At 72.5% G+C, this 57,671-nt stretch carries 41 protein-coding genes and 2 pseudogenes (1 of these 43 cut by a window edge); 11 read left to right on the top strand and 32 right to left on the bottom strand.

Annotated elements, in window-relative coordinates; translation table 11 throughout:
• The first annotated feature begins 8 nt into the window (after positions 1–8).
• The 4 genes from ACSMXW_RS21365 to rarD all read left to right on the top strand — a co-directional run bounded on the left by ACSMXW_RS21365 (position 9) and on the right by rarD (position 5,271).
• Positions 9–668, top strand: a complete 660-nt coding sequence (locus tag ACSMXW_RS21365; protein WP_485808200.1) for a LuxR C-terminal-related transcriptional regulator — start codon at positions 9–11, stop codon at positions 666–668.
• A 294-nt stretch (positions 669–962) separates the two neighbouring features.
• Entirely contained in the window at positions 963–2,906 is a 1,944-nt protein-coding gene (locus ACSMXW_RS21360) for a 2-oxoacid:acceptor oxidoreductase subunit alpha (protein WP_485798403.1), read from the top strand.
• 13 nt (positions 2,907–2,919) lie between these two features.
• Positions 2,920–4,005, top strand: coding sequence for a 2-oxoacid:ferredoxin oxidoreductase subunit beta (locus tag ACSMXW_RS21355; RefSeq protein WP_485808198.1), 1,086 nt, complete (start codon positions 2,920–2,922; stop codon positions 4,003–4,005).
• Between the two features lie 303 nt (positions 4,006–4,308).
• Positions 4,309–5,271, top strand: a complete 963-nt coding sequence (gene rarD / locus ACSMXW_RS21350; RefSeq protein WP_485798401.1) for an EamA family transporter RarD — start codon at positions 4,309–4,311, stop codon at positions 5,269–5,271.
• 303 nt (positions 5,272–5,574) lie between these two features.
• On the opposite strand, the gene ACSMXW_RS21345 is transcribed toward rarD, so the two are convergent.
• Both ACSMXW_RS21345 and ACSMXW_RS21340 read right to left on the bottom strand, forming a co-directional pair.
• Positions 5,575–6,426, bottom strand: coding sequence for a putative RNA methyltransferase (locus ACSMXW_RS21345; protein WP_485798399.1), 852 nt, complete (start codon positions 6,424–6,426; stop codon positions 5,575–5,577).
• A 371-nt stretch (positions 6,427–6,797) separates the two neighbouring features.
• On the bottom strand, positions 6,798–7,094 hold the full coding sequence (locus tag ACSMXW_RS21340) for a hypothetical protein (RefSeq protein WP_485798398.1): 297 nt from the start codon (positions 7,092–7,094) through the stop codon (positions 6,798–6,800).
• Between the two features lie 684 nt (positions 7,095–7,778).
• Here ACSMXW_RS21340 and ACSMXW_RS21335 point away from each other — a divergent pair.
• Together ACSMXW_RS21335 and ACSMXW_RS21330 are read left to right on the top strand one after the other, a co-directional pair.
• A complete protein-coding gene (locus ACSMXW_RS21335) occupies positions 7,779–8,237 on the top strand; it encodes a VOC family protein (RefSeq protein WP_485798396.1) in 459 nt (152 codons plus the stop codon).
• Positions 8,238–8,665: 428 nt separating this feature from the next.
• Positions 8,666–9,238: pseudogene (locus ACSMXW_RS21330) on the top strand (flavodoxin family protein); the annotation flags it as partial.
• A gap of 163 nt (positions 9,239–9,401) precedes the next feature.
• On the opposite strand, the gene ACSMXW_RS21325 reads toward ACSMXW_RS21330, so the two are convergent.
• The 5 genes from ACSMXW_RS21325 to ACSMXW_RS21305 form a co-directional block, all read right to left on the bottom strand.
• Positions 9,402–10,358 carry an ABC transporter permease gene (locus tag ACSMXW_RS21325; RefSeq protein ID WP_485798394.1) on the bottom strand — a complete coding sequence of 319 codons (957 nt, stop codon included), beginning with the start codon at positions 10,356–10,358 and terminating at the stop codon, positions 9,402–9,404.
• Positions 10,345–11,301 (bottom strand): ABC transporter ATP-binding protein, encoded by a 957-nt coding sequence (locus ACSMXW_RS21320; protein WP_485798392.1) that lies wholly within the window; start codon positions 11,299–11,301, stop codon positions 10,345–10,347. The genes ACSMXW_RS21325 and ACSMXW_RS21320 overlap by 14 nt, the downstream gene beginning before the upstream one ends.
• A gap of 400 nt (positions 11,302–11,701) precedes the next feature.
• The gene (locus ACSMXW_RS21315; protein WP_485798391.1) at positions 11,702–12,997 is read right to left on the bottom strand and encodes a LolA family protein; all 1,296 of its coding nucleotides are present in this window, start codon (positions 12,995–12,997) and stop codon (positions 11,702–11,704) included.
• A gap of 516 nt (positions 12,998–13,513) precedes the next feature.
• On the bottom strand, positions 13,514–14,524 hold the full coding sequence (locus ACSMXW_RS21310; RefSeq protein ID WP_485798389.1) for a polyprenyl synthetase family protein: 1,011 nt from the start codon (positions 14,522–14,524) through the stop codon (positions 13,514–13,516).
• 312 nt (positions 14,525–14,836) lie between these two features.
• The gene (locus ACSMXW_RS21305) at positions 14,837–15,643 is read right to left on the bottom strand and encodes an HAD family hydrolase (RefSeq protein ID WP_485798387.1); all 807 of its coding nucleotides are present in this window, start codon (positions 15,641–15,643) and stop codon (positions 14,837–14,839) included.
• Positions 15,644–15,823: 180 nt separating this feature from the next.
• On the opposite strand from ACSMXW_RS21305, the gene fahA reads away from it, so the two are divergent.
• Entirely contained in the window at positions 15,824–17,062 is a 1,239-nt protein-coding gene (gene fahA / locus ACSMXW_RS21300) for a fumarylacetoacetase (RefSeq protein ID WP_485798385.1), read from the top strand.
• A gap of 476 nt (positions 17,063–17,538) precedes the next feature.
• Here the strand turns inward: fahA and recQ are convergent, their stop codons facing one another.
• The 15 genes from recQ to ACSMXW_RS21225 form a co-directional block, all read right to left on the bottom strand.
• Positions 17,539–19,461: a DNA helicase RecQ gene (gene recQ, locus ACSMXW_RS21295; protein ID WP_485808196.1), complete on the bottom strand. Its 1,923-nt coding sequence runs from the start codon at positions 19,459–19,461 to the stop codon at positions 17,539–17,541.
• 867 nt (positions 19,462–20,328) lie between these two features.
• Positions 20,329–21,978, bottom strand: a complete 1,650-nt coding sequence (gene nuoN, locus ACSMXW_RS21290; RefSeq protein ID WP_485798383.1) for an NADH-quinone oxidoreductase subunit NuoN — start codon at positions 21,976–21,978, stop codon at positions 20,329–20,331.
• Positions 21,975–23,546 carry an NADH-quinone oxidoreductase subunit M gene (locus tag ACSMXW_RS21285; protein WP_485798381.1) on the bottom strand — a complete coding sequence of 524 codons (1,572 nt, stop codon included), beginning with the start codon at positions 23,544–23,546 and terminating at the stop codon, positions 21,975–21,977. The genes nuoN and ACSMXW_RS21285 overlap by 4 nt, the downstream gene beginning before the upstream one ends.
• 5 nt (positions 23,547–23,551) lie before the next feature.
• Complete coding sequence (gene nuoL / locus ACSMXW_RS21280; RefSeq protein ID WP_485798379.1) at positions 23,552–25,498, bottom strand: NADH-quinone oxidoreductase subunit L; 1,947 nt, start codon at positions 25,496–25,498, stop codon at positions 23,552–23,554.
• Between the two features lie 14 nt (positions 25,499–25,512).
• On the bottom strand, positions 25,513–25,812 hold the full coding sequence (nuoK, locus tag ACSMXW_RS21275; RefSeq protein ID WP_485798377.1) for an NADH-quinone oxidoreductase subunit NuoK: 300 nt from the start codon (positions 25,810–25,812) through the stop codon (positions 25,513–25,515).
• On the bottom strand, positions 25,809–26,624 hold the full coding sequence (locus tag ACSMXW_RS21270) for an NADH-quinone oxidoreductase subunit J (protein WP_485798376.1): 816 nt from the start codon (positions 26,622–26,624) through the stop codon (positions 25,809–25,811). The genes nuoK and ACSMXW_RS21270 overlap by 4 nt, the downstream gene beginning before the upstream one ends.
• Positions 26,624–27,289, bottom strand: coding sequence for an NADH-quinone oxidoreductase subunit NuoI (gene nuoI / locus ACSMXW_RS21265; RefSeq protein ID WP_485798374.1), 666 nt, complete (start codon positions 27,287–27,289; stop codon positions 26,624–26,626). Before nuoI ends, ACSMXW_RS21270 begins: the two co-directional genes overlap by 1 nt.
• Positions 27,282–28,631, bottom strand: a complete 1,350-nt coding sequence (gene nuoH / locus ACSMXW_RS21260) for an NADH-quinone oxidoreductase subunit NuoH (protein WP_485808195.1) — start codon at positions 28,629–28,631, stop codon at positions 27,282–27,284. Before nuoH ends, nuoI begins: the two co-directional genes overlap by 8 nt.
• An 11-nt stretch (positions 28,632–28,642) precedes the next feature.
• A complete protein-coding gene (locus ACSMXW_RS21255) occupies positions 28,643–31,153 on the bottom strand; it encodes an NADH-quinone oxidoreductase subunit G (RefSeq protein WP_485798372.1) in 2,511 nt (836 codons plus the stop codon).
• The gene (gene nuoF / locus ACSMXW_RS21250) at positions 31,150–32,535 is read right to left on the bottom strand and encodes an NADH-quinone oxidoreductase subunit NuoF (RefSeq protein WP_485798371.1); all 1,386 of its coding nucleotides are present in this window, start codon (positions 32,533–32,535) and stop codon (positions 31,150–31,152) included. Before nuoF ends, ACSMXW_RS21255 begins: the two co-directional genes overlap by 4 nt.
• Complete coding sequence (gene nuoE / locus ACSMXW_RS21245) at positions 32,535–33,365, bottom strand: NADH-quinone oxidoreductase subunit NuoE (RefSeq protein ID WP_485808193.1); 831 nt, start codon at positions 33,363–33,365, stop codon at positions 32,535–32,537. The genes nuoF and nuoE overlap by 1 nt, the downstream gene beginning before the upstream one ends.
• A gap of 98 nt (positions 33,366–33,463) precedes the next feature.
• Positions 33,464–34,786 carry an NADH-quinone oxidoreductase subunit D gene (locus ACSMXW_RS21240; RefSeq protein ID WP_485798369.1) on the bottom strand — a complete coding sequence of 441 codons (1,323 nt, stop codon included), beginning with the start codon at positions 34,784–34,786 and terminating at the stop codon, positions 33,464–33,466.
• On the bottom strand, positions 34,783–35,517 hold the full coding sequence (locus tag ACSMXW_RS21235) for an NADH-quinone oxidoreductase subunit C (RefSeq protein WP_485798367.1): 735 nt from the start codon (positions 35,515–35,517) through the stop codon (positions 34,783–34,785). The genes ACSMXW_RS21240 and ACSMXW_RS21235 overlap by 4 nt, the downstream gene beginning before the upstream one ends.
• Positions 35,514–36,068 carry a NuoB/complex I 20 kDa subunit family protein gene (locus ACSMXW_RS21230; RefSeq protein WP_485798365.1) on the bottom strand — a complete coding sequence of 185 codons (555 nt, stop codon included), beginning with the start codon at positions 36,066–36,068 and terminating at the stop codon, positions 35,514–35,516. Before ACSMXW_RS21230 ends, ACSMXW_RS21235 begins: the two co-directional genes overlap by 4 nt.
• A gap of 66 nt (positions 36,069–36,134) precedes the next feature.
• On the bottom strand, positions 36,135–36,494 hold the full coding sequence (locus ACSMXW_RS21225; protein ID WP_485798364.1) for an NADH-quinone oxidoreductase subunit A: 360 nt from the start codon (positions 36,492–36,494) through the stop codon (positions 36,135–36,137).
• Between the two features lie 929 nt (positions 36,495–37,423).
• On the opposite strand from ACSMXW_RS21225, the gene ACSMXW_RS21220 reads away from it, so the two are divergent.
• Entirely contained in the window at positions 37,424–38,218 is a 795-nt protein-coding gene (locus tag ACSMXW_RS21220) for a C40 family peptidase (protein ID WP_485798362.1), read from the top strand.
• A 91-nt stretch (positions 38,219–38,309) separates the two neighbouring features.
• Here the strand turns inward: ACSMXW_RS21220 and ACSMXW_RS21215 are convergent, their stop codons facing one another.
• From ACSMXW_RS21215 to ACSMXW_RS21190, 6 genes are all read right to left on the bottom strand, one after another.
• The gene (locus ACSMXW_RS21215) at positions 38,310–40,238 is read right to left on the bottom strand and encodes a hydroxysqualene dehydroxylase (protein ID WP_485798360.1); all 1,929 of its coding nucleotides are present in this window, start codon (positions 40,236–40,238) and stop codon (positions 38,310–38,312) included.
• Between the two features lie 237 nt (positions 40,239–40,475).
• Complete coding sequence (locus ACSMXW_RS21210) at positions 40,476–41,759, bottom strand: geranylgeranyl reductase family protein (protein ID WP_485798358.1); 1,284 nt, start codon at positions 41,757–41,759, stop codon at positions 40,476–40,478.
• A 518-nt stretch (positions 41,760–42,277) separates the two neighbouring features.
• Positions 42,278–42,973 carry a demethylmenaquinone methyltransferase gene (locus tag ACSMXW_RS21205; RefSeq protein WP_485798357.1) on the bottom strand — a complete coding sequence of 232 codons (696 nt, stop codon included), beginning with the start codon at positions 42,971–42,973 and terminating at the stop codon, positions 42,278–42,280.
• Between the two features lie 180 nt (positions 42,974–43,153).
• Complete coding sequence (mqnC, locus tag ACSMXW_RS21200) at positions 43,154–44,359, bottom strand: cyclic dehypoxanthinyl futalosine synthase (protein ID WP_485798355.1); 1,206 nt, start codon at positions 44,357–44,359, stop codon at positions 43,154–43,156.
• 246 nt (positions 44,360–44,605) lie between these two features.
• The gene (locus ACSMXW_RS21195) at positions 44,606–45,574 is read right to left on the bottom strand and encodes an aldo/keto reductase (RefSeq protein WP_485798353.1); all 969 of its coding nucleotides are present in this window, start codon (positions 45,572–45,574) and stop codon (positions 44,606–44,608) included.
• Between the two features lie 1,550 nt (positions 45,575–47,124).
• Entirely contained in the window at positions 47,125–47,937 is an 813-nt protein-coding gene (locus ACSMXW_RS21190) for a menaquinone biosynthetic enzyme MqnA/MqnD family protein (protein ID WP_485808192.1), read from the bottom strand.
• 497 nt (positions 47,938–48,434) lie between these two features.
• Here ACSMXW_RS21190 and ACSMXW_RS21185 point away from each other — a divergent pair, with 497 nt between their 5' ends.
• A complete protein-coding gene (locus tag ACSMXW_RS21185; protein WP_067282429.1) occupies positions 48,435–48,638 on the top strand; it encodes a cold-shock protein in 204 nt (67 codons plus the stop codon).
• A gap of 339 nt (positions 48,639–48,977) precedes the next feature.
• On the opposite strand, the gene ACSMXW_RS21180 is transcribed toward ACSMXW_RS21185, so the two are convergent.
• Together ACSMXW_RS21180 and ACSMXW_RS21175 are read right to left on the bottom strand one after the other, a co-directional pair.
• On the bottom strand, positions 48,978–50,915 hold the full coding sequence (locus ACSMXW_RS21180) for an AMP-dependent synthetase/ligase (RefSeq protein WP_485808190.1): 1,938 nt from the start codon (positions 50,913–50,915) through the stop codon (positions 48,978–48,980).
• Positions 50,916–51,536: 621 nt separating this feature from the next.
• Positions 51,537–53,012 (bottom strand): acetyl-CoA C-acetyltransferase, encoded by a 1,476-nt coding sequence (locus tag ACSMXW_RS21175; RefSeq protein WP_485808189.1) that lies wholly within the window; start codon positions 53,010–53,012, stop codon positions 51,537–51,539.
• A gap of 70 nt (positions 53,013–53,082) precedes the next feature.
• Between ACSMXW_RS21175 and ACSMXW_RS21170 the strand changes: the two genes are divergently transcribed.
• Entirely contained in the window at positions 53,083–54,441 is a 1,359-nt protein-coding gene (locus ACSMXW_RS21170; protein WP_485798352.1) for a 3-oxoacyl-ACP reductase, read from the top strand.
• A 1,045-nt stretch (positions 54,442–55,486) separates the two neighbouring features.
• Positions 55,487–55,825 (top strand): annotated as a pseudogene (locus ACSMXW_RS21165) (MaoC/PaaZ C-terminal domain-containing protein); the annotation flags it as partial.
• An 82-nt stretch (positions 55,826–55,907) separates the two neighbouring features.
• Here ACSMXW_RS21165 and ACSMXW_RS21160 read toward each other — a convergent pair.
• Positions 55,908–56,528, bottom strand: a complete 621-nt coding sequence (locus tag ACSMXW_RS21160; RefSeq protein ID WP_485808188.1) for a TetR/AcrR family transcriptional regulator — start codon at positions 56,526–56,528, stop codon at positions 55,908–55,910.
• An 814-nt stretch (positions 56,529–57,342) separates the two neighbouring features.
• Positions 57,343–57,671, bottom strand: partial view of a SpoIIE family protein phosphatase gene (locus ACSMXW_RS21155; protein ID WP_485798351.1) — the 3' portion only. 1,822 nt of this gene lie beyond the right edge of the window; the window shows 329 of its 2,151 coding nt (coding positions 1,823–2,151); its start codon lies off the right edge, out of view; the stop codon is at positions 57,343–57,345.

Here is a 57,671-nt window from a genome sequence, read left to right as displayed (position 1 = left end):
AGGACAAGGTGCGGGTGGTCATCGCCGAGGACTCGGTGCTGCTCAGGGAGGGCCTGACCAGGCTGCTGACCGACCGCGGGCATGATGTCGTGGGGGGTGTCGGGGATGCCGAGGCACTGATCAAGACCATCGAGGACCTGGCCGGGCAAGGGGCGCTGCCGGACGTGGTCGTCGCGGACGTCCGCATGCCGCCGACGCACACGGACGAGGGCGTCCGGGCCGCGGTGCAGCTCCGCCGGGCGTACCCGGGCCTGGCCGTGCTGGTGCTCTCGCAGTACGTGGAGGAGGAGTACGCGACGGAACTGCTGGCGGGCTCCAGCCGCGGCGTGGGCTACCTCCTCAAGGACCGCGTGGCGGACGTGCGCGAGTTCGTGGACGCGGTGGTGCGGGTGGCCGGGGGCGGCACCGCGCTGGACCCGGAGGTGGTGGCCCAGCTCCTCGGCCGCAGCCGCAAGCAGGACGTGCTGGCGTGCCTCACGCCGCGCGAGCGCGAGGTGCTGGGCCTGATGGCCGAGGGCCGGACGAACTCGGCGATCGCCCGCCAGCTGGTGGTGAGCGACGGCGCGGTGGAGAAGCATGTCAGCAACATCTTCCAGAAGCTGGGCCTCTCCCAGAGTGATGGGGATCACCGTCGGGTCCTTGCCGTTCTCACCTATCTGAACTCCTGACCACTCACACTGATGCACGCACGCATGGCTCAACCAGCGCCATGGTGCTGCCCGGAGCCCCCTACCGGCGGGCCCCGACCAGAGATCTAGACCCAAAGAACCAGCAGGGAAGCTCTCCGAGGAGAGAGCCAGAAGGCGGGCAAAAGATGGCAAAAAAGGGCGGAGATCTACCTCAAGGAGCCGTCCACGATCCGATCAGACAAGGGAAGGCGACCCTTAGCGACGTAGGGTGGTGGCTGGGTGGCCGGTCGGCCGGCCGAGCCCGCACAGCTGTCCCGAGGGAGGTCCAGTTCAGTGACCAGCCAGGTCAGTAGCCCGGCCGGGCAGGCCGTCGGCACCACCGCCGGTGAGCCGCCCACGCCCCTGCCCCCGGAGTCGGGCGACAAAGCGGTCCGCCGCCTGGACCGGGTGATCATCCGGTTCGCGGGGGACTCGGGTGACGGTATGCAGTTGACGGGTGACCGTTTCACGTCGGAGACCGCGTCCTTCGGCAACGACCTGGCGACGCTGCCGAACTTCCCGGCCGAGATCAGGGCACCCGCAGGGACGCTGCCGGGCGTGTCGTCGTTCCAGCTGCACTTCGCGGACCACGACATCCTCACGCCCGGCGACGCACCGGACGTGCTCGTCGCCATGAACCCCGCCGCCCTCAAGGCGAACATCGGCGACCTGCCCCGGGGCGCGGAGATCATCGTGAACACCGACGAGTTCACGAAGCGCGCCATGTCGAAGGTCGGCTACGAGGTCTCGCCCCTCGAGGACGGTTCGCTGGACGGCTACCGGGTGCACCCGGTCCCGCTGGGCACGCTGACGGTCGAGGCGCTGAAGGACTTCGACCTCTCGCGCAAGGACGCGGACCGCTCGAAGAACATGTTCGCGCTGGGCCTGCTGTCGTGGATGTACCACCGGCCGACGGAGGGCACGGAGCGGTTCCTCGCGGCGAAGTTCGCGAAGAAGCCGGAGATCGCCGAGGCGAACCTGGCGGCGTTCCGCGCCGGCTGGAACTTCGGCGAGACCACGGAGGACTTCGCGGTCTCCTACGAGGTGGCGCCGGCCGCCTCGGCGTTCCCCCCGGGCACCTACCGCAACATCTCCGGGAACCTGGCCCTGGCCTACGGCCTGATCGCCGCTTCCCGGCAGGCGGACCTCCCGCTGTTCCTGGGCTCGTACCCGATCACCCCGGCCTCGGACATCCTGCACGAGCTGAGCAAGCACAAGAACTTCGGCGTGCGCACCTTCCAGGCCGAGGACGAGATCGCGGGGATCGGCGCGGCGCTGGGCGCGGCGTTCGGCGGTTCGCTGGGTGTCACCACCACCTCGGGTCCGGGTGTGGCGCTCAAGAGCGAGACGGTCGGCCTCGCGGTCTCCCTGGAGCTGCCGCTGCTGATCATCGACATCCAGCGCGGCGGGCCCTCGACGGGCCTGCCCACCAAGACGGAGCAGGCCGACCTCCTCCAGGCGATGTACGGGCGCAACGGCGAGGCGCCCGTGGCGGTGATCGCCCCCCAGACGCCCGCGGACTGCTTCGACGCGGCCCTGGAGGCGGCCCGGATCGCGCTCACCTACCGCACGCCGGTCTTCCTCCTCTCGGACGGCTACCTGGCCAACGGCTCCGAGCCCTGGCTGATCCCGGACGTCGAGGAGCTGCCGGACCTGCGGGTGCAGTTCGCCCAGTCGCCCAACCACGTGCTGGCGGACGGCACGGAGGCGTTCTGGCCGTACAAGCGCGACCCCGAGACGCTGGCCCGCCCCTGGGCCATTCCGGGCACTCCCGGCCTGGAGCACCGCATCGGCGGTATCGAGAAGCAGGACGGCACGGGCAACATCTCCTACGACCCGGCCAACCACGACCACATGGTCCGCACCCGGCAGGCCAAGATCGACGGGATCTCCGTTCCGGATGTGACGGTCGACGACCCCTCGGGGCAGGCCAGGCTGCTGGTGCTGGGCTGGGGCTCGACGTACGGCCCGATCACCGCGGCGGTGCGGCGGCTGCGCAGGGCCGGGGAGAGCATCGCGCAGGTCCATCTGCGCCACCTCAACCCGTTCCCGGGCAATCTGGGCGAGGTGCTGAAGCGGTACGACAAGATCATCGTCCCGGAGATGAACCTCGGCCAGCTCACCACCCTGGTCCGGGCCAAGTACCTGGTCGACGCCCGGTCGTACACCCAGGTGCGCGGCCTTCCGTTCAAGGCCGAGCAGCTGGCCACGGCTCTCAAGGAGGCCCTCGATGACTGAGACAGCCGAGACGATGGCCCCCGCCGCCCAGAACGGCACGGGTGGCCGCACCCACGACGCGCTGTCGCTGGTGCCCAAGGCGACGGGCAAGCAGTCCATGAAGGACTTCAAGTCCGACCAGGAAGTCCGCTGGTGCCCGGGCTGCGGCGACTACGCGGTGCTCTCCGCGGTCCAGGGCTTCATGCCCGAGCTGGGTCTTGCCAGGGAGAACATCGTCTTCGTCTCCGGCATCGGCTGCTCGTCCCGCTTCCCGTACTACATGAACACCTACGGGATGCACTCCATCCACGGCCGGGCGCCCGCGATCGCCACGGGCCTCGCGGCGTCCCGCCCGGACCTGTCCGTCTGGGTGGTCACGGGCGACGGCGACGCGCTGTCCATCGGCGGCAACCACCTCATCCACGCCCTGCGGCGCAACGTCAACCTGAAGATCCTGCTGTTCAACAACCGGATCTACGGGCTGACCAAGGGCCAGTACAGCCCCACCTCGGAGGTCGGCAAGATCACCAAGTCGACGCCGATGGGCTCGCTGGACACGCCCTTCAACCCGGTGTCGCTGGCGCTGGGCGCGGAGGCGTCGTTCGTGGCGCGCACCGTCGACTCCGACCGCAAGCACCTCACCAGTGTGCTGCGGGCGGCCGCCGACCACCCCGGCACCGCGCTCGTGGAGATCTACCAGAACTGCAACATCTTCAACGACGGCGCGTGGGAGGTACTCAAGGACCGCGAGCAGGCGGAGAACGCGGTGATCCGGCTGGAGCACGGGCAGCCGATCCGGTTCGGCCCCGGCGGTGCCATGGGGGTCGTACGGGACGCACTCACCGGTGACCTCGCCGTGGTGCCGGTCACGCCGGAGAACGAGTCGGAGATCGTGGTCCACGACGCGCACAACCCGAGCCCGACGACCGCGTTCGCGCTCTCCCGGCTCGCCGACCCCGACACCCTGCACCACACCCCCATCGGTGTCTTCCGCTCGGTGGACCGGCCCGTCTACGACCGGCAGATGTCCGACCAGCTGGAGACCGCCGTGGAGCGGCAGGGCAAGGGTGACCTCGCCGCGCTGCTCGCGGGCGGCGACACCTGGACGGTCGTCGGCTGACGCCCGTTCGGTCACCCGTCCGGGCGCCTGCGCCGGGACGGACCGGCGCCGCCGTTCATGCCGGATGACCGCGGTGCTCTCGGGGCCCGGATCTGCATGAGCAGGTCCGGGCCCCGTCGTGTACCGGGAGGGCAGCGGGGCCGGCCCCCCGACGCGCCCTGGGGCGGGCCTCGTCATGACCGTATGGCGATACGCGCATGACAGGTGGCGGGGACCGGCGTTACGGTCGTCGGGCTGCCGTGCGGCAGCCGGGCGGACGGGGCGCCAGGTCGGGACGCAGGGACGACGAGGGAGGTCAAGCCGGTGACCAGCAGGGGCGAGCAGCGGGTCGGGCTGCTGAACGGCGTCGCGGCATACGGGCTCTGGGGGCTCGTGCCGCTCTTCTGGCCGCTGGTCGGCTCGGCCGGGGCCGTGGAGATCCTCGCGCACCGGATGGTGTGGTCGCTGGTGGTGGTCGGGGTGGCGCTGCTGGTGATGCGGCGGTGGGCGTGGGCCGGGGCGCTGCTGCGGCAGCCGCGGCGGCTGGCGCTGGTGACGGTGGCCGCCGCGCTGATCAGTGTGAACTGGGGCGTCTACATCTGGGCGGTGAACTCCGACCATGTGGTGGAGGCGTCGCTCGGCTACTTCATCAACCCGCTGGTCACCATCGCCCTCGGGGTGCTGCTGCTGAAGGAGCGGCTGCGGCCGGCGCAGTGGGCGGCGGTCGGGATCGGCCTCGCCTCGGTGGTGACGCTCACCTTCGGGTACGGCCGGCCGCCCTGGATCTCGCTCTGCCTCGCCTTCTCCTTCGGGGCGTACGGCCTGACCAAGAAGAAGGTGGCGCTCAGCGGGCTGGAGTCGCTGGCGGCCGAGACCGCGGTCCAGTTCCTGCCCGCGCTGGCGTATCTGCTGTGGCTGGGGGCGCGCGGGGCGGGCACGTTCACCTCGGAGGGGGCCGGGCATGCGGCACTGCTGGCGTCGGCGGGGCTGGTGACCGCGGTGCCGCTGGTGTGTTTCGGGGCGTGTGCGATACGGGTGCCGTTGTCCACGCTGGGGCTGTTGCAGTATCTGACGCCGGTGCTGCAGCTCCTGCTCGGGGTCCTGTACTTCCATGAGGAGATGCCGCCCGAGCGGTGGGCGGGCTTCGGGCTGGTGTGGGTGGCGTTGACGGTGCTCAGCTGGGACGCGTTGCGTACGGCTCGGCGGAATCGGGCGGAGGCTCTGCGGTTGCGGGCCGAGCGGGGGGTTGCCGTTGAGGGTTCGGCTCCCTCGGAGCGGGCGGTCTGAGTCCGGGCTCACACACCGCCTCCGCGTCCGGCCCGCGTTCCCCGGCCCGCGCCCACCCTGGCCCGCGGTGCCCCCGTTTTCGGTTTCCCGGGGTGGTTCCGGTGCCCCCCGGACGGGGCCTGGCGTCGGGGACCGGCCTCCCCTCAGCCTGACGGCCCACGGCCACTCCCCCCGCCCCGACGGCACGTCACCCGAGCAGACCCGTTCGGCGGAGCCCACCTGCCTTCCCCGCGTCGTGGGGAAGGCAGGGTGCCAGGCGTGCGCACTGCTCGTCGGTCGCCAGGCACAGGCGCCCGCTCGTGGTCACCGGGGCTGGTAGGCGGTGGCCAGCACGGAGACGGTGACCTGATCGGGCAGGAGGCCGTCAGCGTTCAGTTCTGCACGGCTCGCGTGGCGTGCGCTCGGCGTCATCGCTACCAGGTCCAGGGCAACAAGCCTGGTCAGGGTCGCGGGGTACTCCACCTGTTCGGTGACGGCGGCCTCGAAGAAGGGGTCCAGCGCCCGGTGTAGGCGCTGTTCCTTGGCCGGGTCGATCGTGACCATCGCAGGCGACCGGCCGCACAGCTCGGCCAGGTGCCTCCCAGTGGGGCGGACCACGATCAGCCGGCCGGTCGGGTGGAGTACTCGGTGGAACTCGGCCGGGTTGCGCGGGGCGAACACGTCCAGCATGACATCGGCCACCCCGTCGGCCAGCGGGAAGGGACGGAAGACGTCCCAGGCCACCGCGGCGGCTCGTTCGTGGGCTCGGGCTGCCGAGCGCAACGCGCGCACCGACGTGTCCAGACCCAGACCACGCGCGCCGGGCAGCTGGTCGAGTACGCCGGCCAGGTAGTAGCCCGTGCCGCATCCCACGTCCACGACGGTGGCCTGCTCGGCCACGGCGTCGCCCGCCAGGCGGGCCGCGACTTCGCGGATGGGCGCGTAGGTGCCGGTGGACAGGAACCGATCCCGGGCCTGGACCATGGCTGCGTCGTCCCCGCTGGTGGCGCGGGTGCCCGTCAGCAGGCCGGCGTAGCCGTGGCGGGCGATGTCGAAGGTGTGGCCCCTCGGACAGCGCAGTGCGCCACGGTCGGGGTGCAGGTGGCGGGTGCGGCACGTCGGGCAGCACAGCAGGTCGAGGGAGAGTTCGAGGGCAGGGGGAAGCGACACGGGCACGAGGCACTCCTGGCAAGGACGAAGGGAGGAGACCGTGCCTGCACGCGCGCTCAGGGCGTCACTGCCTCAGGAAGGGACGGGCGGCGCCGGGAACGTGGTTCCGCGCAGCAGGCACACCGAGGAGGGCGACGCCGTCCGGCATCGCCCTCAACGCCTTCCGATCACAGGAAGCAGCAGTGCGGGGTGCTCATGAATGCCACGTCATGAGTTTACGAGCATCGGCGCAGCCCCTCATGCCCCACCGGAGTCGGGAGACACGGCCCGGGGCGGACTACGATCCGGGGCGAACTACGGCCCGCCCCGCGTCCGTGCCTCTCGCGCTCGCGCCCAGGACAGCGCTCGCCGCCACCGCACCGCGCCCAGGCCGAGGGTCAGCACGGCGTCTGTCGCCGCCTGAGCCCACCCGTCGCGCAGTGCGGCGGCCGCCGGGGTCTCGAAGGCCGCCCCGACGAGCAGCGCGACGAGCAGCGCCGCCACCAGCGGGTGACGCCGCCCAGCGGCACCTTGGCGTACGCGGCGCACCGGTTGAGGGCGCCGGCCACCTCGTCGTCGAGCGCGGTGGCCAGCGGATCGCCGATGGCCCGTACCTCCCTGACGACGTGCAGCGGCTCCACGGCCTGCCGGACGAGTTCCCGGCCCGCCTGCATCGGGTCCTCCCCGGTGCACACGCGCTCGCGGGTGGTGGAACAGGCGGCGCGCACGGCGGGCCGTACCGCACGCCGTAGCGCGCCATCGACGGTCTCGGCGGGAAAGGGGGACGACGACGGCCGAGCTGGCCGTGCGGGCCGTCCGGCACGGCCCCGGCGCCGCCGGGCGACTGGTACGGCTCCTGCGGAGGAGCCGCCGGAACCCCAGGAGCCGCCGATGCCGCCGGGCGCGGCAGCGGCGCGCCCGGCCTGCCGGCGAGCAGCGCGGCCTCCCCACGGGCCCGGCGGACCGCGGCCGGCCCGGCATCCGGGGGCAGTCCGGCGTCCGGAGCAGTCCGGTCATCCGGGGGCAGCACGACGCCCGGGGCAGTCCGGTGATCAGGGGACAGTACGGCATCCGGGGACAGTCCGGTGATCCGGAACGCGTTGGTCCGGTACAGGGCCGCGCCGGACAGCCGGTCCAGCACGGCGTCCAGGCCTTCAGCTCCTGCGGTCTGCGGCGCCTCCGGCCTTCTCACCCCCGCTCCGTTCCTCTCTCCCTGACGCGTCCCCTCCCCCGTACGCCCCGGCCCCTCCCCTGGTAGGTCTCTCGTACCGTCCCTCGTCCCACGGTGGTACGGGGACGTTAGGCGTACCGGGACGGGACCGGTCCCGGGCTCGGCGGGCCCCCTGGGTCGGCGGGGGGAAGCTGGCTATAACGGGGCCATGACTCAGCCCGTACTGAACTGGAAGCTCGTCGTGGACGCCGCGGACCCGCACGGGCAGGCCGCCTTCTGGGCCGCCGCCCTCGGCTACGCCGTGGAGGACAACAGCGCCCTGATCGAGCGGCTGCTCAGCCAGGGGGCCGCCCCCGAGAGCGCCACCATCGAGGTCGACGGACGCGCCGCCTGGCGTGACCTGGTCGCCGTCCGGCACCCCGAGGACCCGTACGACCCGGAGAGCGGCATGGGCCTCGGCCGTCGCATCCTCTTCCAGCGGGTCCCGGAGCCCAAGGCCGTCAAGAACCGCCTGCACATCGACGTGCACAGCGGCACGGGGCGGCGTGCGGAGGAGGTCACGCGCCTGGAGGGGCTCGGGGCGAGCATGTTGCGGCACGTCAAGGATCAGGGCGGCGAGTGGACGGTGATGACGGATCCGGAGGGGAACGAGTTCTGCGTGTGCTGATCGGCGGCGGGGAGCCGGTTCGCCGGGGGCGCCGGTTGGGCAGGCCGGGGGGGTGGGTTGGGTTGGGGCGGCGGTTCAGGAGACAGGCGGCGCCCGGTCGGCGCCGCGACCGCGGAAAGTGTCCGGCCGTCGGCCGGTGACCGGGTGCGGCCGCGGCCGCACCTGCCCCTTCCGGCCGGTGGCCACGACAGGCTTCCGCGTGGAAGGAGGGCGGGACAGGTGCCCCAGGTCACAGCCCCGTGCGCCTGTCGGGGCGCTCCTCCCCTACGCGAGAGCGGCTACCGGAAACGAGGCCGATCCGCGGAATGTTCTCCCGCTCCCCGGCGTTGCTCAGGCCGTCCGGGCCCTGACGTCCGAGCCCCGCCGTCCGGGCCGTGCGGAGGTGACGAGCCGCGGAAGAACCGTGGTCGTAGGAGGGGAAGACCTCGATGCAGCGCACCTTTCTGTTCGTGCTGGGCAGCAGCCGCCGTGGCGGCAACACCGAGTTGCTGGCCCGCAGGGCGGCCGAGGAGCTGCCCGCCGGTGTGACCCAGCGCTGGATCCGGCTCGCCGACCACCCGCTGCCGGACTTCGAGGACCTGCGGCACGACGCCCGCGACCACGCCGCCGAGGACAATGTGTCGATGCTGTTCGAGGCCACCCTCGGCGCCACCGACGTGGTGATCGCCTCGCCGCTGTACTGGTACTCCCTCTCCTCCGCCACCAAGCGGTACCTGGACTACTGGTCGGGCTGGCTGCGTGCGCCCGGCGTGGACTTCAGGGCGGCCATGGCGGGCCGGGCGCTGTGGGGCGTGACGGCGCACGCGCACCGCGAGGAGGAGGTCGCCGTGCCGTTGACGGGGACGCTGGAGCTGACGGCCGCATATATGCGGATGCGGTTCGGCGGGGTGCTGCTCGGCAACGGCACCCGGCCCGGCGACGTGCTGGCCGACCCGCGCGCCCTGGCCCGCGCGAAGACGTTCTTCGCCCGGGAGCCGATACCCGCCCGCTTCCCGTACGAGGCTCCGGACGGCACTCCCGCCTGCGCTTCGGCCGACACCCCCGCAGGCACCCCCGCCGACGCTCCGGCCGGCACCCCCGCCGAGGCTCCGCCCCCCGCCGACGCCCCGGCCCCCGCCGAGGCCGCGGCCGGCGGCGGCACCGCGTCGCCGGCCGCGGTCGCGGCTACGCCGTGATGTCCTTCGTCGTGAACCTCGCCCAGGCCGCCGAGCCGAAGACCGCCGCGTACAGGGCCTGCAGTTCCAGGTTCTTCACCACCCCGGACCAGTAGACCGGCTGGCGCATCACGTCCGCGAAGGACAGCCAGTAGTGCGTGAAGAAGAACGGCCGCAGGGCGTGCAGCTGCGGGATCACATCGAGGATCTGGAGCGTGATCAGCAGGCCGACCGTGGTGGCCATGGCGGCGATGCCGCTGCCGGTCAGCGTGGAGATGAACAGGCCGAGCGCGGCGAGCCCGAGCAGTGACGCGGCGACCAGTAGCGCGATCAGCAGCGCGCGCAGCAGGCCGTCGCCGAACCCGATGGTGGTGCCCGAGATGGTGGTGACCTTGCCCAGCGGGAAGAGCAGCGCTCCGGTGCCGAGCGCGAAGACGGCCACGACCAGCGTCGCCACCAGGCAGAACGTCATGACCGTGGCGTACTTGACGAGCAGGAGACGGGTCCGCCCCGCCGGCGCGACCAGGAGGTAGCGCAGCGTGCCGGCGTGCGCCTCGCCCGCGATGGCGTCCCCCGCGATCACCCCCACGGACATCGGCAGGAAGAACGGCAGGGTCGCGGCGAGGGCGGTGAAGACCAGGAAGAGGCCGTTGTTGGTGACCTGGGCGATGAACGGTGGGCCGCCGTCCCCGCCCGAGGGCCCGGGCCCCGCGCTCCCGCCGCCGCCGGTCTCCAGCTTCACGGCGATGCCGACCAGCACCGGCACGGCGGCCAGCACGGTGAGCAGGGCGAGGGTGCGCCAGCGCCGGAACGTGATGGTCAGCTCGCTGCGGAAGAGGGGGAGCCAGCGGACGCCACGGGCCGGTGCCGGGGCGGGGGCGGGGGCCGCCTGGGTGGGTGCCGGTGTGTCCGTGCCGGCCGGTCCCGATGGTTCCGGCCGCCCGGTCAGTCCGTCAGCCCGCGACATCGAAGCCCTCCCCGGTCAGGGCCACGAACGCGTCCTCCAAGGAGGGCTGTTCCAGGCCGAAGCCGCGGACCCGGACGCCCGCGGACACGAGTGCGGCGTTCACCTCCGCGAGGTCGGTCTCCGGCGGGTCTCCGGTCACCCGGTCACCGGTCACCAAGACATCCGTCACGCCCTGCTCCTTCAGGACCCGGGCGGCGTCGCCGGGGTCCGGCGTGGTCACCGCGAGCCGGCCGCGCAGCCCGGCCCCGAGGGAGCCCACCGGGCCCTGCACGATCAGCCGGCCCCGGGCCATCACCGCCGCATGTGTGCACACCTGTTCGATCTCATCGAGCAGGTGGGAGGAGAGGAAGACGGTCGTGCCGTCCGAGGCCAGCTCGCGCACCAGGGTCCGGATCTCCCGCATGCCCTGGGGGTCGAGGCCGTTGGTGGGCTCGTCCAGCACCAGCAGCCGGCGGGGCTGGAGCAGGGCGGCGGCCAGACCGAGGCGCTGCTTCATGCCGAGCGAGTACGCCCGCGCCTTCTTGCCGGCCGCGGCGGTCAGGCCGACCCGGTCCAGCGCGGCGCCCACCCGGGTGTGCCGGGTGCGGGGGTCGGCGGCCGGGTCGGCGGAGTCGTAACGGAGCAGGTTGTCGCGGCCGGACAGGAAGCCGTACAGCGCGGGGCCCTCGATGAGCGCGCCCACGTGCGGCAGCACGGCCCGCGCGCTGCCCGGCATGGGGTGGCCGAGCACCCGGGCGGTGCCGGACGTCGGCTCGATCAGGCCCATCAGCATCCGGATGGTGGTGGTCTTGCCCGAGCCGTTGGGGCCGAGGAAGCCGAAGACGCTGCCCGCGGGGACGGCCAGGTCGAGCCTGTCGACGGCGAGCTGTCCGCCGCGGTAGCGCTTGGTGAGCGCCCGGGTGGCGATCACCGTGCCGCCGTCCGGGGTGGGCAGGTCCTCCATCGGCCCCTCCTGGGTTGTGGGCAGCACAAGGATACGTACGCCGGCCCAAGGGACCGGCCAAGGACCACGGGGGCTGACCCCGGTGGCCCACCTCTGGCACATCGTGGTTCCTCGCACGGTTCCCCCCGCCCCTATCGGGACGCCCCACGCCGAACTGGGCGCTTCCCACCCCGAAGGGGGCGCGAGGAACCGCACGCTCAAGCACCACCGGCCACCGGCCACCGGCCACCGGCCACCAGCCACCAGCCACCAGCCACCAGCCACCAGCCACCAGCCACCAGCCACCAGCCACCAGCCACCAGCCACCAGCCACCAGCCACCAGCCACCAGCCACAAACGAGACCGCAAGGGGCTCGGCGACGCGGCCCGCCACAGGCGCACGCGGCGGGCCGCCTACTTCTCAGTGGCCGGCGTCAGCGGCCTTCACCAGGGCGTCCTTGGTGACCAGGCCCGCGTAGACCTTGCCGTCCTCGGTGACGAGGGCGTTGACCAGGCGGGTCGAGAAGACCATGCCGGAGCGGAACTTCCCGTGCACCCTGTCGCCCAGCGAGTCCAGGAACTTCTGGGCGTGCGGGTTCATGCCGCCGGGCGACGCGGACGGCGCGCCGTGGCCGCCGCCGGTGCCCCCGAACTCGGCGATGGCGCTCCAGCCCTTGCCGATGACCTTCGGGGCGGCCCCCGAGTCGGGGACGGCGGGCATGCCGGGGACGGCGGCGTGGGCCCGGGGGTGGTCCTTGCCCTGGCCGGCCTCGGTGACCTTGGTGCCCTTGGGCGGGGTGAAGTCGAAGGTGCCCGCGGCCGGCTTGCCGAAGTCCACCTTGGTGAAGCCGGCGTCGACGACCGCGCTGCCGCCGCTCGACGGGGTCAGCGTGAACTTGAGCGGCACGCCCTCCTTGGCGTCCACGGCGACGCTGATCTGCCCGACCGTCGACCTGGCAGCCCCCGTCTGCCTGGGCTCGATGACCAGCTTGTACGCGTCACGGCCGGCCACCCGCTCGGTGCCGTCGACCTTCACCGAGGTGGTGCTGTCGACGGACTTGAGCGCCTGCCTGGCCAGTGCGTCGGGGCTGGCGGGGACGTTCTCCGGAAGCTTCCGCCGGTCGTCCTTGCCGGCGTGCCCGCCCTTGCCGGGTATGTGTCCGGTGCCCTTCTCCGTGGCGTGGTACGCCTGGTTGGAGGCACTGTCGTAGGCCCAGACCTGGTCGCCGTTGTGGATGACGCTGTACTCGGACGCGTCGCCCAGGATGGAAAGCTTCTGGTGGGTCGGGCCGTCCGCGGCCACGCGCAGGGTGTGCGTGCCGGAGGCCAGTTCCATCAGCTTGGACTGCGGGTCGGCGGACGAGCCTGCGCCGCCCTTGCCCTGCTGGCCGCCCTGGAGGAGGCCCGCGGCGGCACCGAAGTCCGGCAGACCCAGGTCGGTATTGATCTTCACGGTGCCGGAGACCTGCTGGGTGTCCGACTTGGCGATCTTGGCGAGGAGTTGCTCGGCGCTGATCTTCGGCAGATCGGGATCGCCCGAGTCGGCGAGCGCGGGGACCAGCCCGATGGTCGCGGCCGCCACCCCGACGACCGCGAACGGGACCACGTACCGCGCCGCCCTCCGGCCCGCGCGGGGCCTCGCGGCGTCGCTCCCCTCGGGCCCCCCGGGCCGCTGGGGTCCCTCTGCCGGGGTGTCGCCGTTTTCGTACGGTGCCATCTGTGCCCTACCTCCGTGGCTTGGCGGCGGCCATTCCTTACCCGTCACTGTCCCCCCACCGGGGGGCGCGGGGCCACCACCCCTGCGCCGCCATTCTCACCCGATCCGGTCAGGAGTGGTGCTGTTCATCTGACCAAATCGGGCGGGATCAAGCGTCACCCCGCGGGATGCACTCGATGTACGCCTCGGGTATGACACCGCGCACGGACGGCTCCCCCGTCCCGTAGGGGATGCGGACCCCTACCGGGGCTCGGAGAGCCACCCGGGTGACCGGGGAGACGTCCGGGTATCGGAGACCGGGTCCCAGGTTCACCGGGGCCCAGGTTCACCAGGGGCTCAGGTTCACCAGGGGCTCGGGTTCACCAGGGGCTCGGGTTCACCAGGGGCTCGGGTTCACCGAGGCCCTGCGTCCCCGGACGCCGGTGTATCGGGGCCGGGCACGGGTGTCTGGTTTATCCGGTTTGCCGGGTGTTGGGAACGGAACACGGGGCGGGACGGGACGGGACGGGCCCGGGCTCAGCCCGCCCGGTGGACCACCGCGTCACACAGTTCGAGCAGCGCGTTCTTGGCGTCGCGGTCCGGCAGCGGCGCCAGCGCCGCCCGGGCCTCCTCCGCGTACCGGACGGCGTCCCGGCGCGCCTGCTCCAGCGCGGGGTGGGCGCGCAGCCTGGCCAGCGCCTCGGCGTGCCGTGCGTCGTCGGTGAGGTCGGACTCGAGCAGCTCGGCCAGCTCGATGTCCTCCGGCAGGCCGAGCCGCCGGACCCGCTCGTGCAGCCGGAGCACCGGCAGCGTGGGGATCCCCTCGCGCAGGTCGGTGCCGGGCGTCTTGCCGGACTCGACGGTGTCCGAGGCGATGTCCAGGACGTCGTCGGCGAGCTGGAAGGCGACGCCGAGCCGCTCGCCGAACTGCGTCATCACGTCCACGACGGTCTCGTCGGCACCGGACATCATCGCGCCGAAGCGGCCCGACACGGCGATCAGGGAGCCGGTCTTGCCGCTGATCACGTCCAGGTAGTGCTCGATCGGGTCGCGGCCGTCGCGGACGCCGGCGGTCTCCAGGATCTGGCCGGTGACCAGCCGTTCGAACGCCTCGGCCTGGATGCGGACGGCCTCGGGACCGAGGTCGGCCAGTATGTGGGAGGCACGGGCGAAGAGGAAGTCACCCGTGAGGACGGCCACCGAGTTGCCCCAGCGGTTGTTGGCGCTCTCCACGCCGCGGCGCACCTCGGCCTGGTCCATCACGTCGTCGTGGTACAACGTCGCCAGGTGGGTGAGCTCGACCACGACGGCGGACGGCACCACGCCCGGCGCGTACGGGTCACCGAACTGGGCGGCGAGCATCACCAGCAGCGGCCGGAAGCGCTTACCCCCGGCGTGCACCAGGTGCTGGGCGGCCTGCGTGATGAAGGGCACCTCGCTCTTGGTGGCGTTGAGCAAGCCCTCCTCGACAGCCGCCAACCCGGCCTGGACATCGGCTTCGAGAGCCTGGTCCCGCACGCTCAGCCCGAAGGGCCCGACGACGGTCACGAGGGTTCTCCTGTCTGCTGACGATCACAAGGTCGGTCACATGGTTTGTCGATGTGTCGCTGCTCCCACTCAAGTCAGCGTATCCGGTCGACTTTCGATCAGAGTGAGCGCCTGCCCGACCAGTGCGGACGCCATGCGACCGCCAGGCATTGGTTTCTGATCAGTTCATCGGACTGCGTCGCCCGGGGTTCCACGGCTTCCCAGGTCCGGCCGCCGCCGCCGCGCGCCTCCCCGTTCCGGGGCCGCCCGCACCCGGCGGCCGGAAGTCACCCTCGCACGTGCACCCGTACGGGGCGCCGGCAGGACACCCCGTCACCCGTACAAACGTTCTAGTATCACCGCGATCCCATCGTCCTCGTTGGAGAGCGTGACCTCGTCGGCGACGGCCTTCAGGGCCGGGTGGGCGTTCGCCATCGCAACGCCGCGAGCGGCCCAGGCGAACATCGGGATGTCGTTCGGCATGTCCCCGAAGGCGATGGTGTCCTCGGGACCGAGCCCGAGCCACCGCGCGGCCACCGCGAGACCGGTCGCCTTGGTCACGCCGAACGGCTGGAGCTCCACCGTGTCGGGACCCGCCATGGTGACCGTGACCAGGTCGCCGACGACGCCGCGGGCGGCGGCCACCAGCTCCTCGTCGGACAACTCGGGGTGCCGTACCAGCACCTTGTTGATCGGCGCGGTCCACAGGCCGGGGCGGGCCTCGACCCGGGTGGCGGGCAGCGTGGGGTGCGGCATGCGGTAGCCGCGCTCCGCGAGGGTGAGGCCGTCGGCCGCGGACTGGTTGACCGCCACGTGGACCGGCCCGACCTCGGCCTCGATCTTGCCGAGCGCGGTCTCCGCGAGGTCGCGGTCGAGCGTCAGCGAGCTGATCATCTTCTCGTCGCAGGTGTCGTAGACCTGGGCGCCCTGGCCACAGACGGCCAGGCCCCGGTAGCCGAGGTCCGCCAGCAGCGACCGCACCTGGGGGATCGGACGGCCGGTGGCCACGATGTGCCGGGCGCCGGCCTCGGCGGCCCGCGCGAGGGCGGCCCGGGAACGGCCGGAGACCGTGTCTCCGGCGCGCAGCAGCGTACCGTCCAGGTCGGTTGCGATCAGCGCATACGGCGGCGGGGTGAGCATGATCCAAGGATACGGAGAGCACACCAACGGCCAGCCGCTCACCTGGACTTAGCAGGCCCGTCGCAGACGGAATCCGGCCAGGTGGGAGGGGGTGCGCGGCGGGGACCCCGCAGAGCGGTGCCCGGCGCGGCAGACGCCCCGTAACGTGTGGCCCACCCACACGGAAAGCGAGGCGCACCGATGTCCGAGCACACCCCGCTCGACCTTGACGAAGGCGACCCCTTCGGCCCGCACAACCTCCCGTACGGCGTGTTCACCCCTGCCGGTTCCACCGAGCGCCGGGTCGGGGTCCGGCTCGGCTCGGCCGTGCTGGACGTGGGCGCCGCCGCGGCCGTGCTCGGCTCCCCCTACGTCTCCCTGCTCGCGCGGCCGTCGCTGGGGCCACTGCTGGCGGCGGGCCGCACGGCCTGGCGGGACGTGCGGCGCGCGCTGACCGCCTGGGTGACGGTGCCCGCGCACCGCGAGTCCCTGGAGAGCCTGTTCTTCCCGCTGACGGGGGTGACGCTGCACCTGCCGTTCGAGGTCGCCGACTACGTGGACTTCTACTCGTCCGAGCACCACGCCCGCCACCTCGGCCGGATCTTCCGCCCGGACGGCGAGCCGCTCACCCCCAACTGGAAGCACCTCCCGATCGGCTACCACGGCCGCGCCGGCACGGTGGTGGTCTCCGGCACGGACGTGGTCAGGCCGCGCGGCCAGCGGAAGGCGCCGGGTGACCCTGCGCCCGTGTTCGGCCCCTCGGCGCGGCTGGACATCGAGACCGAGGTGGCCTTCGTGGTGGGCGTGCCGTCCGCGCTCGGCACCCCCGTGCCGCTGAGCGCCTTCCGCGACCACGTCTTCGGGCTCTGCCTGCTCAACGACTGGTCGGCGCGGGACATCCAGGGCTGGGAGAACGTCCCCCTCGGCCCGTTCCTCGGCAAGTCCTTCGCCACCTCCCTCTCCGCATGGGTGACCCCGCTGGAGGCGCTGGACGCGGCGCGCGTCCCCCCTCCGGAGCGCGACCACCCCCTGCTGCCGTACCTGGACGACACCGCCGGGGACGCCGCTGACGAGCCGGGCGGCTACGACCTGCGGCTGTCCGTCCAGGTCAACGGCCAGGTGGTCGCCGAGCCGCCGTTCTCCACCATGTACTGGACGGCCGCGCAGCAGCTCGCCCACATGACGGTGAACGGCGCCGGCCTGCGCACCGGTGACCTCTATGCCTCCGGCACCGTCAGCGGTCCCGAACCCCATCAGTACGGGTCGCTGATAGAGCTCACCTGGAACGGCCGGGACCCGCTCGACCTGCCCGGCGGCAGCCGCACCTTCCTGGAGGACGGCGACGAGGTCGTCCTCACCGGCTGGGCTCCCGGCCCGGACGGGACCCGGGTGGGGCTGGGCGAGGTACGGGGACGGATCGCGCCGGCGGTCGGTACCTGAGGCGCGGCGCTGCCGCGTTCCATGCCGCGCCTTCGCACCCGCACATCGGGCGACCCGCGCCTGTTGTCCCGGCCGGTGGCCCGACGGCGACAGAGACTGCCCCTTCCGGACGGTGACGACCCGCATCTTTCGTCGTGGCCGGTCGCGCAGTTCCCCGCGCCCCTTCAGAGCGGGGCCGCGCCCCGATAGGGGCCCGGGAAGCGCCCCCGGTTCCCCACGCCCCTTTGCAGAGCGGGGCCGCGCCCCGGCCCACTCGGGGGCGCGGGGAACTGCGCGCGCAACCCACCACCCCACCGGTGGCCCGGACGCGACCCCAGCAGCCCCCATGGGACGGTGACGACCCGCATCTTTCGTCGTGGCCGGTCGCGCAGTTCCCCGCGCCCCTCCAGAGCGGGGCCGCGCCCCAATAGGGGCCCGGGAAGCGCCCCCCAGGACAGGGCCCTCGCGCCCCGGGGTGCCCCCTGCCTTCCGGACTGTCAGGCGCGGGACTCCGTGGCGATCACCGCGAGCACACCCTCGCCATACGTCATCAGCTTCTTCTCACCGACGCCGCTGATACCCCCCAACTCCGCAAGGGCCGCGGGGCGGGCCGCGGCGATCTCCCGCAGGGTCGCGTCGTGGAAGATCACATAGGCGGGGACGCCCTGCTCCCGGGCCTGCTCCGCGCGCCAGGCGCGCAGCGCCTCGAAGAGCGGGACGGCCTCCTCGGGCAGGTCGACCGCGACCTTCGGCCGCTTCGTGCCCTTCTCCGCGCGCCCCGCCCCGGCGCCGCCCCGGGACGCCGGAGCCCTCTTGGGCTCCTTCCGCAGCGGCACCTCGCGCTCGCGCCGCAGCACCGAGGCACTGGTGTCGGTCAGCACCAGCGTCCCGTACTCGCCCTCGACGGCGAGGAGCCCCTGGGCCAGCAACTGCCGTATGGCGCCGCGCCACTCGGCCTCGGTCAGCTCGTCGCCGATGCCGAAGACGGAGAGCTGGTCGTGGTCGAACTGGATGACCTTGGCCGTCCTGCGGCCGAGCAGGATGTCGATGATCTGCCCGGCGCCGAACTTCTGCCGGCGCTCCCGCTGCAGCCGCACCACCGCGGAGAGCACCTTCTGCGCCGCCACCGTGCCGTCCCAGGTCTCGGGCGGGGTGAGGCAGGTGTCGCAGTTTCCGCACGACGGCTTCTCGGAGTCCTGGCCGAAGTAGGCCAGCAGCTGGGCGCGGCGGCACTGGACCGTCTCGCACAGGGCCAGCATCGCGTCCAGGTGGGCCGCGGCGCGCCGCTGGAAGGCCTCGTCGCCCTCGCCGGACTGGATCAGCTTGCGCTGCTGGACGACGTCCTGCAGGCCGTAGGCCATCCAGGCGGTGGACGGCAGGCCGTCGCGCCCCGCGCGGCCCGTCTCCTGGTAGTAGCCCTCCACGGATTTGGGGAGGTCCAGGTGGGCGACGAAGCGGACGTCCGGCTTGTCGATGCCCATGCCGAAGGCGATGGTCGCCACCACGACCAGGCCCTCCTCGCGCAGGAAGCGGGACTGGTGGGTGGCGCGCGTCCCGGCGTCGAGGCCGGCGTGGTACGGCACGGCCTCGATGCCGTTGGCACAGAGGAAGTCCGCCGTCTTCTCGACGCTGCTGCGCGAGAGGCAGTACACGATGCCCGCGTCGCCCGGGTGCTCCTCGCGGAGGAAGGCCAGCAGTTGCTTCTTGGGGTCGGACTTGGGCACGATCCGGTACTGGATGTTGGGCCGGTCGAAGCTGGCCTCGAAATGCCGGGCGTCCGGCATGCCGAGGCGCTGGGTGATCTCCTGGTGGGTGGCGCGGGTGGCGGTGGCCGTGAGCGCGATCCTGGGCACCTCGGGCCAGCGCTCGCCCAGCAGCGACAGGGCCAGGTAGTCGGGCCGGAAGTCATGGCCCCACTGGGAGACGCAGTGCGCCTCGTCGATGGCGAAGACGGAGATCTTGCCGCGGCCGAGCAGGTCGAGTGTGGCTTCCAGGCGGAGCCGCTCCGGGGCCAGGTAGAGGAGGTCGAGCTCGCCGGCCAGGAACTCCGCCTCGACCACCCGCCGCTCGTCGAAGTCCTGCGTCGAATTGATGAAGCCGGCACGCACGCCGAGCGCCCGCAGGGCGTCCACCTGGTCCTGCATCAGGGCGATCAGCGGGGAGACGACCACACCCGTGCCGGGCCTGACGAGCGCCGGGATCTGGTAGCAGAGGGACTTGCCGCCGCCGGTGGGCATCAGGACGACCGCGTCGCCACCCGCGATCACATGCTCGATGACGGCTTCCTGCGCACCGCGGAAGGAGTCGTACCCGAAGACGCGGTGGAGCGTCGCCAGCGCCGCGCTCCCCGCCTCTGCCGCGGACCCCGGCCCCGCGACGCCCACTCCCACGGCGCCCGGCTCCGCAGCCTCCGACCACATGGCGCCCGACTCCACGTCGCCCGACCACATGGCTTCCGGCCCCGGGTCACCCGACCACGCAGCGTCCGCCCCCGCGGCACCTGACTCCGCATCGCCCGACCACGCAGCGTCCGCCCCCGCGAGGCCCGGTCCCGGGTCGCCCGACTCCGCGGCGCCGGGCCCGGCGGCACCCGGCCCCGACCCGGGTGCCGCCCGCACCGCTCCCCTGTCGTCCTCTTCGATCGCCACGTCCGTCCCGCCCATCGCCTGCATCGCCGGTCCCCCGTCCTTGCCGTGTGCCCACCGCACGTGCCCCGTGTCTCTCGCGTCGTCTCACGTCGTGCGCCGACCACACAGCCACGATAGGGGTCCGCGCAGACACCGCCCGAGTTATCCACAGGCCCATCGGCGCACCGACCCTGGGCCGGGCGCCCCCCACAGCCACCGATGCGCCCCACGGCTCGGGAACCCCCAGGCGCCCCACGGCTCGGGAGCCCATCCCACCACTAGGACCGGTCCGGCACCCCGGGGCCCCGCCCCGGCTCCGGGGCCGCCCTCCACCGGGCCCGGCCTTCCACCGGGGCCCCGCCCCCGCGGCCGGCGGTGGCCTCATGCGGCAGGGCCGCCCCTGCGGGACCGTGGCGGACCCCGGGATCGTCGTGGCTGAGCGCGCAGTCCCCCGCGCCCCCTTCACGGCGCCCGGGCGCCCGCGGAGCACCCCGGCACCCGGCCGCACCCACCCGCACCCACGCACGCACGTGGCCCCGCACGGACGGGCCTCGCACGGACGTGACCCCGCACGCACGAGGGCCCGCACACACGAGGGCCCGGCCCCCGAAGGGACCGGGCCCGCCGATCACACGCGCGCCGACGGCGCGGACGCACGCATCAGCGCACGAACACCCCCGCCTGCCCCGCGAGATCCAGGAAGTACTGCGGTGCCAGCCCCAGCACCAGGGTGACGACGACGCCGAGGGCGATCGCCGTGGACGTGAGGGGCGACGGCACCGCGACCGTCGGCCCCTCCGGCCTGGGCTCGCTGAAGAACATCAGCACGATCACCCGGATGTAGAAGAACGCGGCGATCGCCGAGGAGATCACACCGATGACGACCAAGGGCGTCGCGCCGCCCTCCGCCGCCGCCTTGAACACGGCGAACTTCCCGGCGAAGCCGGATGTCAGCGGAATGCCCGCGAAGGCGAGCAGGAAGACCGCGAAGACCGCCGCCACCAGAGGCGAACGCCGCCCGAGCCCCGCCCACTTGGACAGGTGCGTGGCCTCGCCGCCCGCGTCGCGCACCAGGGTGACGACGGCGAACGCGCCCAGCGTCACGAAGGAGTACGCGGCCAGGTAGAACAGCACCGAGGAGATGCCGTCCGGGTTCATCGCGATCACACCGGCGAGGATGAAGCCGGCGTGCGCGATCGACGAGTAGGCCAGCAGGCGCTTGATGTCGGTCTGGGTGATCGCGACGATCGCGCCGCCCAGCATGGTGACGATCGCGACCGCCCACATCACGGGACGCCAGTCCCACCGCAGCCCCGGCAGCACCACGTACAGCAGCCTGAGCAGCGCACCGAACGCCGCCACCTTGGTGGCCGCCGCCATGAAGCCGGTGACCGGGGTGGGGGCACCCTGGTAGACGTCCGGCGTCCACATGTGGAACGGCACGGCGCCCACCTTGAAGAGCAGGCCCATGACCACCATCGCGGCGCCGATCAGCAGCAGCGCGTCATTGCCCATGGTGTTGGCGAGCGCCGGGTCGACCGTGCGCACGGTGCCGTCGACGACCTGGCCGATCGTCGCGTACGACACCGAGCCCGCGTACCCGTACAGCAGCGCGATGCCGAAGAGGGTGAACGCGGAGGCGAAGGCACCGAGCAGGAAGTACTTGACGGCCGCCTCCTGCGACATGATCCGCTTGCGGCGGGCCAGCGCGCACAGGAGGTAGAGCGGCAGCGAGAAGACCTCCAGGGCGACGAACAGCGTCAGCAGGTCGTTCGCCGAGGGGAAGACCAGCATGCCGCCGATGGCGAAGAGGGCCAGCGGGAAGACCTCGGTGGTGGTGAAGCCGGCCTTGACGGCGGCCTTCTCGCTCTCGCTGCCGGGCACGGACGCGGCCTGCGCGGCGAACGAGTCCACCCGGTTGCCGTGGGCCGCCGGGTCGAGGCGGCGCTCGGCGAAGGTGAAGACGGCGACCAGGCCGGTCAGCAGGATGACCCCCTGGAGGAACAGCGAGGGACCGTCGACGGCGACCGCGCCCATGGCCGCGATGTGGCCCTTGGTGGTGGCGTACCCGCCGGCCGCGAGCCCGACGACCGCGGCGAACGCGGCCGCCATCGCGACCACGGCCACGAACACCTGGGCGTGGTAGCGGGACCTGCGCGGCACGAAGGCCTCGATGAGGACCCCGACGATCGCCGCCGCGAGGACGATCAGGGTGGGCGACAGCTGCCCGTACTCGATCTTCGGCGCGTCGATCTTCGTGATCGGATCGGCCGCCGTTGTCCACAGGCTGTGGACGGCTGCTGGACTCACTGGGCCGCCTCCACCTCGGGCTTGGGGTCCTTCTTCTGGACGTCGGACATGGTGTGGTGCACGGCCGGATTGACGATGTTCGTCAGCGGCTTCGGGTAGACGCCCAGGAAGATCAGCAGGGCGATCAGCGGGGCGACCACCACCAGCTCGCGCGCCTTCAGGTCGGGCATCGCGGAGACCTCCGCCTTGACCGGACCCGTCATCGTGCGCTGGTAGAGGACGAGGGTGTAGAGCGCGGCCAGCACGATGCCGAAGGTGGCGATGATGCCGAGCACCGGGTAGCGCGTGAACGTCCCGACCAGGACCAGGAACTCACTGACGAACGGCGCGAGGCCGGGCAGCGAGAGGGTCGCGAGACCGCCCACCAGGAAGGTGCCCGCCAGCACCGGGGCGACCTTCTGGACGCCGCCGTAGTCCGCGATGAGCCGCGAGCCCCTGCGGGAGATCAGGAAGCCCGCGACCAGCATCAGCGCGGCCGTGGAGATGCCGTGGTTGACCATGTAGAGCGTGGCGCCGGACTGGCCCTGGCTGGTCATCGCGAAGATGCCCAGGATGATGAAGCCGAAGTGCGAGATCGACGCGTACGCCACCAGACGCTTGATGTCCCGCTGGCCGACCGCCAGCAGCGCCCCGTAGACGATGCTGATCAGCGCCAGGACCATGATCACGGGGGTGGCCCAGCGGCTGGCGCCCGGGAAGAGCTGGAGGCAGAAGCGGAGCATCGCGAAGGTGCCCACCTTGTCCACCACCGCCGTGATCAGCACGGCGACCGGGGCGGTCGCCTCACCCATGGCGTTCGGCAGCCAGGTGTGCAGCGGCCACAGCGGCGCCTTCACCGCGAACGCGAAGAAGAAGCCGAGGAACAGCCAGCGCTCCGTGCTGGTCGCCATGGTGAGCGAGCCGGTGGCGCGCGCGTGGGCGATCTCCTGGAGAGAGAAGTTCCCCGCGACGACATAGACCCCGATCACCGCGGCCAGCATGATCAGGCCGCCGACCAGGTTGTACAGCAGGAACTTCACGGCCGCGTACGAGCGCTGGGCCGCGGCGTTCTCGTCGCTGCCGGTGTGGGCGCGGTCCCCGAAGCCGCCGATGAGGAAGTACATCGGGATGAGCATGGCTTCGAAGAGGATGTAGAAGAGGAAGACGTCGGTGGCCTCGAAGGAGAGGATCACCATCGCCTCGACGGCCAGGATCAGGGCGAAGAAGCCCTGCGTGGGCCGCCACCGGGAGCTGTTGGTCTCAAGGGGGTCGGCGTCGTGCCAGCCGGCCAGGATGACGAACGGGATCAGCAGCGCGGTGAGCGCCAGCAGCGCCACCGCGATGCCGTCCACGCCGAGTTCGTACCGCACCCCGAAGGCCTTGATCCAGGCGTGCGACTCGGTGAGCTGGTACCGGTCGCCGCCGGGCTCGAAGCGGGCCAGCACGATCGCGGCCAGCACCAGGGTGGCGAGCGAGAACACCAGCGCGAGCCACTTGGCGGCGGTCCGCTTGGCGGCCGGCACGGCGGCCGTGGCCACCGCCCCGACGGCCGGGAGGGCCGCCGTCGCTGTCAGCAGAGGAAAGGACATCGGTATCAGACCGCCCTCATCAGCAGGGTCGCGGCCACGATGAGCGCCGCGCCGCCGAACATGGAGACCGCGTAACTGCGGGCGTAGCCGTTCTGCAGCTTGCGCAGCCGGCCGGAGAGCCCGCCGAAGCCGGCCGCCGTGCCGTTGACGACCCCGTCGACCAGGGAGTGGTCGAGGTAGACCAGCGAGCGGGTCAGGTGCTCGCCGCCGCGGACCAGCACCACGTGGTTGAAGTCGTCCTGGAGGAGATCGCGGCGGGCCGCCCGGGTGAGCAGCGAGCCGCGCGGCGCGACGACCGGGACCGGGCGGCGCCCGTACTGCAGGTAGGCGATGCCCGCGCCGACCACCAGCAGGATCACGGTGGCCGCGGTGACCGTGCCCGCGCTGACCGGGGAGTTGCCCTCCTGGTGTCCGGTGACGGGCTCCAGCCAGTGCAGGAAGCGGTCGCCGACGCCGAAGAAGGCACCGGCGAAGACCGAGCCGAAGGCGAGCACGATCATCGGGATCGTCATCGACTTGGGCGACTCGTGCGGGTGCGGCTCGGCGTGGGCGCCCCGGTGCTCGGCGGCGGGCTCCGCGCTGGGCTGGTCCGGGGAGGCGGTGGTGGCGTTGCGCCAGCGCTCCTCGCCGAAGAACGTCATGATCATCACGCGCGTCATGTAGTACGCGGTGATGGCCGCGCCCAGCAGCGCCACGCCACCGAGGATCCAGCCCTCCGTGCCGCCCTTGGCGAAGGCGGCCTCGATGATCTTGTCCTTGGAGAAGAACCCGGACAGCCCCGGGAAACCGATGATGGCGAGGTAGCCGAGGCCGAACGTGACGAAGGTGACCGGCATGTGCTTGCGCAGGCCGCCGTACTTGCGCATGTCGACCTCGTCGTTCATGCCGTGCATCACCGAACCGGCGCCCAGGAACAGCCCGGCCTTGAAGAAGCCGTGCGTCACCAGGTGCATGATCGCGAAGACGTAGCCGATCGGGCCGAGCCCGGCGGCGAGCATCATGTAGCCGATCTGGGACATGGTCGAGCCGGCCAGTGCCTTCTTGATGTCGTCCTTGGCGCAACCGACGATCGCACCGAAGAGGAGCGTGACCGCCCCGACCACGGTGACGGCGAGCTGGGCCGTGGGGGCGGCGTTGAAGATCGCGCCGGAGCGGGTGATCAGGTAGACGCCGGCGGTCACCATCGTCGCCGCGTGGATCAGGGCGGAGACGGGGGTGGGGCCCTCCATCGCGTCCCCGAGCCAGGACTGCAGCGGCACCTGGGCCGACTTGCCGCACGCCGCGAGCAGCAGCGTCAGCCCGATGGCCGTCAGCTTGCCCTCTCCGGTGTACCCGACCGAGTGCAGTACGGGGCCGAAGGCGAAGGTGCCGAAGGTGGTGAACATCAGCATGATGGCGATCGACAGGCCCATGTCGCCGACGCGGTTGACCAGGAAGGCCTTCTTCGCGGCGGTGGCCGCGCTGGGCTTGTGCTGCCAGAAGCCGATCAGCAGGTACGAGGCGAGGCCCACGCCCTCCCAGCCGACGTACAGCAGCAGGTAGTTGTCGGCGAGGACCAGCAGCAGCATGGACGCGAGGAACAGGTTCAGGTAGCCGAAGAAGCGGCGGCGCCGCTCGTCGTGCTCCATGTACCCGATCGAGTAGATGTGGATCAGGGTGCCCACACCGGAGATCAGCAGCACGAACGTCATCGACAGCTGGTCGAGCTGGAAGGCGACGTCCGCGCGGAAGCCGCCCACCGGGACCCAGCTGAAGAGGTGCTGGTGGAGCGTCCGGTCGTCGGCGGCCTTCCCGAGCAGGTCGGAGAAGAGCACCACGCCGATGACGAACGAGACGGCGGCCAGCAGCGTGCCGATCAGATGGCCGGACCTGTCCAGCCTGCGGCCGCCGCAGAGCAGGACGGCCGCCCCCAGCAGTGGCGCCGCGACGAGCAGCGCAATCATGTTCTGCACGATTCAGCGACCCCTTACAGCTTCATCAGGCTGGCGTCGTCGACCGAGGCCGAGTGGCGGGTACGGAACAGCGACACGATGATCGCGAGCCCGACCACGACCTCCGCGGCGGCGACGACCATCGTGAAGAACGCGATGATCTGGCCGTCGAGGTTGCCGTGCAGCCGGGAGAACGCCACGAACGCGAGGTTGCAGGCATTGAGCATCAGCTCGATGCACATGAACACCACGATGGCGTTGCGCCTGATGAGCACGCCGGTGGCGCCGATCGTGAACAGCAGGGCCGCGAGGTAGAGGTAGTAGACCGGATTCACTTGGACGCCTCCTCGGCCTGGGCCCGCTCAAGGCGGTCGGCGGACCGCTGCTCCAGGGCCTTGAGATCGTTGACCGTCTCCTGGGAGACGTCGCGGATCTGGCCGCGGGCACGCAGGGTCTTGTTGACGGTGAGCTCGGACGGGGTGCCGTCGGGGAGCAGGCCGGCGATGTCCACGGCGTTGTGCCGGGCGTAGACGCCGGGGGCGGGGAGCGGCGGGAGGTGCTTGAAGTCGCGCACCCGCTGCTCGGAGAGCTCGCGCTGGGTCTTCGCGCGCTCGGTGCGCTCGCGGTGGGTGAGCACCATCGCGCCCACGGCCGCCGTGATCAGCAGCGCGCCGGTGATCTCGAACGCGAAGACGTACTTGGTGAAGATCAGCGCGGCGAGGCCCTCCACGTTCCCGCCGGAGTTGGCCTTGCCGGTGCCGGCGAAGTCCTTGAGGGAGGCGTTCGCGATGCCGGCGATCAGCAGGACGCCGAAGCCGACCCCGCACAGCGCGGCCAGCCAGCGCTGCCCCTTGATGGTCTCCTTCAGGGAGTCCGCGGCGGTGACGCCGACGAGCATCACCACGAAGAGGAAGAGCATCATGATCGCGCCCGTGTAGACCACGATCTGCACGATGCCCAGGAAGTAGGCGCCGTTGGCCAGGTAGAACACCGCGAGGATGATCATCGTGCCGGCCAGGCAGAGGGCGCTGTGCACCGCCTTGTGCATCAGGATCGTGCACAGGGCGCCGATCACCGCGACGACGGCCAGCACCCAGAACTGGATGGCCTCACCGGTGGAGGTGGTGTAGGCGGCGATATCGGTCATCAGCCGATCACCTTCTCGGATGCCGGTTCCTCCGGGCCGAAGTCGGCGGCGGCCTGCTGCGGGGCCTCGCCCTTGGAGAGCGCGACCTGGCGCTCGGTGCCCGGTGCGGCGTGGGTGACCAGGCCGCGGTAGTAGTCCTGCTCGTCGGTGCCCGGGTAGATGGCGTGCGGCGTGTCGACCATGCCGTCGTCGAGCCCGGCGAGCAGCTGCTCCTTGGTGTAGATCAGGTTCTCCCGGCTGCTGTCGGCGAGCTCGAACTCGTTCGTCATCGTGAGCGCGCGCGTGGGACACGCCTCGATGCACAGGCCGCACAGGATGCAGCGGGCGTAGTTGATCTGGTAGACGCGGCCGTACCGCTCGCCCGGGGAGTAGCGCTCCTCGTCGGTGTTGTCCGCGCCCTCCACGTAGATGGCGTCCGCCGGGCAGGCCCAGGCGCACAGCTCACAGCCGACGCACTTCTCCAGGCCGTCCGGATGGCGGTTGAGCTGGTGCCGGCCGTGGAAGCGGGGAGCGGTGATCTTCTCCTGCTCCGGGTACTGCTCGGTCAGCCGCTTCTTGAACATGGCCTTGAAGGTCACGCCGAAGCCCGCCACCGGGTTCTGGAATCCCTCCTGGGACTCCCCGGGCTTCCCGGACTCGATCTGCTTGCGGGGTCGCTCAGCCATCGGACGCCTCCTTTCCGTCACTGGCAGTATCGACGGCACCACTGACAATCAGCTCCCGCTCGTCCCAGCGGGGCCGGCGCCGCGGTACGGGCGGCAGCGTCTGGCCGGGCAGCGGCGGCACGGGGAACCCGCCCGCCATCGGGTCGAAGGCCGCCGGCTCCGCCTCGCCCTCCTGCTCGCCGCCCTTGCCGCGGAAGACGTCCACGACGAAGGAGAGCAGCAGCACCACGAGGACGGCGCCCGCCACGTACAGCACGACGCGGGTGAAGTCGTAGTTCTCGTTCCGCAGCGTCCGCACCGTCGCGACCAGCATCAGCCAGACCACGGAGACCGGGATGAGGACCTTCCAGCCGAGCTTCATCAGCTGGTCGTAGCGGACCCTGGGCAGGGTGCCGCGCAGCCAGATGAAGAAGAACAGCAGCAGCTGCACCTTGACGACGAACCAGAGCAGCGGCCACCAGCCGTGGTTGGCGCCCGCCCAGAACGTGCTGATGGGCCACGGGGCCCGCCAGCCGCCCAGGAAGAGCGTCGTGGACACCGCGGAGACGGTCACCATGTTGATGTACTCGGCCAGCATGAACATCGCGAACTTGATGGACGAGTACTCGGTGTTGAAGCCGCCCACGAGGTCGCCCTCGGACTCGGGCATGTCGAACGGGGCGCGGTTGGTCTCGCCGACCATCGTCACGATGTAGATCAGGAACGAGACCGGCAGCAGCAGGATGTACCAGCGGTCGTGCTGCTGCTGCACGATCTGCGACGTCGACATGGAGCCCGAGTACAGGAAGACCGAGGCGAACGCGGCGCCCATGGCGATCTCGTAGGAGATCATCTGGGCGCACGAGCGCAGGCCGCCAAGCAGCGGGTACGTCGATCCGGAGGACCAGCCGGCGAGCACGATCCCGTAGATGCCGACGGAAGCCACCGCCAGGATGTACAGCATCGCGATCGGCAGGTCGGTGAGCTGCATCGCGGTGCGGTGGCCGAAGATCGAGATCTCGTTGCCGGAGGGCCCGAAGGGGATCACGGCGATCGCCATGAAGGCCGGTACGGCCGCCACGATCGGGGCGAGGACGTAGACCACCTTGTCCGCGCGCTTGACGATCACGTCTTCCTTGAGCATCAGCTTCACACCGTCGGCGAGCGACTGGAGCATGCCCCAGGGGCCGTGCCGGTTGGGGCCGATGCGCAGCTGCATCCAGGCGACGACCTTGCGCTCCCACACGATGGAGAACAGCACGGTCACCATCAGGAAGGCGAAGCAGAACACCGCCTTGATGACGATCAGCCACCACGGGTCGCGGCCGAAGGCCGACAGGTCCTCCACAGCGAGCGGCGTCAGCGCCTGGGGCGTCATGCCGTCACCTCCGTGACCTCCTGGGACACCGGCGCCACGGCCGGGCCGATACGGACGAGTTCACCGGGGTGCGCGCCGAGGTCGGCGGCGGTTCCGGAGCCTGTGGAGTTCAGCGGCAGCCAGACGACGCGGTCCGGCATCTGCGTCACCCGGAGCGGGAGTTCCACGACCCCGGCGGGCCCGGTGACGGCGAGCACGTCGCCGTCCTTGACGCCGGCCTCGGCGGCGGTGGCCGCTGAGAGCCGGGCGAAAGCGGCGTGCCGGGTGCCCGCGAGGGCCTCGTCGCCGTCCTGGAGGCGGCCCTGGTCCAGCAGCATCCGGTGGCCCGCGAGCACCGCCTCACCGGCGCCCGGGCGGGGCATGGCGGCCTGGGTCTCCACGGGCCCGGCGGCCCGCGGCCCGTCCCAGGTGCCGAGCCGGCTCAGCTCCGCGCGCGCGGTGCGCACGTCCGGCAGGCCGAGGTGGACGTCCATGGCGTCCGCCAGCATGTGCAGCACACGCAGGTCGGCGGGCGCGAGCCGGCGGGTCATCATGTCGGGTTTCAGGGCGGCCTCGAAGGGCCGGCCGCGGCCTTCCCAGGTGAGGAACGTGCCGGCCTTCTCGGCGACCGCGGCCACCGGGAAGACGACGTCGGCCCGCTCGGTGACCTCGCTGGGCCGCTGCTCCAGCGCCACCACGAAGCCCACCCCGTCGAGGGCGGCGCGCGCGGCGGCCGGGTCGGGCAGGTCGGCGACCTCGACGCCGGCGACGAGCAGCGCGCCCAGCACGCCGCCGGTCGCGGCCTCGATGATCTGGCCGGTGTCCCGTCCGAGGTGGTGCGGGAGTTCGGCGACGCCCCAGGCCGCGGCGACCTCCTCCCGCGCGCGCGGGTCGGTGGCCGGCCGGCCGCCGGGCAGCAGGGTGGGCAGGGCGCCCGCCTCGATCGCGCCGCGCTCCCCGGCCCGGCGCGGGATCCACACCAGCCGGGCGCCGGTCGCGGTCGCGGCGCGCACGGCGGCGGTGAGGGCGCCCTGGACGCCGGCGAGCCGTTCGCCGACGGCGATGACCGCGCCCTCGGCGTGCAGCGCCTCGGCCGCCGTGACCCCGTCGTCGTGGAGGCCGACACCGCCGGCGAGCGCGTCGAGCCACTCGGTCTCGGTGCCCGGCGCGGCCGGCAGCAGGGTGCCGCCGGCCTTCTGAAGGCCCCGGGTGGCGTGGCTGGCGACGGCGAAGGTGCGCTGGCCGTGCTTGCGCCAGGCCTTGCGCAGCCGCAGGAAGACGCCGGGTGCCTCCTCTTCGGCCTCCAGGCCGACGAGCAGCACCGCGGGGGCCTTCTCCAGCGCCGCGTACGTCAGGCCCGTGCCGTCCAGGTCCCTGCCGCGGCCGGCGACCCGGGCGGCCAGGAAGTCGGCCTCCTCGGCGCTGTGCACGCGCGCGCGGAAGTCGATGTCGTTGGTGTCGAGCGCCACGCGCGCGAACTTGCTGTACGCGTAGGCGTCCTCCACGGTGAGCCGGCCGCCGGTGAGCACGCCGGTCCTGCCGCGCGCGGCGGCCAGGCCCTCGGCCGCGGCGGCCAGCGCCTGCGGCCAGCTCGCGGGCTGGAGCTCACCGGTCTCCGGGTCGCGCACCAGCGGCTCGGTGAGCCGGTCGGGGCGCTGCGCGTAGCGGAAAGCGAAGCGGCCCTTGTCGCACAGCCACTCCTCGTTGACCTCCGGGTCGTTGGCGGCGAGCCGCCGCATGACCTTGCCGCGCCGGTGGTCCGTGCGGGTGGCGCAGCCGCCCGCGCAGTGCTCGCACACGCTCGGCGAGGACACCAGGTCGAACGGGCGGGAGCGGAACCGGTACGCCGCCGAGGTGAGCGCGCCGACCGGGCAGATCTGGATGGTGTTGCCGGAGAAGTACGACTCGAACGGGTCGCCCTCGCCGGTGCCGACCTGCTGGAGCGCGCCGCGCTCGATCAGGTCGATCATCGGGTCGCCCGCGATCTGGTTGGAGAACCGGGTGCACCGCGCGCACAGCACGCAGCGTTCGCGGTCGAGCAGCACCTGTGCGGAGATCGGCACCGGCTTCTCGAAGGTGCGCTTGGTGCCCTCGAAGCGGGAGGTGGGGTCGCCCACCGCCATCGCCTGGTTCTGCAGCGGGCACTCGCCGCCCTTGTCGCAGACCGGGCAGTCCAGCGGGTGGTTGATGAGCAGCAGCTCCATCACGCCCCGCTGGGCCTTCTCGGCGACCCCCGACGTCACCTGCGTCCTGACGACCATGCCGTCCGTGCAGGTGATGGTGCACGACGCCATGGGCTTGCGCTGGCCCTCGACCTCGACGATGCACTGCCGGCACGCGCCGGCCGGGTCGAGCAACGGGTGGTCGCAGAACCTGGGGATCTCGATGCCGAGCAGTTCGGCGGCGCGGATGACCAGGGTGCCCTTGGGCACGCTGATCTCGATGCCGTCGATGGTCAGCGAGACGAGATCTTCGGGTGGGATGGCAGCCTCCGAGCCCCCGGAGGGAGCGCCCGTGGTTACCGTCATGCGTTCACCTCCGTGGTGTCGGTGGGGCCGTCCGCCCAGGCGGTCGACCGGGCAGGGTCGAACGGGCAGCCCCTGCCGGTGATGTGCTCCTCGTACTCGGCGCGGAAGTACTTGAGCGAGGAGAAGATCGGCGAGGCGGCGCCGTCGCCCAGGGCGCAGAAGGACTTGCCGTTGATGTTGTCGGCGATGTCGGCGAGCTTGTCGAGGTCGCTCATCGTGCCCTTGCCGGCCTCGATGTCGCGTAGCAGCTGGACGAGCCAGTAGGTCCCCTCACGGCAGGGCGTGCACTTGCCGCAGGACTCGTGGGCGTAGAACTCGGTCCAGCGGGTGACGGCGCGCACGACGCAGGTGGTCTCGTCGAAGCACTGGAGCGCCTTGGTGCCGAGCATGGAGCCGGCGGCGCCCACGCCCTCGTAGTCCAGCGGGACGTCGAGGTGCTCATCGGTGAGCAGCGGGGTGGAGGAGCCGCCGGGCGTCCAGAACTTCAGCCGGTGGCCGGGGCGCATCCCGCCACTCATGTCGAGCAGCTGGCGCAGCGTGATGCCGAGCGGGCCCTCGTACTGGCCGGGGCTCGCGACGTGCCCGCTGAGCGAGTAGAGCGTGAAGCCCGGGGACTTCTCGCTGCCCATCGACCTGAACCATTCCTTGCCCTTGTTCAGGATCGCGGGAACCGACGCGATGGACTCGACGTTGTTCACGACAGTGGGGCACGCGTACAGACCGGCGACGGCAGGGAAGGGAGGACGCAGTCGCGGCTGGCCGCGGCGGCCCTCGAGGGAGTCGAGCAGCGCGGTCTCCTCACCGCAGATGTACGCGCCCGCGCCCGCGTGCACGGTGAGTTCCACGTTCAGTCCGCTGCCCAGCACGTTCTTCCCGAGATAGCCCGCCGCGTACGCCTCGCGGACGGCCTCGTGCAGCCGCCGGAGCACGGGGACGACCTCGCCGCGCAGATAGACGAAGGCGTGCTCGGACCTGATCGCGTAGCAGGCGATCACGATTCCCTCGATGAGGGCATGCGGGTTCGCGAAGAGGAGCGGGATGTCCTTGCAGGTCCCCGGCTCCGACTCGTCGGCGTTGACAACTAGATAGTGCGGTTTGCCGTCGCCCTGCGGGATGAACTGCCACTTCATACCCGTGGGGAAGCCTGCGCCGCCCCGGCCGCGCAGGCCGGAGTCCTTGACGTAGGCGATGATGTCGTCCGGCTCCATCGCGAGGGCCTTGCGCAGGCCCTCGTAGCCCTCGTGGCGCCGGTAGACGTCGAGCGTCCAGGACTTCGGCTCGTCCCAGAAGGCCGACAGCACCGGTGCGAGCAGCTTCTCGGGGTTGCTCTCCGTGTGGGCCTCCGGCCGGGCGGCGTCCCCGTTCTCGGCTGTCAAGGTCATCACTCCCCCTCCTCGGTGACCGGTCCGGCGGGATGCTCGGGGTCGGAGGCCGAGGTCTTCTGCGGCGCGTCGTGCGAGCTGAGGTGCTCGGCGCCGGCGCCCGGCGTGTCGGTGGGTGCGTGCCGCGCGGCGGCCGCCTCGCGGGGGTGCACCACGCGCGCCGCGGCGGCGCTCTCACCGCGGGCGAGGCGCAGCCCGATCAGCGACGCGGGGCCCGCGCCGCCGGTCGCCTCGACGGCCCCGGGGCGCTCGTCCGGGAAGCCCGCGAGGATCCGCGAGGTCTCCTTGAAGCTGCACAGGGGAGCACCCCGGGTGGGCTCCACCTGGGCCCCGGCGCGCAGGTCGTCGACCAGGCGCTTGGCGGACTCGATGGTCTGGTTGTCGAAGAACTCCCAGTTCACCATCAGCACGGGCGCGAAGTCGCAGGCGGCGTTGCACTCGATGTGCTCCAGCGTGACCTTGCCGTCCTCGGTGGTCCCGCCATTGCCGACGCCCAGGTGCTCCTGGAGGGCGGAGAAGATGGCGTCGCCGCCCATCACCGCGCACAGGGTGTTGGTGCAGACGCCCACGTGGTACTCGCCGCCGGGCGTGCGCCGGTACATGGTGTAGAAGGTGGCGACGGCGGTGACCTCGGCGGTGGTCAGGTCCAGCAGCTCGGCGCAGAACTGCACACCGGTGCGGGTGACGTGACCCTCCTCGGACTGCACCAGGTGCAGCAGCGGCAGCAGCGCGGAGCGGGCGCCCGGGTAGCGGCCGATGATCTCCCTGGCGTCGGCCTCCAGCCGGGCGCGCACATCGGCGGGGTACTCCGGGGGCGGCATCTGCGGCATGCCGAGACCCACCGCGCCGGCCGGGGGTTCGGGGGCCCGCCCCCGCTCGGACGCAGCGTCGGGTGCGGGCGGTTGGGTCATGCCCAGGCTGACGTCTGTCACCGGTCGACGCCTCCCATCACGGGGTCGATGGACGCGACGGCCACGATGACGTCGGCGACCTGGCCGCCCTCGCACATCGCGGCCATCGCCTGCAGGTTGGTGAACGACGGGTCGCGGAAGTGGACCCGGAAGGGGCGGGTGCCGCCGTCGGAGACCACATGGGCGCCGAGTTCGCCCTTGGGCGACTCGACGGCCGCGTAGGCCTGGCCGGCCGGGACCCTGAAGCCCTCGGTGACCAGCTTGAAGTGGTGGATCAGGGCCTCCATGGAGGTGCCCATGATCTGCTTGATGTGGTCGAGGGAGTTGCCGAGACCGTCCGGGCCCAGGGCGAGCTGGGCGGGCCAGGCGATCTTCTTGTCGGCGACCATCACCGGGCCCGGCTCAAGCCGGTCGAGGCACTGCTCGATGATGTTCAGCGACTGCCGCATCTCCTCCAGGCGGATGAGGAAGCGGCCGTAGGCGTCGCAGGTGTCGCTCGTCGGGATCTCGAACTCGTAGTTCTCGTAGCCGCAGTAGGGCTGCGCCTTGCGGAGGTCGTGCGGCAGGCCCGCGGAGCGCAGGATGGGGCCGGTCGCGCCGAGCGCCATGCAGCCGGTGAGGTCCAGATAGCCGACGTCCTGCATCCGGGCCTTGAAGATCGGGTTACCGGTGGCGAGCTTGTCGTACTCCGGGAGGTTCTTGCGCATCGTCTTCACGAACTCGCGGACCTGGTCGACCGCGCCGGGTGGCAGGTCCTGGGCGAGTCCGCCGGGCCGGATGTACGCGTGGTTCATGCGCAGGCCGGTGATCAACTCGTAGAGGTCGAGAATGAGTTCACGATCACGGAACCCGTAGATCATGATCGTGGTGGCGCCCAGTTCCATGCCGCCGGTGGCGATGGCGACCAGGTGCGAGGAGAGGCGGTTGAGCTCCATGAGCATCACGCGGATGACGCTCGCCCGGTCCGGCACCGCCTCCTCGATGCCGAGCAGCTTCTCCACTCCGAGGCAGTAGGCCGCCTCGTTGAAGAACGGCGTGAGGTAGTCCATGCGGGTGACGAAGGTGGTGCCCTGTGTCCAGGTGCGGAACTCGAGGTTCTTCTCGATGCCGGTGTGCAGGTAGCCGATGCCGCAGCGGGCCTCGGTGACCGTTTCGCCGTCGATCTCCAGGATGAGCCGGAGCACGCCGTGCGTGGACGGGTGCTGGGGACCCATGTTGACCACGAGGCGCTCGTCGTCGGCCTTGACCACGGCCTCGACGACCTCGTCCCAGTCACCGCCGGTGACCGTGTAGACCGGTCCTTCCGTGGTGTCGCGTGCCGATGCTGACTGCGTCGTCATGAGTACGACCTCCGCTGGTCCGGAGCCGGGATCTGGGCGCCCTTGTACTCGACGGCGATGCCGCCGAGGGGGTAGTCCTTGCGCTGCGGGAAGCCCTGCCAGTCGTCCGGCATCATGATCCGCGTCAGCGCCGGGTGACCGTCGAAGATCAGGCCGAAGAAGTCGTACGTCTCGCGCTCGTGCCAGTCGTTCGTCGGATAGACGGAGACCAGTGAGGGGATGTGCGGATCGTCGTCGGGTGCGCTGACTTCGAGGCGGATCAGGCGATTGTGGGTGATCGAGCGCAGGTGGTAGACGGCGTGCAGTTCGCGGCCCTTGTCGCCGGGGTAGTGCACGCCGCTGACGCCGGTGCACAGCTCGAAGCGGAGCGCCGGGTCGTCGCGGAGGGTGCCGGCGACGCGGACGAGGTGCTCGCGCGCGATGTGGAAGGTCATCTCGCCGCGGTCGACGACCGTCTTCTCGATGGCGTTCTCCGGGAGGAGGCCCTGCTCCTCCAGGGCGCCCTCCAACTCGTCCGCGACCTCGTCGAACCAGCCGCCGTAGGGCCGGGAGGCGGGCCCGGGCAGCCGGATGGAGCGCACCAGGCCCCCGTAGCCGCTGGTGTCGCCGCCGTTGTCGGCCCCGAACATGCCGCGCTGGACCCGGATCTCCTCGCCCTGCTCGCCGCGCTGGCCGGGGAGGTTCTGGCTGTTCAGGTCCTGTTCGGGGTTGGTTCCGTGTCGCTCGGTCACCGCAGCAGCCCCTTCATCTCGATCGTGGGAAGCGCCTTCAGGGCCGCCTCCTCCGCCTCACGGGCGGCCTCCTCGGCGTTCACGCCGAGCTTGGAGGTCTGGATCTTGTGGTGGAGCTTGAGAATGCTGTCCATCAGCATCTCGGGGCGCGGGGGGCAGCCGGGGAGGTAGATGTCCACCGGGACGACGTGGTCGACGCCCTGCACGATGGCGTAGTTGTTGAACATCCCGCCCGAGGACGCGCAGACGCCCATGGAGATGACCCACTTCGGGTTCGGCATCTGGTCGTAGACCTGCCGCAGCACCGGTGCCATCTTCTGGCTGACCCGGCCCGCCACGATCATCAGGTCGGCCTGCCGCGGGGAGCCGCGGAACACCTCCATGCCGAAGCGCGCCAGGTCATACCGCCCGGCGCCGGTCGTCATCATCTCGATGGCGCAGCAGGCGAGGCCGAACGTCGCGGGGAAGACGGAGGACTTCCGCACCCAGCCCGCGGCCTGCTCGACGGTCGTCAGCAGAAAACCGCTCGGCAGCTTCTCTTCGAGTCCCATAGGCCCTTCAAGCCCCTCTTGTCCCTCGCGTGGTCGTTACGCGGTCTCTCGCTTCTCAGTCGCTGCTCAGTCCCACTCCAGGCCGCCGCGCCGCCACACGTACGCGTAGGCGACGAAGACGGTGAGCACGAAGAGCAGCATCTCGACGAGCCCGAACAGCCCCAGGGCGTCGAAGGTGACGGCCCAGGGGTAGAGAAAGACGATCTCGATGTCGAAGACGATGAAGAGCATCGCCGTCAGGTAGTACTTGATCGGGAACCGTCCGCCGCCGGCCGGTGTCGGCGTCGGCTCGATACCGCACTCATAAGCTTCGAGCTTGGCTCGGTTGTACCGCTTTGGACCGATAAGCGTGGCCATCACCACGGAGAAGATCGCAAAAGCTGCCCCGAGGGCTCCCAGTACGAGGATGGGCGCGTACGCGTTCACCGCTCCTCGCTCCTCTCAGTCGGCGCTGACTCCTACGGCGGTGCCGGACCCGCTTCCCCGCGCGGGAGGCATCCCGGACACCGGCCCCGGCCGATCGATCCAGCGATCGGCCGCCGATCCGGCGATCCGGGACCCCACCGCTCCTCCACTCGGCCACGAAGATCGCGTCCATGTGAAGCAGGTCACAAGCCCGACTGCCTCGCATCTTATGCCCGCCGGTCTGTGATCTGCGACACGGGGTCACGCATCACCCTTGTGATCTCTACCACCTGACGAACGATCATGAATCCCGAATGGCCGTGATCTTCACACGCGAAGCGGCCCTGCGGTCACCGGACGTGACAACGAGCCGCGTTTCCGCTGGTAGCAGCGGCAGCCCCTATATCAAGCCATCCTGTCTTGGCGCAAATTCGCGCTGGACGGAACTGCCTGATAAAGGGCCGGTTCATACAGGGAGGGACCCAGACGGGAGGACACGGGGCGAGACGGGCGCTACGTCCGGGGGTGGGCGTGTGCTCCCGTTCACGAGAGGAATGGCCGACGCCTGCGCCATGGAGTCACCGCGCCGGTGGCGTTGGCCCCGCACCTCCTTCAGAGGAAGCACCCCACCCCGACACCGGCCGCACAAGCCCGACAGGACGGCCGTTATAGACGCAACCCAACAAGCCGCCGTTCCGTGACACTGGCCACATTCACCTCATGCGGCGCACCGGCGAGGCTTGGCAGCGGGGCCCAACCGATGGTAGGTGCGGAGCAATTCGGGCGTATCGCGGAAAGTGCGTGAGCACAGGCTTGATCATCTCAATCCGGAGCAGCGCCGGAGGTAGCACGAAACGCGACACACCCGGGATTCAGTGGCCTGTGGAGCAACTGTGGCGCACCCCACGTTTCTTGAAGGTTACGGTCAGGCCCTGATAGCGGTTGTTCACATGTCCCACACCGCTCACATACCCAGCCACCGGAAAGCCCGACGCAGTGCGCCGAGATTCGCCCTGTGTGCGGGAGTCGCCGGCGGTGTCCTCAGCACCCTGGCCGTGACGGGCGCGTCGGCCCAGACGACCGCCGTCGAACCCGTGCACGACACGGTCGAGATGCCCACGCTCACCGACGGCCTGGCCACCCGGGCCGCCGCGGCCGCGGACGCCACGCAGGAGGCGGCCGCCGCCTACGCCACGCAGGCGGTGCAGAACGCGGCCGTGTCCCACGCCGCCGAGAAGGCCAAGAAGTCGAAGGCCGCGGCCGAACGGAAGGCGGAGGCCAGGAAGAAGGCCGAGGCCGCGCGGAAGGCGGCGCAGGCGCGCGCCTCGCGCTCCGCCGAGCGCACCACCCTGCACACCGAGTCGACCGCCTCCAAGGTCTCCGTCCCCGGCGGCAGCGCCGGTGCCGTGCTCTCCTTCCTGACCGCGCAGCTCGGCGACGCCTATGTGATGGGCGGCACGGGACCCAACTCCTGGGACTGCTCCGGCCTGGTGCAGGCCGCCTTCAAGCAGGTCGGGGTGAGCCTGCCGCGTACCTCCCAGGAGCAGTCGACCGCGGGCACCCAGGTGCCGCTGTCGAGCATCCGGCCCGGCGACATCCTGTACTGGGGCGGGATGGGCTCCGCCTACCACGTCGGCGTCTACATCGGTAACGGGCAGTACCTGGACGCGGCGAACCCGTCCAAGGGCGTCGTCGTGCAGGACCTCTCCGGCTACCCGGCCAGCGGGGCGGTCCGGGTCCTCTGAGACACGGGAGGTGCGGGGGCCAAGTGGCGCCCCCGCACCCCCTTTTTTTGTGTGCTTCTCTCGGGTGCTTCGCACCCGTTGGGGGCGGCCGTCAGCCCAGGTCGAACGTGTTGGGCAGGCCCAGCCGGTGGCGCAGTTCGTCCACGCGCTTCAGCGGCTCCATCGCGGGCGGCCGGTACAGCTCCCAGATCCGGCAGCGCTCGGCGTCGGAGCCGTCCCGGTCGAGCAGGGCGTTGACGGCGCGCCGTGCGGACTCGTTGGCGCCCTCCATCGTCGCCAGGTCGACGTCCGTGCGGACGTAGTCGCCCGCCAGGAAGAAGTTGGGGACCGCCGTGCCCGCGGAAGGGCGGTTGTAGAGGGTGCCGGTGGGGTGGACGAGGAGTTGCTCGCGGTTCTGCGGGTCGGGGCCGCCGAGCCCGGTCACCGCGGGGTCCATGAACCAGCCGAGCCGGTCCTCGTCGGTGAGCGTGGTCGTGCCGGTGTCGTTGAGCGCGTCCTTCAGCTGCGCCCAGCACTCCGCGACGATCTCCTCCTTGGTGCACTCGCGGGCCGTCTTGCCGTAGAGGATGCCGGGCTGGTCCCACTCGGAGACGATCGCGGAGAGGCAGTCGCGGGCCGTACCGTCGCCGTAGTCCGCGGGGAAGTCCCGGTCCCAGAACTGCGCCTGTCCGATACCGGTCACCGACCAGGGCGAGTCGAGGCAGTTGATGTGGCCGTGCACGACGGGCGTGGGGGTGCGCAGGTAGTACTGGATGCCGACCATCCAGTCCGTCCGCAGCGCGTCGCACCGGGCGAGCCGGGGGTCGGCGGCGCGCAGGGCGCTGCCCCAGGTGGCGCGGGCGTGCTCGACGGGCATGGCCGAGACGTAGTGGTCGGCGGTGATGACGCGCTCCTGGCCGCCGTCCCGCGCCGAGACCCGGACGCCGCTCACCCTGCCGTCGGCGTACAGCACCTCGCGCACCCGGGTGCCGAGCACGAACTCGACGCCGAGGGAGCGCAGGTGGCTGCCCCAGGGGTCGATCCAGGCCTCGGTGGTGGGGGCGTTCAGGACGCGGTCGATGTCGGCGTCGCCGTCCATGCCCTGGCCGAGGATGCCCCACACCACCAGCGCCTCGAGAATGCGGCCGATGGTGCGGGTGGAGGCCTCCTGGGCGCGGGTGGCGACCAGGTTGCGGGTCTGGCCGATGCCCAGCACGAGCTGGTACTCGCGGCTCATCTCGCCGGCCCGGATGAAGTCCCACCAGGAGATCTTCTCCCACTGGTCCTCGCGGCGCGCGTCGCAGCTCGTGAGATGGACCAGGAGCCGGTCGGCGAAGTACGCGGCCTCGTGGGCGGGCAGCCGGGTGGTGAGGTCGAGCGCCGAGAGCACCTGGTCGCGGATCCAGGACGGGGTGATGTCGCCGGGCGCGGGCGGCGTGGTGGCCCGGCGCAGCGGGAAGTGCAGGTCGGCGCGGCCGGCGTCGCGCGCGAAGAGGGCCTCGGTGCCGCTGCGGAGGTTGTCGTGGACGCCGTTCGGGTTGCCGGGGAAGGGGATGCGGCGGAAGGTGTCGGGGAGGTTGCGGTAGAAGCCGGGGAAGAACCGGAAGCCGTGCTCGCCGGGGAGGGGTTTCCGGCCACCCGCGGCGGTGCCGGGGACGTCCATCGAACGGGCCTTGCCGCCGATCACGTCGTAGTACTCGTAGACCGTGACGGCGTAGCCGCGCTCGGCCAGCTCGTGCGCGGCGCTCAACCCCGACACGCCGCCGCCGAGCACGGCGACGCGCTTGCGGGAGGCACGGGGTGCGGTGGAGGCTGCCTGTGCGGCCTGTGCTGCTTGCTTGGCCTGCGCGGCTTGCGTGGCCCGTGCGGCCTCTGCGCCCTCCGCGCCCTCCGCGGCCCGTGCGCCTTGTGCGGCTGCGACGGTGAGCGCGGCCGTGCCGGCCACGGCCGACGCGCCGGCCAGAAAGCGTCTGCGGGTGTGCCCGGACGGCTGCCGGGCCTCGTCTTCGGACGCCTCGCGTCCGGTCTGTTCCGCTGCCATGGGCACGGGAGGGTACGGCGCGGCCCCCACCGGCGGAACCCGCCCGAAGGGCCGCCCACAGCACCCTCACACTCCGTTCGAGGCCCCGAACCCGTGCTCGGCGGGACGGCGAGCATCCCACGCCAAGGCCTGCCGACTGGACATGCCCACATCTGCCCAAGCCTGCCCAAGCCTGCCCAAACCGCCCGGGCTTGCCCAAGCCCTTGCCCAAGCCCTTACCGAAACCCGCGGCCGGGCTCAGGCCTTGGGGGCGATCTTCGTCAGGCCGTTGATGATGCGGTCCATGGTGTCGCCGCCGGTGGGGTCGGTGAGGTTGGCGAGCATTTTGAGGGTGAACTTCATCAGCAGCGGGTGGGTCAGGCCGTGCTGGGCGCCGATCTTCATCACCTTGGGGTTGCCGATGAGCTTCACGAAGATCCGGCCCAGGGTGTAGTAGCCGCCGTAGGTGTCCTTGAGGATCTTCGGGTAGTTGCGCAGGGCCAGCTCGCGCTGGGCCGAGGTGGCGCGGGCATGGGCCTGGACGATGACGTCGGCGGCGATCTGGCCGGATTCCATCGCGTAGGCGATGCCCTCGCCGTTGAACGGGTTCACCAGACCGCCCGCGTCCCCGACCAGCAGCAGGCCCTTGGTGTAGTGCGGCTGGCGGTTGAAGGCCATGGGGAGTGCGGCGCCGCGGATCGGGCCGGTCATGTTGTCCGGCGTGTAGCCCCAGTCCTCGGGCATCGACGCGCACCACGTCTTGAGCACCTCGCGCCAGTCCAGCTCCTTGAAGGAGGCGGATGTGTTGAGCACGCCGAGGCCGACGTTGGAGGTGCCGTCGCCCATGCCGAAGATCCAGCCGTACCCGGGCAGCAGCCGCTCCCGGCCGCCGCGCCGGTCCCACAGCTCCAGCCAGGACTCCAGGTAGTCGTCGTCGTGCCGCGGCGAGGTGAAGTACGTGCGCACCGCGACGCCCATCGGGCGGTCCTCGCGGCGGTGCAGGCCCATGCCGAGGGAGAGCCGGGTGGAGTTGCCGTCCGCGGCGACGACCAGCGGGGCGTGGAACGTGACCGGGGTCTTCTCCTCGCCCAGCCTGGCCTCCACGCCGGTGATCCGGCCGGTGCGGGCGTCGGTGACCGGCGCGGAGACGTTGCACCGCTCGTACAGCCGGGCGCCCGCCTTCTGCGCCTGCCGGGCGAGCTGCTCGTCGAAGTCGTCACGCTTGCGGACCAGGCCGTAGTCCGGGTAGGAGGCGAGATCCGGCCAGTCGAGCTCCAGCCGTACGCCGCCGCCGATGATCCGCAGGCCCTTGTTCCGCAGCCAGCCGGCCTCCTCGGAGACGTCGATGCCCATGCCGACCAGCTGCTTCACCGCGCGCGGGGTGAGGCCGTCGCCGCACACCTTCTCCCGGGGGAACGCCGTCTTCTCCAGCAGCAGCACGTCGAGCCCGGCCTTGGCCAGGTGGTACGCGGTGGTGGAACCGGCGGGTCCGGCCCCGACGACGATCACGTCGGCGGTGTGTTCGGAGAGGGGCTCGGTCACGGCGGGGGCTCCCCAGGGCATCGAAATCTGTGTGCCGGACGGCACGGGACATGGGCAGTCTATGCAGGAGAACTGATCAACCGACTGAAGGGCTGCCCGTGACGGGGCGCCGCGTCCTGCCCGGTGTGCGCGGGGCTCGCGTGTGCGGGGCTCGCGCGTGCTGGGTTCTCGTGTGCGGGGCTCGCACGTGCCGGGTTCTCGTGTGCCGGGCTCGCACGTGCCGGGTTCTCGTGTGCCGGGCTCGCACGTGCCGGGTTCTCGTGTGCCGGGCTCGCACGTGCCGGGTTCTCGTGTGCCGGGTGCGACCGGTGTGCTCTGTGCGGCCGCAGGGGGCGCGGGGGCTGTGCGGCCAGCCGTCGCCGGTTCGCGATTCGCGGTACGCGGCCCCGACGGGACGGTGGGGGGCAGGGCGGGGTGGTTCGGTGCGCGGGCGTCGTGGTTTTTCGCGCAGTTCCCCGCGCCCCTTTCCGGGGGCGCCGAGCCCCTTGCGGGGCGGGCCCCGCAGAGGGCGCGGGGTGTCAGGTTTGTTTGTAGGCTCGGTGGAGTGCCACGATTCCGCCGGTGAGGTTGCGCCAGGCCACCTTCGTCCAGCCGGCCTTGGCCAGCCGCCGGGCCAGCGCGGCCTGGTCGGGCCAGGCGCGGATGGACTCGGCGAGGTAGACGTACGCGTCCGGGTTGGACGAGACGCCGCGCGCCACCGGCGGTAGCGCCCGCATCAGGTACTCGGTGTAGACGGTGCGCAGCGGCGCCCAGGTCGGGTGCGAGAACTCGCAGATCACCACCCGGCCGCCCGGCTTGGTCACCCGGTACAGCTCGTGCAGGGCCGCGTCCGTGTCCTGGACGTTCCTGAGCCCGAAGGAGATCGTGACGGCGTCGAAGACCTCGTCGCGGAACGGCAGCCGGGTCGCGTCGCCCGCCGTGAACGGCAGCCAGGGGTGCCGCTGCTTGCCGACCCGCAGCATGCCGGTCGAGAAGTCGCACGGCACGACGTACGCACCGGTGCGGGTGAACGGCAGCGAGGAGGTGGCCGTGCCCGCGGCCAGGTCGAGCACCTTCTGTGCGGGTCTGGCGTCGACCGCCCTGGCCACCTCCCGGCGCCAGAGGCGGGTCTGGCCGAGGGACAGCACGTCGTTGGTGAGGTCGTAGCGCTCCGCGACGTCGTCGAACATGGAGGCGACTTCGTGCGGCTGCTTGTCCAGGGATGCGCGGGTCACGCGCCCCAGCATACGGAGTGCCCCGGCGCCCCCGGTCGCCCGGCACACGGCGGCCGCCACCCGGCCGGCGGCGGGGCTGCCGCGCCGCCTCAGGGCCTCCGCGGCCTCCGCGGCCTCGGGACCTCCGCGGCCTCGGGACCTCCGCGGCCGCGGGACCTCCGCGGCCTCAGGCACCCGGCCTCAGCGTGCGTCGACGAGCTTGAGCGCGCGGCGGCCCGTCGCCGTGCCGTCCAGCGCGGTGGACGACAGGTGCGAGACGACGCGGTCGTCGACGGGGTCCTGGGCCGGGTCGTCGTGCACGACGAGGTGCTCGTAGGTCGTGGAGCGCTGCGCCGGGACCCGGCCCGCCTTGCGGATCAGGTCGATGATCTCCATCCGGTTGGAACGGTGCCGGGCGCCCGCGGAGGAGACCACGTTCTCCTCCAGCATGATCGAGCCGAGATCGTCCGCGCCGTAGTGCAGCGAGAGCTGGCCGACCTCCTTGCCGGTGGTCAGCCAGGAGCCCTGGATGTGGGCGACGTTGTCCAGGAAGATCCGCGCGATGGCGATCATGCGCAGGTACTCCAGGAGGGTCGCCTGGGTGCGGCCCTTCAGGTGGTTGTTCTCGGGCTGGTACGTGTACGGGATGAACGCGCGGAAGCCGCCCGTCCGGTCCTGGACGTCGCGGATCATGCGCAGGTGCTCGATGCGCTCGGCGTTGGTCTCGCCGGTGCCCATGAGCATCGTGCTGGTGGACTCCACGCCCAGCCGGTGCGCCGTCTCCATGATCTCCAGCCAGCGCTCGCCGGACTCCTTGAGCGGGGCGATGGCCTTGCGGGGGCGCTCCGGGAGGAGTTCGGCGCCGGCGCCCGCGAAGGAGTCGAGGCCCGCGGCGTGGATGCGGCTGATGGCCTCCTCGACGGTGACGCCGGAGATCCTGGCCATGTGCTCCACCTCGGAGGCGCCGAGGGAGTGGATGACCAGCTGCGGGAACTCCTTCTTGATGGCCGCGAAGTGCTTCTCGTAGTACTCCACGCCGTAGTCCGGGTGGTGGCCGCCCTGGAACATGATCTGGGTGCCGCCCAGCTCCACGGTCTCCGCGCAGCGGCGCAGGATGTCGTCGAGATCGCGGGTCCAGCCCTTGTCGGTGTCCTTGGGGGCGGCGTAGAACGCGCAGAACTTGCACGCCGTCACGCAGACGTTGGTGTAGTTGATGTTCCGTTCGATGATGTACGTCGCGATGTGCTCGGTGCCGGCGTAGCGGCGCCTGCGGAGGGTGTCGGCGGCCGAGCCGAGGGCGTGCAGCGGGGCGTCGCGGTAGAGGACGACGGCTTCCTCGGGGGTGATCCGGCCGCCGGCCGCGGCACGGTCGAGGACGGCGGTCACGTGGTCGGCCTGGTCGGTCACCGGCGTCCCTTTCGTAAGGGTGTGAACGGACCGTCCCAGCGTACGCCAGGGCCTTACGGCCCTCGGGCGGACCCTTCCGAGGGGTGCGGTGCTCTTGGGTTTTCCGAGGGGTGCGGTGCTTCTTGGGTTCCGAAGGGTCTGGGGCTCTTGGCGTTGTGGCACCCGGCTTCCCGGGAACGCGGCGCCGCACGGTGTCACGACCCCGCGCGCCTTCCACGGCGCTGACGCGCCCCCGCCGGGGCCCGCTCAGCGGTTGACGGCCGACATGTCCGCGTACCGGTCGCCCCGGGGCGCGGAGAGGGACTGGAGGCGGTCCAGTTGGGCATGGCTCAGGCGGACGCCGTCGGCCGCCACGTTCTCCTCCAGGCGGCCGACCCGCTTCGTGCCGGGGATGGGGACCACGTCCTGGCCCTGGGCGAGCAGCCAGGCCAGGGCGACCTGCGCGGGCGTGGCCCCGGCCTCGTCGCCGACGGCCTTGACCTCGTCGGCGATCCGCAGGTTGGCGTCCAGGTTCTCCCCGGAGAACCGGGGGTCGGTCCGGCGGAAGTCGTCCTCGGCGAGCTGGTCCTTGCTGCGGATGGTGCCGGTGAGGAAGCCGCGGCCGAGCGGCGAGTACCCCACGAAGCCGATGCCCAGCTCCCGCAGGGTCGGCAGGATCTCGCCCTCAGGTTCCCTGGCCCACAGGGAGTACTCGGTCTGCAGCGCGGTGACGGGGTGGACGGCGTGCGCGCGGCGGATCGTCGCCGGTGCCGCCTCCGAGAGGCCGATGTGCCGGATCTTGCCCTGGGTGACCAGCTCCTTCAGCGCGCCCATGGTCTCCTCGATGGGCGTGTTCGGGTCCACGCGGTGCTGGTAGTAGAGGTCGATGCGGTCGGTGCCGAGCCGCCTCAGCGAGCCCTCCACGGAGTGCCGGATGCTGTCCGGGGAGCTGTCCCAGCCCCGTTCGCCCGACGGCTGGGAGATGAAGCCGAACTTGGTGGCCAGCACCACCTCGTCCCGCCGGCCGGCGATCGCGCGGCCCACGAGCTCCTCGTTGGCGTACGGGCCGTAGACCTCGGCGGTGTCCAGCAGGGTGACGCCGAGGTCCAGCGCCCGGTGGATGGTCCGGATGGACTCGGCGTCGTCCTCGCCCGCTCCGGTGTAGTAGTCGGACATGCCCATGCAGCCCAGGCCGATCCGGGAGACCTCCAGGTCCCTGAGTTTGACGCGCTTCACGATGGTCCGTCCCTTCCCGCCTTCCCGGGGCGGCGGTCCCCGGTGACGCATGGCCGAATTCCTTCATTATCGGGCGAATGGGGACGGATGGCGCTCCGGGGCACTGGGCCGGGTACGGGAGCGCGCCCATCCGCCGGCCGGGGCCGCGCCTCAGTCCTCCTCCGACGTCTTCGACATCCGCGCCCCGGGGGTCGCCCCCCCCCGGGTCGTCCGAGGTGTACTCCAGGTCGTCGCCGACGGGGCGCAGACGGACGGTGTGCGCGGTCTGTGAGCAGTGCGAGGGGTTGCCCTCGGCGCCCTTTCCGGTGGCCACCAGTTCGTCCCCGGCCGCCTTCTTCAGCGTCAGGACGTCCTTGCAGGTGCCGCCCAGGAGGTCTCTCTGCGTGAGGGTCGCGAACTCGGCGCCCCGCCCGGCCTGCCGGACGACGAGTTCGAACGTGCCGTCGGGGAGGCCGTGGGCACTGGCCTCGCCCCGCCAGGTGCCGAGGAACCGGGCGGGCACGTCGTGGCCGGCCGGGGGCCGGCTGGAGGCGGGAGGCTTCCCGGCGACCCCGCCGCCGCCCGAGCCGTCCCCGGAGCCGCCGCCCGGCAGCAGGTCGAAGACGAAGACGGAGCCCACCGTCAGCACGGCGAGCCCGCCCGCGACGGCGAGGGCGACGGTGCAGCTCAGCCGGCGGCCGCGGCCGTGCACACCGGGGGCGGTGTCCGCGGCGACGCTGACCGACAGCCTGGCCCCGTCCGGCTCCCCGGCCCCGCCCCGGCGGCCGTCCGCGACCGCACCACCGTGCTCGCCGGTCCCCCGCCCGCGGCCGGGCGGTGGGGTTCCGTCGCGGCTGGGCGGTGGGTCCTGGTGGCGGCCGGGTCGCGGGTCCTCGCGGCGGCCGGACGGTGGAGCCTCGCCGTGGCCGGCGGGCCGGGGCCCACGGCGATCCGGCGGTACGGCGTCGCGGTGGTGGCCGAGCGGGACGGTCGCGCGGGAGCCGGGCGGAGCTGCGCCCCCGGGGGCGGGCGGGACGGGGCCCTGCGGGCCCGGCGTAACCGCACCGTCGCGTCCGGGACCCGTGGCGCCGGGGGCATGGGGAACAGCGTCCGGCACGGCCTCCGCGTACGACGGATCCGGCGGGCCGAAGGCCCCGCCCGGCGCGCCCGGCGCGCCCGCACCGGCACCCGGGACGGCCGCCCCATCCGCCGCACCCGCCCCATCTGCCGCACCCGGGACGTCCGGCGCACCCGGGACGTCCGGTATACCGGCCGCATCCGGCGCACCCGGGGCCCCCGGCACACCCGCCGCACCCGGGGTGCCGCGCGCACCGCGACACGGCACGCACGCACCGCGGCGCGGGCGCGGAATACGGAATCGGAGCGCCCCCCAGGAACGGTCGCCGCACGGAATTCGGGACCGGCCGGCGGCCCTATTCCCGTCGCGTTCACCTGCCCGGACCCGTAATGGTCATGAAACCGACGGGCAGGTCACCCGGAATTCACCCGGGGCCGCCCCGGAACGCGGAGCGGCCCCGTGAAAAACAGGATGCGTAAATCGCCGGCGGCTGCTAGGGCCGCAGGAGTTCCACCCGGACGTCCGCGGGGAAGCCGGTGGTGGGCCCGACCCGCCGGGCGAACTCCGCGACACCCTCCAGCTGGTCGGGGCCGAAGCGGAAGTCGAGCGTGGTGAAGTAGCGGGCCAGCACCTCCGCCCCGAACACCTCCCACCGGGCCGCCTGCTCGGCGACCTTGCCGACCTCCTCCAGCGACACGTCGCGGGAGTCCAGGAACGCCCGGTGGACCCGCCGCACCATCTCCGGCTGGGCCGCCAGGTAGTCGCGGCGGCTGGCCCAGACGGCGAACACGAAGGGCAGTCCTGTCCACTCCTTCCAGAGCGAGCCCAGGTCGTGCACGTCCAGGCCGAGCCGGGGGCCGTCGTGCAGGTTGGCGCGGAGCGCGGCGTCGCCGATCAGCACGGCGGCCTCCGCCTCCTGCATCATCAGGCCGAGGTCGGGCGGGCACGTGAAGTAGTCGGGCCGCACCCCGTACCGCTCGGCGAGCAGCAGCTGGGCGAGGCGCACCGACGTGCGGGACGTGGAGCCGAGCGCGACCCGGGCGCCGTCGAGCCGGTCGAGCGGCACCTGCGAGACAATCACGCAGGACATCACCGGGCCGTCGCAGCCGACCGCGAGATCAGGGAAGGCGACCAGGTCGTCCGCGTTGCGGAGGAACTCCACCAGGGTCACGGGCGCGATGTCGAGATCGCCCCGCACGAGCTGCTCGCTGAGCTTCTCCGGAGTGTCCTTGAAGAGTTCGAGGTCCAGCAGGGTCCCGGTGCGAGCGAGCCCCCAGTAGAGGGGGAGGCAGTTCAGGAACTGGATGTGGCCGACGCGCGGCCTGACGCGAAGCGGGCCGGGGCGCTGATCGCCGCCCGGTCCTGTGACTGAGTCCGCGGGAGAATTGTCCACATCGCGAGACTAGACCCCCGGTGTCTCCCGGCCGCCACCAGGTCCCCGGCGACGCCCCGGCGTCACCGCCCCGCCACCTTCCGATCATCCGGACGGCCCGCCGTTCGGGGGTTCGCCCGCTGCCCGGCCCCGGCGACGCCACGGAGATCCATCAGAAGCCCCTAGTGCGCCGCGGGCAGCGCTGTCAATACGGTCTCCGGCCCTCCGGCATCCGGGTGAAGTGATCTTTACCTCTATCGCTTTCAGGGGGGCGCGTGCTAGGCTCATACGCAAGTTGCAGTTTGGTTTCCCTTGCAGTACAGAGCCTGCGGAGCATGTGACCCGCAGGCTTTCGTCGTTTTCAGACTTATGCAGTTGCCTCACAACAGCAGGTTCTGGAGCAGGGCAACCCTTTGGCCCAAGGAGGGCTTATGGCTACCGGAACCGTGAAGTGGTTCAACGCCGAAAAGGGCTTTGGCTTCATTGCCCAGGAAGGCGGCGGCCCCGACGTCTTCGTCCACTACTCCGCGATCAACGCCTCCGGCTTCCGCTCCCTCGAGGAGAACCAGGCCGTGAGCTTCGACGTCACGCAGGGCCCCAAGGGCCCGCAGGCGGAGAACGTCACCCCGATGTGATCGGGGGTCCCGAGGTCACTCGGGATCTGATCCGGAACGGATAGCAGTACCCAAGGGGCCCCGGCCGCTCGTCGCCCGCGACGTGGCCGGGGCCCCTGCCTTGCGCTGCGCTGGGCTGCGTCGGGGGGCGAGGGTGTGCCGTCTGCCGGCGGACAGGCGCGACGAGCGCGTCGTCACCCTCCCGAAGGGGCGGATTCTGTCGTCTTCGGACCACCGGTCGGTGGGTGGTTGCGCGCGCAGTTCCCCGCGCCCCCATCGGGGCACAGCCGCACGTCCTCGCCCCCCGCCGGGGCGGGGGCCCCTCGTCGGGGCGGGGCCCCGCGTCGGCGCGGGGTGGGCTCACTTGGCGTACAAGCGCTCGATCTCCGCCGCGAAGTCCCGCTCGATGGCGCGCCGTTTCACCTTCAACGACGGGGTGAGATACCCGTTCTCCTCCGTGAAGGTCACCGGCAGGACCGCGAAGCGCCGGATGGACTCGGGCCGGGAGACGAGCCGGTTGGCGTCGTCCACGGCGCGCTGGAGCGCCGCACGCAGCTCGGGGTCCTCGGCCAGCTCCGCACGCGAGAGCTTCCCCTTGCCCCGCATCTCCTGCCAGTGGGCGACTCCGTCCCCCTCCAGGGTGATCAGCGCGGTGATGTACGGCCGGTCGTCCCCGATGACGAGGCACTGCCCGACGAGCGGGTGCGCGCGCAGCCAGTCCTCCAGCGGTGCCGGCGCGACGCTCTTGCCGCCGGTGGTGATGAGGATGTCCTTCTTGCGGCCGGTGATGGTGAGGTACCCCTCCTCGTCGAGGGCACCGATGTCCCCGGTCGGCATCCACCCGTCGACCGAGATGTCGACAGGCCCACCGCTCTGGGCGTCCCAGTACCCGGAGAACACCTGGCCGCCGCGGAGCAGGATCTCGCCGTCGTCCGCGATCCGCACCCCCGTGCCGGGCAGCGGCCAGCCGACGTTGCCGAGCCGGGGCCGCAGCGGCGGGGTGACCGTCGCCGCCGCGGTGGACTCCGTGAGGCCGTAGCCCTCGAAGACCCGGATGCCGGCGCCGGCGTAGAACGCGGCGAGCCGGCGGCCGAGCGGCGAGCCGCCGCAGATGGCGTACCGGACCCGGCCGCCGAGGGCCGCCCGGATGCGTCGGTAGACCAGCGGGTCGTACAGCGCGCGGGCCAGCCGCAGCGCGGGCCCGGGGCCGGGTCCCGTGCCGAACAGCCGGGCCTCGGTCGCCTCGCCGTAGCGCCGGGCGACGGCGGCCGCCCGGTCGAAGGAGGCGGCCCGGCCGATCTTCTCGGCGGTGGCACGGCCGGTGTTGTAGACCTTCTCCAGGACGTACGGGATCGCCGGCAGGAACGTCGGCCGGAAGCCGGCCAGGTCCGCGAGGAGGTCCTCGGTACGGATGGACGGGGCGTGCCCGAGCCGCACCCGGGCGCGCAGGCAGGCGACCGCGACCATCCGGCCCAGGACATGGGAGAGCGGCAGGAAGAGCAGGGTGCTCGCGGGGTCCTTGGTGACCGACCTGAAGCAGGGGTACAGCAGCTCGACGGCGTTGTCGACCTCGGCGAAGAAGTTGCCGTGCGTGATCACGCAGCCCTTGGGGCGGCCGGTGGTGCCGGAGGTGTAGACGATGGTGGCGACCGACTCCGGGGAGAGCGCGGCGCGGCGCGCGGCGACCTCCTGGTCGGTGACGTGCGCGGTGCGGCCCAGCTCGGCGAGCCGGCGGATGCCGCCCTTGCCGGACCGGTCCCCGGGCGCCTTCTCGAAGGTCCACACCTGTGCCAGGTCCGGCAGCCGGTCACGCTCCGGTTCGAGCGCGGCGGCCTGCGCGGCGGTCTCCACGGCGATCGCGACAGCGCCGGAGTCCTGCAGGATCCAGCGGATCTGGAACGCGGACGAGGTCGGGTAGACGGGCACGGTGATCAGGCCCGCGGCCCAGGCGGCGAAGTCCAGCAGCGTCCACTCGTAGGTGGTGCGGGCCATGATGGCGAGCCGGTCGCCGGGGGCGAGGCCGGCCGCGACGAGGCCCTTGGCGACGTCCAGGACCTCCTGCGCGAAGTCGCGCGCGGTGACGTCGATCCAGCGCGCACCCGCGGACTGCGCCGCGCCGTCGCCGCCGTGCGCCCCGGGCTCCTGGACCACCTTGCGGCTGATGACGACGTCCTTGGGCGCCTCGCGGGCGTTGTCGAACGGGATGTCGGCGAGCGAACCGCGCGTCACCGGCTCCTTGAGCGCCGGGACGACGGCCTCCCGGACCTGCCCGCCGACTCTGCGCAGGGTCGGCGGCACCAGGGGCGGCGGGGGCGCGGCGCCCTTGCCGGAGCCGGCGGCCGGGGTGTGCGGGGTGAGGGCCGGGGCGCCGTCCCCGGGGGCGGGGACGCCGTCCCCGGTGGGGGTGTCGGCACGGGCGGACGGCTCCGCGGGTCGCCGCACCGCGGGGCGGCCGGGGCCCGCGGGGGAGACGGCGGACAGGGCGGGGCGCCGCCGGGCGGTGGCCGGCGGGGCGGGCTCGGACAGGACGGGCTCCAACGGGTCGGGGTCCGACGGGATGCCGGGGGCGTGCGCCGGGGGTGCGCCCGCCCGGAACCAGGGGGTTCTGGGCGGGCCGGGGTCAAAGGGGGTGGGGGGCTGGCGTGGCACGGGCGTCTCCTTGTCTGCCCGGAGGGTAAACACTGGGTGCGGTGCCCGGCCAGACGGGTTCTCTGCTCCCCCACACGACTCCCACAGGAGCGGCTACTCCGGCACGACCTGACGTGACGTCAGCCCGGGCCAGCCCCGGCAGGGCGGCTCTCGCCCGGCCGTCTGTCCGCGGGGCGCCCCCTGGGGACGGTGGCGACGTGCCGCTTCGCCGTGGCCGGACGCGCAGTTCCCCGCGCCCTTGGCCGACCGGGGCCACCCCCACGTCGGGGCTCAGGGGCGTTCCAGGATGGCCGTCACCCCCTGGCCGCCCGCCGCGCAGATGGAGATCAGGCCGCGTCCGGGGCCGCCGCGCTCCGCGAGGAGCGTCGCGAGGGTGGCCACGATGCGCGCGCCGGTCGCGGCGAAGGGGTGGCCGGTCGCCAGCGAGGACCCGGCGGCGTTGAGCCGGGTCCGGTCCACCGGGGCGAGCCCCCGCCTCTCCCACGCCGCCAGCGTCGCAAGGACCTGCGAGGCGAACGCCTCGTGGATCTCGATCAGATCGAAGTCCTCGATGCCGAGCCCGACCCGTGCCAGCATCCGCGGCACCGCGTACGCGGGCGCCATCAGCAATCCGTCCTCGCCGCCCGCGACGTCCCCGCCGACGAAGTCGACGGCCGCGGTCTCGTACGCCGTCAGGTAGGCGAGGGGTTCGAAACCGCGCGCCGCGGCCCACTCCTCGCTCGCCAGCAGCACCGCCGCCGCGCCGTCGGTGAGGGGCGTGGAGTTCCCGGCCGTCATGGTCGGCTCGGGACCGTCCGTGCCGAACACCGGCCTGAGCGCGGCGAGTTTCCGCACGGTCGAGTCCGGCCGCAGGTTCTGGTCGCGCTCCAGGCCGCGGAACGGCACCACGAGGTCCCGCAGCAGCCCCCGCTCGTACGCGGCGGCGAGCCGTTGGTGGCTGGCGGCGGCGAGTGCGTCCTGCGCCTCGCGGGTGATGCCGAACGCGCGGGCCGTCACCGCCGCGTGCTCACCCATGGACAGCCCGGTGCGCGGCTCGGCGTTGCGCGGGATGTCCGGCACCAGGTGGCTCGGCCTGGTCCGGGCCAGCGCGGCGAGCCTGCCGCCGGCCGACCTCGCGCGGCGCGCCGCGAGCAGGATCCCGCGCAGTTCGTCGTTGACGCCGAGGGGCACGTCGCTCGCGGTGTCCGCGCCGCCCGCGATCGCGGAGTCGGTCTGGCCCAGCATGATCTTGTTGGCGGCGGCGATCACGGCTTGCAGGCCGGTGCCGCAGGCCTGCTGGATGTCGTACGCGGGGGTGCGCGGGTCGAGCCGGGAGCCGAGCACGGTCTCCCGGGCGAGGTTGAAGTTCCGGCTGTGCTTGAGCACGGCACTGGCGACGAACTCCCCCACCGGCAGCGCCCCACCGCCTCCGGGCCCGCCGCCGGCGGCGGGCCCGCCTCCGGGCCCGCCGCCGGCCCCGGCTCTTCCGCCGCCTCCGGCCCTTCCCCCGTCCGCGTTCCCGCCGCCGGCCCGGTCCGCCACTCCTCCCGGCCCCGGTCCGTCGAGCCCGAACCGCTCCACCAGGCCGTCCAGGGCGGCGCTCAGCATCTCCTGGTTGGACGCGGTGGCGTACGGGCCGTCCGAGCGGGCGAACGGGATCCGGCAGCCGCCGATGACCGCGACACGCCGGGTGCCGGGCGGTGGGAGGGCCCCCGGGGGGCGCGGTGCGGACTGCGGATCCGTCCTCGGTGGGCTCTCGGGACTCATCTCGACCTGCTCCTGACTCATGAGTAACCTTACTCGAAAGTCAAGTTACGACCGAGGGGGGAGCCGGACAATGGCGGACCGCTATCTGGCGTTCTCGGGCACGGCACCCGGCCGCTTCCTGACCCGCCGTCTGGGGCTGCCGCAGCCCGCCGCCCTGCGCCGCTCCGCGGTCGGCCACCGGACGCTCGACGGCCCGCTGCTGCACCTCACCGCGGGCAAGCCGGCCGCGGAGAGCGGCGGCCGGGAAGCGCTCGCCGCGGTGCTGGCCGGCACCGGCCTGCCGGTGCACCACGCGCCCGACGCGTCGCAGCGGTACGGGGGCGTGGTGCTGGACGCCCGGGGCGTCACCGGCGTCGAGGCGCTGGCGGAGGTCCACGCCGCCCTGCACCCGGTGGTGCGGTCGGTCGCTCAGAGCGGGCGCGTGGTGGTGCTGGGCAGCCCGCCCGATCCGGCCGACCACCACCAGAGCGCGGTCCAGCAGGCCCTCGAAGGGTTCGTCCGCTCCCTCGGCAAGGAGATCGGCCAGGGCCGCACGGTGACGCTGGTACGCCTGGCGGGACCGGCCGCGCCCGCCGCCTCCACGCTCCGTTTCCTCCTCTCCCCGAAGTCCGCGTACGTCAGCGGCCAGCTGATCGAGGTGGCCGGCACGGCCCCCGGCCTGCCGGCCGGCTACCGCCCCGAGCGCCCGCTCGCCGGCCGCACCGCGCTGGTCACCGGCGCGGCGCGCGGCATCGGCGAGGCGGTCGCCCGGACCCTGGCCCGGGACGGCGCCCGGGTGGTCTGTCTGGACGTGCCGGCCGCGGCGGACGACCTGGAACGGGTCGCGGACGGCCTCGGCGGCGACGCGCCCGCGCTGCCGCTGGCACTGGACATCACCGCGCCGGACGCGGGCGAGCGGATCATCGCCGGGCTCCCGGACGGCGCCCTGGACGTCCTCGTGCACAACGCCGGCGTCACCCGCGACCGCCGGCTGGTCAACATGCCCGCCGAGCGCTGGGCGGCGGTGCTCGACGTCAACCTGGCGAGCGTGCTGCGCACCACGGACGCGCTGCTGGCGGCCGGGGCCGTGCGGCGCGGCGGGCGGATCGTCGGCACCGCGTCCATCGCCGGCCTCGCGGGCAACGCCGGCCAGACCAACTACGCGGCGAGCAAGGCGGGCATCGTCGGCCTGGTCCGCGCCCTGTCCGGGACGGCGCTGGACGAGCACGGCGTGACCGTCAACGCGGTGGCGCCGGGCTTCATCGAGACGCGGATGACGGCCGCGGTGCCGTTCCTCGTCCGCGAGGCGGGCCGGCGGATGAACTCACTCGGCCAGGGCGGGCTTCCGGTGGACGTCGCGGAGACCACGGCGTGGTTCGCGGATCCGGCGTCCGGGGCGGTCAACGGGCAGGTGGTACGGGTGTGCGGGCAGAGTCTGCTCGGGGCGTAGGCGGGACGCGGGTAGCACTCGGCAGCCCTCCGCCGCTCTCCGCCAGGCGGTCGACGTCAGTCGAGTCAGTCGAGTCAGTCGAGTCAGTCGAAGTCTGTCGAAGGAGTCGCTCGTGCTGGTAGCCCATCTCGTCCGGGGTGCCGTGCTGTCGCCGCTGAAGCGGCCGGGTGCGGACAAGGAGCTGCCGCGGGAGCCCGTGGTGGCCCCGGGGGTGCGGGTGGCGGCCGGGCGGCTGGCCGGCTACCGGGAGCTGTGCGGGTTCCCCGCGGGCGGGACGGGCCTGCCGGTGACGTACCCGCAGGTGCTGGGGTTCCCGCTGGCGATGCGGCTGATGTCGGCCCCGCGGTTCCCGCTGCCGCTGCTCGGCCTCGTCCACACCTCCATCGGCATCCGGCAGGTGCGGGACCTGGGCGCCGACGAGGAGTTCACGCTGAGCGTGCGGGCGGCGGAGCTGACGCCGCACCCGCGAGGCACCGAGGCGCACCTGCTGACCGAGGTGCGGGCCGGGGGCGAGTTGGTGTGGGAGTCCCGCAGCACGTATCTGGCGCGGCACGCCACGGCACCGGCGGGCCGGGCGGGTGGCGTGGGGCGGGCGGACGGCCCGGGTCCCGCGCAGGCCGGCGCGGACGGCTCGCGTACCGCGCAGGCCGGCGCGGACGGCTCGCGTACCGCGCAGGCCGGCGCGGACGGCTCGCCTACCGCGCAGGAGCGCGCGTCCCGCGGGTCCGGCGGCGGGTTCGGCAGCGGGTCCCGCGGGTCCGGCGGCGGGTTCGGCAGCGGGTCCCGCGGGTCCGGTGACGGGTTCGGCAGCGGGTCCCGCGGGTCCGGTGACGGGTTCGGCAGCGGGTCCCGCGGGTCCGGTGACGGGTTCGGCAGCGGGTCCCGCGGGTCCGGTGACGGGTTCGGCAGCGGGTCCCGCGGGTCCGGTGACGGGTTCGGCAGCGGGTCCCGCGGGTCCGGTGACGGGTTCGGTGGCGCGTTGGGGGGTGCGCCCGGTGACGGGTCCGGCGGGCCGTCCGTCCCGTCCGACGACGACGCCCGCGCCCTCCCCGCGCGTGCCGAGTGGCGGCTCGGCGGGGACCTGGGGCGGCGGTACGGGGCGGTTTCGGGGGACCGGAACCCCATCCACCTGCACCCGCTCACCGCCCGCCTGTTCGGCTTCCCGCGGGCCATCGCGCACGGCATGTGGAGCGTCGCGCGGTGCCTGGCGGAGCACGGGGCCGGGGGCCCGGTGCGGGTGGCGGCGCGGTTCCGGGCGCCGGTCCCGCTACCCGCGACGGTGACGTACGCCGCCGGGGACACCGCGTTCGCGCTGCGCGGCGGCAGCGGCACGGACGCGGCGCGGGTGCACGTCACGGGCGAGGTGCGCCCGCTGGGGGCGTGACCGGGGAAGCCGCGTGACCCGTGAAGCCACCGAGGACCGGGGAAGCCGCCGGTGCCGTGGGGAGCGAGGCTCCCGCCGGGGGCTACCGCCCGGGAGGGGACCAGGGACGTCCCGCCATCAGGTTGCCGAGGCCGGCCCAGGCGAAGTTCATCAGGGTGGCCGCGGCCTCCTGCGCCGGGACTCCGCCGTCCGTGTTCGCCCAGGCGGCCAGCGATTCGGCGGCGCCGACCAGGGCCTGCGCCAGGCCCTCGGCCTCGCGGTCGGCGGGCCCGGGGCCGCCGTGCGCCTCCCGGGCCGCTTCCCTGATCAGCTCGGTCACAAAGTCGGTGATCTCCGCGCGGAGCGCCGCCACCTCGGCCGCGGACGGCTCGCCGCGGGTGCGGGCGTGGTGGTGCAGGATCGCCCACCCGTCGGGGTGCCCGGTCGTGTGCGTGAAGAAGGCACGCAGGCCCTCCCAGAGCCGGCGGTCGGCGGGCAGGGCCGGGTCGACGCCGTCGCGCACGGCCGCGGAGAGGGCCTGGGCCTCGCGGCGGATGCACGCGGTGAACAGGCTCTCCTTGGAGTTCAGGTACAGGTAGACGAGGGGTTTGGAGACGCCCGCGAGTTCGGCGATCTCGTCCATGGAGGCGGCGCGGTAGCCGCGTTGGCCGAAGATGCGGACGGCGGCGTCGAGCATCTGCCGCTCGCGGACCGCGCGCGGCATTCGTTTGGGGCGCGGCTCGCGGGTCGCGCCCGCGGGTGCGGGCTGGGCGCCCGCCTCGATGCCCGTCGCCCCGGGCTGCGTGCCCGCCTCGGTGGCCGTGGCGCCGGGCTGGGCGCCCGCCTCCGTGCTCTTGGCCTTCGCCCCATCCACCCGGCTGCCCCTTCACCCCGCCCCGCACCCACGGGGCCTGCCCCTCCAACCCTACGTTCTCCCCCACCCCTGCCCCTCGGCCCAACGCCTCGCTGGGTTTCGCGCAGTTCCCCGCGCGCCCGATCAACTGCCCCCCAAGGCCGGTGACCCACCGCGGGCCCGTCGTGGTTCCTCGCGCAGTTCCCCGCGCCCCTGAGGAGCTGCCCCATTCGGCCGGTGGCCCACCGCGGGCCCGCCGTACCTTCTCGCGCAGTTCCCCGCGCCCCCGATCAACTGCCCCCCAAGGCCGGTGACCCACCGCGGGCCCACCGTGGTTCCTCGCGCAGTTCCCCGCGCCCCCGATCAACTGCCCCCCAAGGCCGGTGACCCACCGCGGGCCCACCGTGGTTGCTCGCGCAGTTCCCCGCGCCCCCGATCAACTGCCCCCTGAGGCCGGGGGCCTGCTACGGGCGCGTTGTGGTTGCGCGCGCAGTTCCCCGCGCCCCTTCCGGGGCGCGCCTGACAGCCGGGCGCCCCATAGGGGCGCGGGGAACTGCGCGACAAGCCCCACCAACCGCAAGCCGGGAAAGACGCCGCAAAGGGGCTCGGCGAGACCGAACAGGGGCGCGGGGAACCGCGCAGAAAAGCCCCGCCGGCCGGCAGGTGGGAGCGGGCCGCCGCGGGGTCACCCGGGACCGTCGGCGGGCCGGCACGGGTCGCCGGACCGGGCACGCGCGACCAGCAGCAACGCGATATCGTCGCTGCTCGGAGCGACAACCGTCTCCTCGGCCCGCTTGACCACCGTGTCCGCGAGCACATCCAGCGGCTCGTCCCCCGCCCGCGCAAGCTGCTCCGCGAGCCGCTGGATCGACAGCCCCAGGTCCATCCCGGGCCGCTCCACCAGCCCATCGGTGTAGAGCGCGAGCATCGCGCCCGGCGGCAGCGGCACCTCGACCGTCTGGAAGCGGGCGTTCTCCTCGACCCCGAGGAGCAGTCCGGACGGCAGGTCGAGCA

The sequence above is a fragment of the Streptomyces sp. DSM 116793 genome (assembly GCF_057320905.1).
The sequence above is the reverse complement of the archived record's forward strand: the minus strand, read 5'-3'. Positions and strand labels throughout refer to the sequence as shown.

Bases quoted from the DNA above. Each gene is read 5' to 3' on its own strand.
- ACSMXW_RS21170 (WP_485798352.1), top strand. From the start codon at position 53,083: ATGGCGGACCGCTATCTGGCGTTCTCGGGCACGGCACCCGGCCGCTTC.
- ACSMXW_RS21230 (WP_485798365.1), bottom strand. From the start codon at position 36,068: ATGGGACTCGAAGAGAAGCTGCCGAGCGGTTTTCTGCTGACGACCGTC.
- nuoI (WP_485798374.1), bottom strand. From the start codon at position 27,289: ATGGCTGAGCGACCCCGCAAGCAGATCGAGTCCGGGAAGCCCGGGGAG.
- ACSMXW_RS21270 (WP_485798376.1), bottom strand. From the start codon at position 26,624: ATGACCGATATCGCCGCCTACACCACCTCCACCGGTGAGGCCATCCAG.
- nuoF (WP_485798371.1), bottom strand. From the start codon at position 32,535: ATGACCTTGACAGCCGAGAACGGGGACGCCGCCCGGCCGGAGGCCCAC.
- ACSMXW_RS21325 (WP_485798394.1), bottom strand. From the start codon at position 10,358: ATGTCGCGGGCTGACGGACTGACCGGGCGGCCGGAACCATCGGGACCG.
- ACSMXW_RS21175 (WP_485808189.1), bottom strand. From the start codon at position 53,012: ATGAGTCCCGAGAGCCCACCGAGGACGGATCCGCAGTCCGCACCGCGC.
- recQ (WP_485808196.1), bottom strand. From the start codon at position 19,461: ATGTGGTCGGAGGCTGCGGAGCCGGGCGCCGTGGGAGTGGGCGTCGCG.
- ACSMXW_RS21315 (WP_485798391.1), bottom strand. From the start codon at position 12,997: ATGGCACCGTACGAAAACGGCGACACCCCGGCAGAGGGACCCCAGCGG.
- ACSMXW_RS21285 (WP_485798381.1), bottom strand. From the start codon at position 23,546: ATGTCCTTTCCTCTGCTGACAGCGACGGCGGCCCTCCCGGCCGTCGGG.
- ACSMXW_RS21320 (WP_485798392.1), bottom strand. From the start codon at position 11,301: ATGGAGGACCTGCCCACCCCGGACGGCGGCACGGTGATCGCCACCCGG.
- ACSMXW_RS21220 (WP_485798362.1), top strand. From the start codon at position 37,424: ATGTCCCACACCGCTCACATACCCAGCCACCGGAAAGCCCGACGCAGT.
- ACSMXW_RS21255 (WP_485798372.1), bottom strand. From the start codon at position 31,153: ATGACGGTAACCACGGGCGCTCCCTCCGGGGGCTCGGAGGCTGCCATC.
- fahA (WP_485798385.1), top strand. From the start codon at position 15,824: ATGTCCGAGCACACCCCGCTCGACCTTGACGAAGGCGACCCCTTCGGC.
- ACSMXW_RS21185 (WP_067282429.1), top strand. From the start codon at position 48,435: ATGGCTACCGGAACCGTGAAGTGGTTCAACGCCGAAAAGGGCTTTGGC.
- nuoE (WP_485808193.1), bottom strand. From the start codon at position 33,365: ATGCCGCAGATGCCGCCCCCGGAGTACCCCGCCGATGTGCGCGCCCGG.
- ACSMXW_RS21160 (WP_485808188.1), bottom strand. From the start codon at position 56,528: ATGCCGCGCGCGGTCCGCGAGCGGCAGATGCTCGACGCCGCCGTCCGC.
- ACSMXW_RS21240 (WP_485798369.1), bottom strand. From the start codon at position 34,786: ATGACGACGCAGTCAGCATCGGCACGCGACACCACGGAAGGACCGGTC.
- ACSMXW_RS21355 (WP_485808198.1), top strand. From the start codon at position 2,920: ATGGCCCCCGCCGCCCAGAACGGCACGGGTGGCCGCACCCACGACGCG.
- ACSMXW_RS21305 (WP_485798387.1), bottom strand. From the start codon at position 15,643: ATGCTCACCCCGCCGCCGTATGCGCTGATCGCAACCGACCTGGACGGT.
- ACSMXW_RS21335 (WP_485798396.1), top strand. From the start codon at position 7,779: ATGACTCAGCCCGTACTGAACTGGAAGCTCGTCGTGGACGCCGCGGAC.
- ACSMXW_RS21215 (WP_485798360.1), bottom strand. From the start codon at position 40,238: ATGGCAGCGGAACAGACCGGACGCGAGGCGTCCGAAGACGAGGCCCGG.